This is a genomic window from Nitrincola alkalisediminis (genome assembly GCF_009821115.1).
GTDB lineage: Bacteria > Pseudomonadota > Gammaproteobacteria > Pseudomonadales > Balneatricaceae > Nitrincola > Nitrincola alkalisediminis.
This window is the reverse complement of sequence record NZ_VYTY01000002.1, coordinates 230,686-288,356: the sequence shown is the minus strand read 5'-3', so window position 1 is coordinate 288,356 and position 57,671 is coordinate 230,686. Positions and strand designations below refer to the sequence as shown.

At 47.0% G+C, this 57,671-nt stretch carries 50 protein-coding genes (2 of these 50 only partly in view); 32 read left to right on the top strand and 18 right to left on the bottom strand.

All coding sequences use genetic code 11. The features are described from left to right. Positions 1-1,374, top strand: partial view of an EAL domain-containing protein gene (locus tag F5971_RS04470; RefSeq protein ID WP_193494275.1) — the end only. 1,392 nt of this gene lie to the left of the window's left edge; the window shows 1,374 of its 2,766 coding nt (coding positions 1,393-2,766); the start codon falls outside the window, past its left edge; it ends in the stop codon at positions 1,372-1,374. On the opposite strand, the gene F5971_RS04465 is transcribed toward F5971_RS04470, so the two are convergent. The 3 genes from F5971_RS04465 to F5971_RS04455 form a co-directional block, all read right to left on the bottom strand. Beyond that, entirely contained in the window at positions 1,371-4,430 is a 3,060-nt protein-coding gene (locus F5971_RS04465) for an efflux RND transporter permease subunit (protein ID WP_193494273.1), read from the bottom strand. The two genes, F5971_RS04470 and F5971_RS04465, sit on opposite strands and share 4 nt — an antisense overlap. Beyond that, complete coding sequence (locus F5971_RS04460) at positions 4,430-5,545, bottom strand: efflux RND transporter periplasmic adaptor subunit (RefSeq protein ID WP_193494271.1); 1,116 nt, start codon at positions 5,543-5,545, stop codon at positions 4,430-4,432. The genes F5971_RS04465 and F5971_RS04460 overlap by 1 nt, the downstream gene beginning before the upstream one ends. A 134-nt stretch (positions 5,546-5,679) precedes the next feature. Beyond that, positions 5,680-5,901 (bottom strand): DUF2061 domain-containing protein, encoded by a 222-nt coding sequence (locus F5971_RS04455; RefSeq protein WP_036511314.1) that lies wholly within the window; start codon positions 5,899-5,901, stop codon positions 5,680-5,682. A gap of 239 nt (positions 5,902-6,140) precedes the next feature. On the opposite strand from F5971_RS04455, the gene F5971_RS04450 reads away from it, so the two are divergent. From F5971_RS04450 to F5971_RS04440, 3 genes are all read left to right on the top strand, one after another. Then, positions 6,141-8,363: a YgiQ family radical SAM protein gene (locus F5971_RS04450; RefSeq protein WP_337588630.1), complete on the top strand. Its 2,223-nt coding sequence runs from the start codon at positions 6,141-6,143 to the stop codon at positions 8,361-8,363. Positions 8,364-8,897: 534 nt separating this feature from the next. Then, positions 8,898-9,107 carry a cold-shock protein gene (locus F5971_RS04445; protein WP_036511316.1) on the top strand — a complete coding sequence of 70 codons (210 nt, stop codon included), beginning with the start codon at positions 8,898-8,900 and terminating at the stop codon, positions 9,105-9,107. Positions 9,108-9,285: 178 nt separating this feature from the next. Further along, positions 9,286-11,322: a GGDEF domain-containing protein gene (locus F5971_RS04440; RefSeq protein ID WP_193494269.1), complete on the top strand. Its 2,037-nt coding sequence runs from the start codon at positions 9,286-9,288 to the stop codon at positions 11,320-11,322. Positions 11,323-11,328: 6 nt separating this feature from the next. On the opposite strand, the gene F5971_RS04435 is transcribed toward F5971_RS04440, so the two are convergent. After that, complete coding sequence (locus F5971_RS04435) at positions 11,329-12,375, bottom strand: CobW family GTP-binding protein (protein WP_036511322.1); 1,047 nt, start codon at positions 12,373-12,375, stop codon at positions 11,329-11,331. 203 nt (positions 12,376-12,578) lie between these two features. Between F5971_RS04435 and F5971_RS04430 the strand changes: the two genes are divergently transcribed. Further along, positions 12,579-13,028 (top strand): flavodoxin, encoded by a 450-nt coding sequence (locus tag F5971_RS04430; protein WP_036511323.1) that lies wholly within the window; start codon positions 12,579-12,581, stop codon positions 13,026-13,028. Between the two features lie 48 nt (positions 13,029-13,076). On the opposite strand, the gene nfsA is transcribed toward F5971_RS04430, so the two are convergent. Genes nfsA through F5971_RS04415 form a run of 3 tightly spaced genes read right to left on the bottom strand, consistent with a single transcriptional unit; the run spans position 13,077 to position 16,259 of the window. Continuing rightward, complete coding sequence (nfsA, locus tag F5971_RS04425; protein ID WP_036511326.1) at positions 13,077-13,814, bottom strand: oxygen-insensitive NADPH nitroreductase; 738 nt, start codon at positions 13,812-13,814, stop codon at positions 13,077-13,079. A gap of 13 nt (positions 13,815-13,827) precedes the next feature. Then, positions 13,828-14,715: a ribose-phosphate diphosphokinase gene (locus F5971_RS04420; RefSeq protein WP_036511329.1), complete on the bottom strand. Its 888-nt coding sequence runs from the start codon at positions 14,713-14,715 to the stop codon at positions 13,828-13,830. Next, positions 14,712-16,259 (bottom strand): thymidine phosphorylase family protein, encoded by a 1,548-nt coding sequence (locus F5971_RS04415; RefSeq protein WP_036511331.1) that lies wholly within the window; start codon positions 16,257-16,259, stop codon positions 14,712-14,714. The genes F5971_RS04420 and F5971_RS04415 overlap by 4 nt, the downstream gene beginning before the upstream one ends. A gap of 231 nt (positions 16,260-16,490) precedes the next feature. Here F5971_RS04415 and purU point away from each other — a divergent pair, with 231 nt between their 5' ends. The 4 genes from purU (at position 16,491) to F5971_RS04395 (ending at position 19,507) form a co-directional block, all read left to right on the top strand. Further along, on the top strand, positions 16,491-17,345 hold the full coding sequence (purU, locus tag F5971_RS04410) for a formyltetrahydrofolate deformylase (RefSeq protein ID WP_036511335.1): 855 nt from the start codon (positions 16,491-16,493) through the stop codon (positions 17,343-17,345). Between the two features lie 138 nt (positions 17,346-17,483). Then, positions 17,484-17,897, top strand: coding sequence for a CBS domain-containing protein (locus F5971_RS04405; protein WP_036511338.1), 414 nt, complete (start codon positions 17,484-17,486; stop codon positions 17,895-17,897). A 28-nt stretch (positions 17,898-17,925) separates the two neighbouring features. Further along, positions 17,926-18,789, top strand: a complete 864-nt coding sequence (locus tag F5971_RS04400) for a DnaT-like ssDNA-binding domain-containing protein (protein ID WP_036511341.1) — start codon at positions 17,926-17,928, stop codon at positions 18,787-18,789. Next, positions 18,707-19,507: a replication protein P gene (locus tag F5971_RS04395; protein ID WP_237748600.1), complete on the top strand. Its 801-nt coding sequence runs from the start codon at positions 18,707-18,709 to the stop codon at positions 19,505-19,507. The genes F5971_RS04400 and F5971_RS04395 overlap by 83 nt, the downstream gene beginning before the upstream one ends. 90 nt (positions 19,508-19,597) lie before the next feature. Here the strand turns inward: F5971_RS04395 and F5971_RS04390 are convergent, their stop codons facing one another. From F5971_RS04390 to F5971_RS04370, 5 genes are all read right to left on the bottom strand, one after another. Then, on the bottom strand, positions 19,598-20,641 hold the full coding sequence (locus tag F5971_RS04390) for a DUF3549 family protein (protein ID WP_193494267.1): 1,044 nt from the start codon (positions 20,639-20,641) through the stop codon (positions 19,598-19,600). Position 20,642: 1 nt separating this feature from the next. Then, positions 20,643-21,992 (bottom strand): class II 3-deoxy-7-phosphoheptulonate synthase, encoded by a 1,350-nt coding sequence (locus F5971_RS04385; protein ID WP_193494264.1) that lies wholly within the window; start codon positions 21,990-21,992, stop codon positions 20,643-20,645. 65 nt (positions 21,993-22,057) lie between these two features. Beyond that, positions 22,058-22,972: a LysR family transcriptional regulator gene (locus F5971_RS04380; protein ID WP_036511351.1), complete on the bottom strand. Its 915-nt coding sequence runs from the start codon at positions 22,970-22,972 to the stop codon at positions 22,058-22,060. A gap of 113 nt (positions 22,973-23,085) precedes the next feature. Then, positions 23,086-23,997: an ornithine carbamoyltransferase gene (gene argF / locus F5971_RS04375; protein ID WP_036511354.1), complete on the bottom strand. Its 912-nt coding sequence runs from the start codon at positions 23,995-23,997 to the stop codon at positions 23,086-23,088. A gap of 64 nt (positions 23,998-24,061) precedes the next feature. Continuing rightward, on the bottom strand, positions 24,062-25,255 hold the full coding sequence (locus tag F5971_RS04370) for an aspartate aminotransferase family protein (protein WP_036511357.1): 1,194 nt from the start codon (positions 25,253-25,255) through the stop codon (positions 24,062-24,064). Positions 25,256-25,527: 272 nt separating this feature from the next. On the opposite strand from F5971_RS04370, the gene grxD reads away from it, so the two are divergent. Continuing rightward, positions 25,528-25,872: a Grx4 family monothiol glutaredoxin gene (gene grxD / locus F5971_RS04365; protein WP_193494262.1), complete on the top strand. Its 345-nt coding sequence runs from the start codon at positions 25,528-25,530 to the stop codon at positions 25,870-25,872. Between the two features lie 64 nt (positions 25,873-25,936). Here the strand turns inward: grxD and rnt are convergent, their stop codons facing one another. Further along, positions 25,937-26,554 (bottom strand): ribonuclease T, encoded by a 618-nt coding sequence (gene rnt / locus F5971_RS04360; RefSeq protein ID WP_036511509.1) that lies wholly within the window; start codon positions 26,552-26,554, stop codon positions 25,937-25,939. A gap of 138 nt (positions 26,555-26,692) precedes the next feature. Between rnt and F5971_RS04355 the strand changes: the two genes are divergently transcribed. The 11 genes from F5971_RS04355 (at position 26,693) to F5971_RS04305 (ending at position 39,768) form a co-directional block, all read left to right on the top strand. Further along, positions 26,693-27,571, top strand: a complete 879-nt coding sequence (locus F5971_RS04355) for a flagellar protein MotY (protein ID WP_246187758.1) — start codon at positions 26,693-26,695, stop codon at positions 27,569-27,571. A gap of 108 nt (positions 27,572-27,679) precedes the next feature. Continuing rightward, positions 27,680-28,903, top strand: a complete 1,224-nt coding sequence (locus F5971_RS04350; protein ID WP_193494259.1) for an argininosuccinate synthase — start codon at positions 27,680-27,682, stop codon at positions 28,901-28,903. A gap of 141 nt (positions 28,904-29,044) precedes the next feature. After that, entirely contained in the window at positions 29,045-30,082 is a 1,038-nt protein-coding gene (locus tag F5971_RS04345) for a hydroxymethylglutaryl-CoA reductase (protein ID WP_193494257.1), read from the top strand. Further along, on the top strand, positions 30,079-31,110 hold the full coding sequence (gene fni / locus F5971_RS04340; RefSeq protein ID WP_193494255.1) for a type 2 isopentenyl-diphosphate Delta-isomerase: 1,032 nt from the start codon (positions 30,079-30,081) through the stop codon (positions 31,108-31,110). The genes F5971_RS04345 and fni overlap by 4 nt, the downstream gene beginning before the upstream one ends. Before the next feature lie 15 nt (positions 31,111-31,125). Continuing rightward, positions 31,126-32,292: a hydroxymethylglutaryl-CoA synthase gene (locus tag F5971_RS04335; protein WP_193494253.1), complete on the top strand. Its 1,167-nt coding sequence runs from the start codon at positions 31,126-31,128 to the stop codon at positions 32,290-32,292. Between the two features lie 25 nt (positions 32,293-32,317). Beyond that, complete coding sequence (locus F5971_RS04330; protein ID WP_036511371.1) at positions 32,318-33,310, top strand: mevalonate kinase family protein; 993 nt, start codon at positions 32,318-32,320, stop codon at positions 33,308-33,310. Continuing rightward, complete coding sequence (locus F5971_RS04325; protein ID WP_162149942.1) at positions 33,282-34,244, top strand: mevalonate kinase family protein; 963 nt, start codon at positions 33,282-33,284, stop codon at positions 34,242-34,244. Before F5971_RS04330 ends, F5971_RS04325 begins: the two co-directional genes overlap by 29 nt. A 9-nt stretch (positions 34,245-34,253) precedes the next feature. Further along, entirely contained in the window at positions 34,254-35,252 is a 999-nt protein-coding gene (gene mvaD, locus F5971_RS04320) for a diphosphomevalonate decarboxylase (RefSeq protein ID WP_193494251.1), read from the top strand. A 2-nt stretch (positions 35,253-35,254) separates the two neighbouring features. Beyond that, the gene (locus F5971_RS04315; protein WP_193494249.1) at positions 35,255-37,591 is read left to right on the top strand and encodes a DNA polymerase II; all 2,337 of its coding nucleotides are present in this window, start codon (positions 35,255-35,257) and stop codon (positions 37,589-37,591) included. 204 nt (positions 37,592-37,795) lie between these two features. After that, positions 37,796-38,701, top strand: a complete 906-nt coding sequence (gene rimK / locus F5971_RS04310; RefSeq protein WP_036511377.1) for a 30S ribosomal protein S6--L-glutamate ligase — start codon at positions 37,796-37,798, stop codon at positions 38,699-38,701. Next, a complete protein-coding gene (locus F5971_RS04305; protein ID WP_051514424.1) occupies positions 38,701-39,768 on the top strand; it encodes a succinylglutamate desuccinylase/aspartoacylase family protein in 1,068 nt (355 codons plus the stop codon). The genes rimK and F5971_RS04305 overlap by 1 nt, the downstream gene beginning before the upstream one ends. Before the next feature lie 114 nt (positions 39,769-39,882). Here F5971_RS04305 and F5971_RS04300 read toward each other — a convergent pair whose 3' ends face one another. The 3 genes from F5971_RS04300 to F5971_RS04290 are packed head-to-tail and all read right to left on the bottom strand — an operon-like array spanning position 39,883 to position 42,756. Further along, positions 39,883-40,545 (bottom strand): LutC/YkgG family protein, encoded by a 663-nt coding sequence (locus F5971_RS04300; RefSeq protein ID WP_036511380.1) that lies wholly within the window; start codon positions 40,543-40,545, stop codon positions 39,883-39,885. Beyond that, positions 40,546-41,958, bottom strand: coding sequence for a LutB/LldF family L-lactate oxidation iron-sulfur protein (locus F5971_RS04295; protein WP_193494247.1), 1,413 nt, complete (start codon positions 41,956-41,958; stop codon positions 40,546-40,548). Positions 41,959-41,967: 9 nt separating this feature from the next. Continuing rightward, positions 41,968-42,756, bottom strand: coding sequence for a (Fe-S)-binding protein (locus tag F5971_RS04290; RefSeq protein WP_036511383.1), 789 nt, complete (start codon positions 42,754-42,756; stop codon positions 41,968-41,970). Between the two features lie 112 nt (positions 42,757-42,868). Between F5971_RS04290 and F5971_RS04285 the strand changes: the two genes are divergently transcribed. Then, positions 42,869-43,591, top strand: coding sequence for a FadR/GntR family transcriptional regulator (locus F5971_RS04285; protein WP_081763830.1), 723 nt, complete (start codon positions 42,869-42,871; stop codon positions 43,589-43,591). A gap of 52 nt (positions 43,592-43,643) precedes the next feature. On the opposite strand, the gene leuA is transcribed toward F5971_RS04285, so the two are convergent. Next, positions 43,644-45,320 carry a 2-isopropylmalate synthase gene (gene leuA / locus F5971_RS04280; RefSeq protein WP_193494245.1) on the bottom strand — a complete coding sequence of 559 codons (1,677 nt, stop codon included), beginning with the start codon at positions 45,318-45,320 and terminating at the stop codon, positions 43,644-43,646. Positions 45,321-45,487: 167 nt separating this feature from the next. Here leuA and F5971_RS04275 point away from each other — a divergent pair, with 167 nt between their 5' ends. After that, the gene (locus F5971_RS04275) at positions 45,488-45,970 is read left to right on the top strand and encodes an Lrp/AsnC family transcriptional regulator (RefSeq protein ID WP_036511388.1); all 483 of its coding nucleotides are present in this window, start codon (positions 45,488-45,490) and stop codon (positions 45,968-45,970) included. 33 nt (positions 45,971-46,003) lie between these two features. Here the strand turns inward: F5971_RS04275 and F5971_RS04270 are convergent, their stop codons facing one another. Beyond that, the gene (locus tag F5971_RS04270) at positions 46,004-46,576 is read right to left on the bottom strand and encodes a glutathione S-transferase family protein (RefSeq protein WP_193494243.1); all 573 of its coding nucleotides are present in this window, start codon (positions 46,574-46,576) and stop codon (positions 46,004-46,006) included. 134 nt (positions 46,577-46,710) lie between these two features. Here F5971_RS04270 and F5971_RS04265 point away from each other — a divergent pair, with 134 nt between their 5' ends. From F5971_RS04265 to pheT, 9 genes are all read left to right on the top strand, one after another. Then, complete coding sequence (locus F5971_RS04265; RefSeq protein ID WP_193494241.1) at positions 46,711-47,961, top strand: efflux RND transporter periplasmic adaptor subunit; 1,251 nt, start codon at positions 46,711-46,713, stop codon at positions 47,959-47,961. A 9-nt stretch (positions 47,962-47,970) separates the two neighbouring features. Next, positions 47,971-51,051, top strand: a complete 3,081-nt coding sequence (locus F5971_RS04260; protein ID WP_193494239.1) for an efflux RND transporter permease subunit — start codon at positions 47,971-47,973, stop codon at positions 51,049-51,051. A 98-nt stretch (positions 51,052-51,149) separates the two neighbouring features. After that, positions 51,150-52,139, top strand: a complete 990-nt coding sequence (locus F5971_RS04255) for a 2-hydroxyacid dehydrogenase (protein ID WP_036511399.1) — start codon at positions 51,150-51,152, stop codon at positions 52,137-52,139. 184 nt (positions 52,140-52,323) lie between these two features. After that, entirely contained in the window at positions 52,324-54,240 is a 1,917-nt protein-coding gene (gene thrS, locus F5971_RS04250; protein ID WP_036511402.1) for a threonine--tRNA ligase, read from the top strand. Positions 54,241-54,260: 20 nt separating this feature from the next. Then, positions 54,261-54,800 carry a translation initiation factor IF-3 gene (gene infC, locus F5971_RS04245; RefSeq protein WP_089503629.1) on the top strand — a complete coding sequence of 180 codons (540 nt, stop codon included), beginning with the start codon at positions 54,261-54,263 and terminating at the stop codon, positions 54,798-54,800. 103 nt (positions 54,801-54,903) lie between these two features. Further along, on the top strand, positions 54,904-55,098 hold the full coding sequence (rpmI, locus tag F5971_RS04240) for a 50S ribosomal protein L35 (protein ID WP_036511408.1): 195 nt from the start codon (positions 54,904-54,906) through the stop codon (positions 55,096-55,098). A gap of 45 nt (positions 55,099-55,143) precedes the next feature. Further along, positions 55,144-55,500: a 50S ribosomal protein L20 gene (gene rplT / locus F5971_RS04235; RefSeq protein WP_036511410.1), complete on the top strand. Its 357-nt coding sequence runs from the start codon at positions 55,144-55,146 to the stop codon at positions 55,498-55,500. Between the two features lie 92 nt (positions 55,501-55,592). Beyond that, the gene (gene pheS, locus F5971_RS04230; protein ID WP_036511413.1) at positions 55,593-56,576 is read left to right on the top strand and encodes a phenylalanine--tRNA ligase subunit alpha; all 984 of its coding nucleotides are present in this window, start codon (positions 55,593-55,595) and stop codon (positions 56,574-56,576) included. A 48-nt stretch (positions 56,577-56,624) separates the two neighbouring features. Beyond that, positions 56,625-57,671 carry the start of a phenylalanine--tRNA ligase subunit beta gene (gene pheT / locus F5971_RS04225; protein WP_193494237.1) on the top strand. It continues 1,332 nt past the right edge of the window, so only the first 1,047 of its 2,379 coding nucleotides appear in the window; it begins with the start codon at positions 56,625-56,627; the stop codon falls past the right edge of the window.

The following is a 57,671-nucleotide window of genomic DNA, read 5'->3' as shown; positions in this document are numbered from 1 at the left end:
TATGTTGTGACCCTGAATGACGTTACCCAGCGTAAAGCTGCGGAGAATCGAATTAGGCAGTTGGCTTTTTATGACCAGCTGACTCAGTTGCCAAATCGCCAACTTCTGATGGATCGTTTAAAAAAAGCGGTATTGTCCAGCGTTCGAACGAACACCTATGGTGCGCTCTTGTACTTGGATTTAGATGATTTTAAAACCCTAAACGATACGCGGGGTCATGATGCAGGTGATCAGCTATTGGTGAAAACCTCAGAACGATTACAAACCTGTATTCGACGTACAGACACAGTCGCAAGGATAGGCGGTGATGAGTTTATTATTTTGCTGGAAGATGTCGGCGAAAATGAAAAATCAGCATCGAATCACGTTGATCTTCTTTGTAAGAAAATCCTCACGAGTTTGGGTCAACCCTACTCTATTGCAAATGTTGAACATCATAGTACTTTAAGCGTAGGGGTTGCTTTATTTATTGGGGATGCTGAAGGAGTTGATGAACTGCTAAAACAGGCTGATTTAGCCATGTATCAAGCAAAGTCGGCAGGACGGAATACCTATCGATTTTTCAATCCAGAAATGCAAACCAAGGTAATGGAATATGCTGAATTTGCAAATGATATTCGCAGTAGTATTCAAAATAAGGACTTTTTATTGTACTACCAGGTTCAAGTTAACCATCATGGTGAACGTGTGGGTACTGAAGCCCTTTTGCGTTGGATGCATCCTGTGAAAGGTATGGTTCGACCAGATGAGTTTATTCCTATAGCAGAAGAAACCGGGCTCATTATTCCCTTGGGTGACTGGGTTTTGGTGGAAGCCTGCCAAGTATTGGCAGGTTGGGCTGCTCATACGTTGACTCAGGGATTGACCTTGGCTGTTAACATTAGCGCTCATCAGCTTCGGACACATGATTTTGTTGAAAAAGTGAAAAGCACGATTTCTAAAACAGGGGCTGATCCCAGCAAGCTGAAGTTAGAAATCACAGAGAGTATGTTGTTAGATGACATCGATGACACCATTGAAAAAATGCGAGCGCTACAAGCAATCGGTGTCACGTTTGCGTTGGATGATTTTGGCACAGGCTATTCCTCGTTATCCTATCTAAAACGTCTCCCATTGGATCAATTAAAGATTGATAAAACCTTTGTTAGAGATTTGTTAACCGACACACAAGATGCCGATATTGCATCGACCATTGTGTCCTTGGCAAAAAGTCTGCATTTATCAGTTATCGCAGAGGGCGTGGAGCAAGAAGATCAAAGAATACTCCTTGCAAGTTATGGTTGCTTACTTTACCAAGGTTATTTGTTTGGTCGTCCTGTTTCCTTAAAGGAGTTTATGGCATCGCTTGAGACGTTTGAAAACCAGTTGAGCTAAGTTTTAAAGATTCGGCAACCCAGTAAAAGTAAACAGGGTGTTAGCAATAGTGTTAAGAGTGTGGCAAAAGTTAATCCACCAGCAATGGCGCTCGATAACTGCATCCACCATTGTGCTGAAGGTGCGCCTATCCCGAGGCTAGGTTCTAACAAATTAACGTTGACACCTAAAACCATCGGCATTAATCCAAGCACGGTCGTGACGGACGTTAGAAGAACCGGGCGTAATCTTAAGCAACCTGTTTCCAATGCTGCTTGATAGGGGTCGGTTCCTTCACGTCGTAAACGATTAAAGGTGTCAATTAGAATAATATTGTTGTTCACCACGATACCGGCAAGTGCAATAATCCCCATGCCAACCATTACGATTCCGAAGGATTGGCCGTTAATCAATAACCCTAATAGTACGCCAGCTGTGGAAAGAAGAATCGCGCTGAGGACAAGGAAGGTTTGAAATAGACTGTTGAATTGGATGACAAGAATAAACGCCATCAAAAAAATAGCGATGATGAAGGCGCTCATTAAAAATATGGCCGCTTCTTGCTGGTCAGCATCTTCACCTGCCAAGTTGATCGAGACCCCGTCGGGCAGCTCGTTAAGATAGGGTCTGAGCTCATTTAAGCGTTCATCTAAACGCGAGCCTTCAGCCAAGTCGCTCTGAAGCGTTAAGGTTCTTTGTCCATTCACACGGTGTAAAGAGCCCGTTTTAGGCATAGGAACCACTTGAACGAAGTGTGAGATAGGTACTTGCCCACGAAGCGTATTCAGGGTGAGACGAGTCAATTGGTCAATTGACCGCCAGTGCAAAGGTAACCTGACTCGAATATCAACGTCGTCATTCGCGTCTTCTGGGCGATAGGTAGCGAGCATTAAACCATGGCTAACCAGTTGCACGGCATTCCCTACTGAGAGAACATCTGCTCCAAGTCGAGCGGCGGCTTCTCGATCTACTTCGATACGCCATTCAATCCCAGGTAGGGAACGATTGTCTTCAATATCGATAAATCCACCAATGCTTTCCATGCGGGCACGGAGGGTATCAAGTGCATTATGTATTAACGTGATATCATTTGCACTTACCTCTAGTTGAAAGGGTTTCCCTTGACCTGGTCCCATATCCTGTTTGCGAAAATCAAGTTCAATGCCAACCAGATCAGATGTTAAATCCCGCATTGATTGAATAATGTGGGAAGAGGTTCGGCGTTGATGCCATTCAATTAATTTGAACTGGAGGACGCCAATAACGTCCTCACCTTGTTGAGAGGAGGCGGAGGCAAAGGTGCGTGCATAAATAGAGTCTATTTCCGCTAGGTTGATCAGTCGATCCTCAACTTGCTTTACAAGGATATCTTTCTCGTAAACGGATAAATCTCCCCGTGCTCTAATCTGCAATTGTAATGAGTCTGGTTCAATATCTGGAAAAAACTCCACGCCATGATTAAAGCGACTGTATGTGATAAAAATAAGGGTAATGACCAACATCATACCCAATAGGGTTAAAAAGGGCGCTTTTAACAAACGTCCAAGTATGCACCGATAGAGACGGCTCATGGGGTTGTGCAACGCCATATCGCTTGATGACGTTTTGATGGGGCGTGTCATTACGGCACCCATTGTGGGTAAAAAGATCAGCGCCATGACCAGTGAGGCGAGTAAGCATAGTATAACGGTTGCAGGAAGGTATTTCATGAACTCTCCGACAACGCCGGGCCAAAACAGGAGCGGAACAAAAACAGACAGGGTGGTGGCCGTGGATGCGATGATAGGCCAGCTCATGCGGTGCGCTGAATTAAGCCAAGCATTTGCGGGTGATTGCCCCTCTTTGAGATAACGATCGGCTTGCTCACTGACAACAATGGCACCATCGACCAACATGCCTGCAACTAGAATCAATGAAAAGAGTACGATAATGTTCAGGGTGTACCCTAGCGTCCAAATTAAGAGTATCCCCGCTAAAAACGCACCTGGGATGGTTAATCCGACCATTAATGCTGAACGAAACCCCATGGAAGCGATGATTAAGATCAACACAAGCACGACGGCTGTCATGACATTATTCAATAAGTCATTGAGCATATCGCGTACCTCAATGGATTGATCCATGAGGATTCTCAAATCAACATCGTCAGGAAGTATCATGCGGGCTTCTTCAATAACGGATTGAATATGCGCGGTGGTATCAATGATGTTGGCACCTGAGCGCTTGCTGATTTCTAAGACTAAACCGGGCTGACCATTAATGCGTGCAAAGCCAGTTGGATCTTTGAAGGTGCGCCTTAAGGTTGCAATATCTGAAAATGTGACAACTCGGTCCTCTTCTACCTTGACGGGCATGCTTAAAATATCTTGTAACGACTCGATCATGCCGGGTACTTTAAGGGTCATTCGGCCAGATCCTGTGTCTAAACTGCCAGCGGCAACCAATCGGTTATTATTGGACACTAAATTAAATAATTGAAAATAATCAATTTGATACTGATCAAGGACCTGTGGGTTCACAATTATTTCCAATAAATCATCTCGATCACCGGCAATATCAACTTCAAGAACCTCGGGAATTCCTTCAATCGCAAGCTTTAGTTGTCTCGCTAAATAGATCAATTGAGCTTCTGGAAGGGGCCCCGACAGCGCAATTGAAATGACAGGAAACAAGGCAACATTAATCTCGTGCACCCTTGGTTCATCCGCCTCAGACGGAAGCTTGGTGCGAGCTGTATCAACCTTTTGTCGAACGTCCTGCAGCGCTTTGTGAGGATCAAAGCCTGCGTCAAATTCAAGCATAACCGATGCATGACCTTCACTGGCAATTGAGGTCATTTTCCGTACCCCCTGCAGTGCTCGAAGCTCTTGCTCCATGGGGCGAACGAGAAGGCGCTCGCTGTCATCAGGGCTAATGCCCTCAAGTGCCATGGACACATACATCATAGGAATGACAACATCTGGGTTGGCTTCTTTGGGAATCGCTTGGTACGCCGCGACTCCTCCCAACAGGATAAATATAAAGAGTAAAAGAGTGGCCCTTGAACGCTGGATAGCGGCACGAATGATCTGCTCCATCAGAGGGGACTCTCTTGCAAATGGGGTTCAACTTTGTCACCGGGTTGCGTGAAGCCAGCTCCAAGCGTAATGATTTCTAGAGTATCCGGCAGGCCGATAACCCGAGCATACTCCGTATCAAAGCTGATGAGCGTGAGAGGGTGAAAAACAACCACCTGCTCATTATTCACGCCTAAAATGCCAACCTGGCCTGAAGGGTCTAGGCTTAATAGGGAAGGCGGAATACGATGGGCTAAAACCTCCGGTAAGGAAATCTCTAAAGTCGCGCTCGCTCCAGCAATGCGAAGGCCTTCGGGGTTGTTAATTTTGGCTTCGATTGCGTAACTACGAGTGGCCGTATCGGCAAGGTTCGCGATAAACGTAATTTCACCAACGAATGTATGTCCATCTAAGAGAGTGACCTTTACAGGGTTTCCGACGCCCATACGCCCGACATCTTGCTGTGCAACGTAAGCCTTTACTTTGAGATTACGTGTGTCTGTAAGGGTTGCAATCACATCACCGGATTGAACCAACTCGCCAATTTCGAACGGTAGTGAGTTTACAAATCCTGCAATAGGGGCGTTTATTTGTGTGTGTGCAAGGGCGAGTTTTGCATCGGCTAGAGCCGCCTCACTGGCGGCCGCCGTGGCTTTTAAACGTAGTTTTTCGTGCTCAGATAATAATCTGTTCTTAAATAAGCGCTCACCGGCCTCGAGTTCAGAGCGGTGTAAATGGACATCAGCTTCTGCTTTCTGGACTAGCGTGCGTCTGGTTTCTGGATCCAGTCGCACCAGAACGTCTCCTTGTTCAATCCATTGCCCTAATGTTGCGGGACGCTCTTGGATTTGACTAGAGGTGCGTGCATATACCTGAGCTTGATAATATGGAGAAAGGGTACCTTGCAAGATCAGTGTCGGAGTAAAGGTCTTTGCTGCAACTTGATGCGTCTGAACTTTAGGTAGGTTTGAGACGGTTGACTCAACCTCCTTGGCTTGAAGCTGGTCTGGATCAACAGATTGATAGGTGTTGCCAGACATAATCCAGATAATCAGTAAAAGAGAGGTAAGACCTGCTGCGATAATCGATACCAAGCCCCGACGTTTAGGGGAGAGTTGAGCGTCTTTTAAGTCCATTCATTGCTATTCCGACCAAATCATCATCAGGTCAGAATAGCAAGATTTGCAGAGCGTTAATATAGTTGCAAAGGATGTGTCGTTTGATCCCACTTCATCCGCTGACAAGACGCCGGTGGCTATCGTACATTCAGTTAAGCGATGCATTTATCCCCCTTTGATGACGGATCATCGACTTTGACCTGTTTTTGTTCGACTCGACGCCACACTTTCTCATGAAAATGAAAGGCAAGGGTGTTAACGGCTGGTTCAATTAAAGCAACGGCTCCACCGATCACTAAATCACCCGTTAATGCGTAGGCAACACCGAAGGCAACGGTAAAGTGTAAAATGGCAAATGAGAATGTCTTTTTCATAGTAATGCCCCGAATGCAGTGAAAATGGCTGGCGATTCACGCGTTTGCGCTGTTCTTGAATCTATTATCGTGCAGAGATTTAGTTAGTTAAAATTAATTAACTATATGTCGTCGATAGTTATTGAAAATTTACCTGTAAGAGAAGCGGCTTTCATCGTCTTGCTCCATATTTCCAAGACGAATGCGCCACTAATCGCTATAATGGTCACATGACAAACCTTTCAGGCAGTTCCGCTAACATGATGCTCTCAGCTCCTCCTATCCATCGCAACACACGTAACACACCCAACCAGAGTTCAAATCGAAACACCCCCGCACCGTTTTTGCCGATGACGCGCAAGGAAATGGACAGGTTAGGTTGGTCTGAATGCGATGTGATCATTGTGACGGGGGACGCTTACGTCGATCATCCTTCATTTGGCATGGCCATCATTGGGCGTTTACTTGAGTCGCAAGGATTTAGGGTTGGCATTATTGCGCAACCCGATTGGCACAGTGCTGACGCGTTTAAAGTGTTGGGACGTCCGCGTCTGTTTTTTGGCATTGCTGCCGGTAATATGGATTCAATGATCAACCGTTACACGGCAGATCGAAAAATTCGTTCGGATGATGCGTACACGCCGGGCAATGTTGCAGGAAAACGCCCTGATAGAGCCAGTATTGTCTACAGTCAGCGCTGTCGAGAGGCCTACAAAGATGTGCCCCTGATACTGGGCGGCATTGAAGCATCCTTGCGCCGTATTGCGCATTACGATTATTGGCAGGACAAAGTTCGGCGCTCAATTTTATTGGATTCGCGTGCCGACTTGTTGCTGTATGGCAATGCTGAACGCGCGATAATTGAAGTGGCGCAGCGCTTAGAAGCCGGTGAACCGGTGGATCAATTACGTGATATTCGAGGGACGGCCTATGTTCGTAAAGATACGCCGGAAGGGTGGATGGAGATAGACTCCACTCGCATTGACCGTCCCGGTAAGATTGATAAAATTATTAATCCTTATGTGAATACCCGAGATTTGCCTCAGTGTGAGTTGGAGAAATCGAGCACGACGCCTGAGGTCGATGATTCAGTGCAAGTATTGCACATATTGCCCAAGCCAAAACTGGATCGATCAAGAACGGTTATCCGTCTGCCGTCATTTGAAAAAGTCATTCAAGATCCTGTTTTATATGCCCACGCGAGTCGGGTGCTTCATCTGGAAACCAACCCTGGGAATGCACGAGCCTTGGTGCAATTGCATGGTGACCAAGAAGTTTGGCTGAACCCACCGCCTATCCCGCTTAGCATGGAAGAAATGGATTTTGTGTTTGGTTTGAACTATGCCCGTGTTCCACATCCTATGTATGGAAAGGCAGAGATACCTGCGTATAAGATGATTCGTTTTTCCGTCAATATTATGCGGGGATGTTTTGGTGGTTGTACCTTCTGTTCGATTACTGAACATGAGGGGCGTATTATCCAGAATCGATCTCAAGACTCTATTATTCAAGAAATTAAAGAGATTCGTGATAAGGTTCCTGGATTTACAGGTGTTATTTCCGATTTGGGTGGCCCTACAGCGAACATGTACCGCATTGCTTGTAAAAGTCCAGAAATAGAAGCGGCCTGTCGTAAACCATCCTGCGTCTATCCGGGGATTTGCTCTAACCTGAATACAGACCACTCGGCATTAACTCAACTCTATCGGGATGCTCGGAAAATAAAAGGGGTTAAAAAAATTCTTATTGCATCGGGTTTAAGGTATGACTTAGCCGTTGAAGATCCTGAGTACGTTCGTGAGTTGGTGACCCATCATGTGGGTGGATATTTGAAAATCGCGCCTGAGCATACGGAGCAAGGCCCACTGGATAAAATGATGAAACCGGGTATCGGCTCCTTTGATGCGTTCAAAAAAATGTTCGAGCGCTTTTCGAAAGAAGCCGGGAAAGATCAGTATTTGATACCTTACTTTATTGCCGCGCATCCTGGCACAACCGATGAAGATATGGTTAATCTAGCACTTTGGTTAAAGAGCAATGGCTTTAAGGCAGATCAGGTACAAGCCTTCTATCCTTCGCCGATGGCTACAGCGACTGCCATGTATCACACGGGACGAAACCCCTTGCGCCGCTTGAGCTACAAAAAATCGGCTGAGCGGGTGGAAACCGCCAAAGGTGAAAAGCAGCGTCGTTTGCATAAGGCATTTTTGCGTTGGCATGATCCGGACAATTGGCCACTTTTACGCGACGCATTAGTGCAGATGGGTCGTGCGGACTTAATTGGATCAGCTGATCATCAACTGATCCCCTCGGAAGACAGCTCTGCATCGGAATACCGAAGCCATCGCCGAAAAAATAGTCCAGGTGCGGCAAGAACAGCGAAGGGGCGAATCTTAACTCAGCATACGGGTTTGCCACCGAGAGTAGGGGGCGGAGCGTCTGCGCCCAAAGCTCGGAAATCAACAATACGGCGCCCACGATGATTTTAAATTTTTCGTCACATTTAGATTGTAATTAATCTAAAGCGGTGTATAGTGACTTTATCAGACACTTCCCGGGGGGTGTCTGTGTTGAATCACGGAACGACCGTGAAATGGTTCACCGGGGTGGCCAGCAATGTTGCTGGAATTAAGTTATAGAAGATTTGATGCACGTAAATACTATTAAAGCTAAATTTGAACACACTCAAGGCAATCGCCTAGTTTCATGCGTTTTAGCTAAATTTTTCTTAAACATCCAACGTGCATCCAGCAAGTCGTTAAAAATTCCTGCCTTCCCTGAATATTTTCTGAAACAAAATTCTTTTTTAACAATTTTTTTCGATTCATTACTGGAAAAGCAAATTTTTTCGTCTATGCTTAAACAGAGAATTCAATTCTGTAACATTTAGGTTATAGAATTAAACAGCGTTCAGAGTCACTGCAAAGCAGTCACTAGAACAGAAACCGGATCAGAATTTACTGGTCTTTAGGAAAAATGCCAATATTTGGCAATTACGTAAAAGAAAGAGGCTACACATGTCACAGCTAGTTACCGGCACCGTAAAATGGTTCAACGATGAGAAAGGATTCGGTTTTATCCAGCAGGAAAACGGTCCGGATGTATTTGTACACTTCCGTGCAATCAACGGCACAGGTCGTCGTTCATTACAAGAAAACCAACAGGTTACTTTCGAAGTAACTCAGGGTCAGAAAGGCCCACAGGCTGAGAACGTAACTGTTATCTAAATAACACTGCGCAGTTTGAAGACAGTGGGCGCTTATGCGCCCACTTTTTTTATGATTTTTTATATGTTTAATCTTAATTGTCCTGAGAAGTTTTCAGGTCTTCGTCGCTCAAATGTCTGGACTTGCGATACATTGGGTTATAGGATTAACCGATTGTTAAATAAGCATGGAGGCCAGCTTGTTGATTTCAATGGATGAACCCCATTTATCTTCCCGCTTTAACTCTAAATATCTAAAGCCGTTTGTATGGCTGATTGCTTTTTTAGTGTTTTTTATTTCTTCGGCTACTTTAAGTGCAAATGAGCGCGTTCGTTTGAAATTAAAGTCGAGCCATCAGTTTCAGTTTGCTGGATATTATGCGGCTGTGCATAAAGGCTTTTATCAAGCGGCAGGTCTCAGTGTTGAGATCCTTGAAGCGGGGGGCGAGCAGCGTACGGTTGAGTCTGTCGCTGAGCGTCGTATTGACTTTGGAATTGCAGGCTCTGAGCTGGTCATTGATCATGCTGCTGGATATGAAGTTGTTGCGTTGGCTCCAATTTTTCAACATTCTGCGATGGCACTCATCACATTGCGGGATACAAATTTTACCTCGTTAGCGGCACTGACCAATCAGCGAATTATGTTGGGTGCTGAGACTTCATCGATCGATGTTTTTTTGCGCCAAGAAGGACTTGGACCAGATGATTTTCAATTGGTTAGGCATGTTCCAAGCATTACGCCCTTGATCACGGGGGATGTGGCTGCAATGGCTGTGCGTATAACGGATGAGCCCTTTGTTATTCAGCAAAGTGGTAACCCTGTTAGAGTGCTGCATCCGATTGATTCTGGAATTGATTTTTACGGTGATACCCTTTTTACGAGTCGTGCGCTTTATGTACAACAACCGCAAATGGTTCAAGCATTTGTCGAGGCAAGCTTGCAGGGTTGGCGGTATGCGTTAGAGCATCCCGAGGAAATTGTTGACCTTCTTTTAAATACTTACGGTGTCAATCGAAGTCGTGAGCATTTGCTCTATGAAGCACAACACATCCGTACATTAATATCGCCAGATTTGATCGGAATAGGCCATTCAAACCCTGTCAGATGGCAAATGATTGCGGATACCTATGATTCATTAAATCTCTTACCTGGACCCTTTCATTTAGACGCGTTTGTGCCACCCAAAATGGACACTGTGCGCATCCCTGATTGGTTGAAGTTTGTCTCAACATTAACGTTATTGGTGTTGTGTTTATTCATGGTGATGATTTATCGTCAGCACCGTTTGAATCAAAATCTTAAAACAGAAATTCGTGTGCGCAAAGATACGGAGTCACGTTTACGCTTAATTACCGACAGTATGCATGATGTCATTTGGGTGATGGATGAAAATTTTAAAATGACTTATGTGAGTCCGTCTGTTGAGCGTTTGACGGGATTTGAAGTCGATGAGGTGTTGAATAAACCCATTTCCGATTTGATCAATGCCGATACTCGTCGCCAATTAGCGCAGCGAATTCAGGAAATTACTCAAATTAACGAAGCCGGTCGTACAGGCTCGGAGTGTGATGAACTGTTCGAGTTTGAAATTCAATGTAAATTGGGCCGTCAGGTTTGGGTAGAGTCGACCATTAAGTTTTTCTTTTCGGCTCCAGGCATTATCGCAACGATTTATGGTTCAACACGAGATATCACTGATCGTCATCGACAGTATATTGAATTAAAAAATTTAGCGAGCATGGATTTTCTGACAGGTGTTAAAAATAGACGAATTTTCTTCGAAAAACTACAGTATGAAACAGCACGTTTTCGCCGGCATGGAACACCTCTGAGCTTAATAGTGTTGGATATTGATCACTTTAAAAAGATCAATGACCGATACGGCCATTCCATTGGTGATGAAGTCTTACGTCAAGTTGTCAAGCTTCTAGAAGATGAAATACGGGAAATGGATACGATAGGGCGCTTAGGCGGTGAGGAGTTCGGAATACTCTTACCTGATACGGCTCTGGAAGAAGCCCATTATTTGGCAGAGCGTCTACGAGAGCATGTCTCTGAGTACCCTCTTGAAATCTCAGGTGTGTATATTCCAGTGACAGCAAGCTTTGGTGTAGTCCAGTGTGAACCATTGGAGACGGTGTCGAGTATCTACAAGAGAGCGGATGTAGCGGCCTATGCGGCGAAAGCCGCAGGCAGGAATTGTGTTCGTCGTCAAATGCCTGCCATGATCAGTTAGTGAAGGTTATGGGGTCGATGTAATATGTTTGATCAAACTTTGTTCGATTTCATCAGCGTCAAGTGTAGTGTTGCTGATGATCTCGAATCGGGAGTCCTTCCTCCATGCGAGTGGAAGTACTGATGCATCTTGGAAAACGCGGTTGTAACTCACCCAAGTGTGTCCAATGTTGATTGCGGCTTTTAACCTCATTAAATCTGTCATTTGGTCTAACTCGGCTTTGAGGGAATCAAACTCAAATTTGTCCTTTGCATCAAAAATCCAACCATAGGTCTGTATTCCGTCATGCGCATGAGATTTACGAATCGGCTTTCCGGGCATAGGCTTGGGTTCTGCATGCTGAGGTGAAAAGGCCAAGGACGTCTGTTGTCCGTTAGACGCGTGGTGAACCGCGTCATTTTGTGTATCTGCATGGCGTGTGTAAGGCTCCATGCTTTCAAAAGACTGACGTGGGTTGTCGAGCAAGCTCAAAGGAAAAACACCAAAAAGTGTTCTAAGTACAGACTCTTTGGGTGGGAAGAGGTTTTCGCAGGCGTGTTGGGCTTCTTGGCAAAGGCTGGCTGGACTCAGATCGCATCGGTTAATTAACACAATATCAGCAAGGTTAAGTTGATCGGTGAAAATAGGGTTGGCCAAGATGCCTGGGTGTTCAAGGACGGCAGGGTCGAGTACGCAAATAATGGAGCGTAAGTCGATCGCTTCTTCGAATGAAACACCGGTTAACACATCGACAATCCCAGCAGGATGACCAAGTCCTGTGGGTTCGATAATGAGTCGATGGGGTTTCACTCTTCTTAACAGCATGGCCAGTGTGATCGTTAAGCTAGGGCCTAGCGTACAGCAAACACAGCCACCAGCAAGCTCTTTAATATGAAGATTATCTTCATTTGCCATCAATGCGGAGTCTATACCGATTTGTCCAAATTCGTTGACTAAAATAGCCCAGACTTCATCTTTTGGTTTTTGTTTAATGAGTTGATTAATCGCCGTTGTTTTTCCGCTGCCGAGAAATCCAGTGATGATATTGGTGGGCACTTTTGTAATTCTTTGCATAATTACCTAGGCTATTAAAGTGTTATAAAGTAACAATTCTGAGGCATTGATAGGTGTTTTGCAAGATGGCTTGACGCACCTATGAAGAGAGCATTGTTCGCCTTTGTTAGCTCTTTTAATCAAATACCCGTGCATTTTTAATGTGTTATGGCGAGTACGAATCCATTATTATTGCTAGTATCATTGTTGAGAGGGCAGAGTGAATGACAAAGGTTGTATGTTTAGTAGGATCTGTATACGGCAACAGTACATCAGTGGCTGAAGAATGTGCTGAGTTTTTGAGAGGGCAAGGACACGAAAGCGAAGTGTTTTCGAGTTTTGACTTGGCGGAGCTGCGGCAGGATCTTGAAGCCGTCTGGTTGGTTTGTACCTCGACAACTGGGCAGGGCGAGCTGCCTGATAATATTTACCCTTTCTATCAATCGTTAAAAGATGAGTTTCCGCTCATGCCTGATCGGAAATATGGGGTGATTGCATTGGGAGACAGCTCATATGATAGCTTTGCTGATGCGGGTCGTATGCTGGATGAGCTCTTGCAGGAGTTACAAGCCAAACGTTTAGGTGACGTTTTATTTATTGATGCATGTGAGACTGCCGATCCCGAAGGTGTGGCACTTGATTGGGTCAAAGAGTGGGTCAAGCATTTGTCGTAAGCCGTTTTGGAAATAAGGACGACATAGGCTTGTCGTCCTTGTGTCGTATTACTTAAGTAAAAACCCTTTTTCATTTAAAAATGGCAGCATGTGAGGGCGAGACTCCTTAACCAGCATGCCTGATATTTGCTCTGTCCACGTCATCTCTTTACCACCACCCGTCCGGGTTCGATAGTATTCCTGTACTTGAGCATCGTATTCATGCATGTGTTTTACATCAGCATCAACAGAGTACTTTTCATGCTTTAGGACAATCTCCAATGGGAGTCGTGGTTTGATCTCGGGGTTTTGATCTGGGAAGCCTAAGCACATTCCAAAGACTGGGTAGACCAATTCTGGCAGTTCCAAAAGTTCAGAAACACGTGCAATTTGATTGCGAAGTCCGCCAATATACACCACGCCTAAGCCCAGTGACTCAGCCGCAACCGCACAATTTTGTGCAAAGAGTCCACAATCCAGTGAGGCCGTCAAAAACTGTTCTGTGTAGCCACTCAGCATGTGTTGCTGGTGTTGCTCGCAGGCATCTTTGTGTCGGTGCATATCCGCACAGAAGACTAAGAAGATAGGGGCTTGAGCTACATAGATTTGATTACCTGAACATTCAGCGAGTTGATTGCGCACATCCCCTTGGCTGACTTGAATAACCGTACAGGCTTGGATAAAGCTAGAGGTTGCAGCGGCTTGTCCGGCCTTAACAATTTCGCCAACCCATTCACTTGGAACGCTTTGTTCAGTAAATTTTCGGATTGAGCGGTGCTGGTTCAGTAAGTTGATAACGTCGTTCATTCAAAAACCTGTTTTAAAGTGAGTGTTGCATTATGCGTATCGCTTTTGACAAAGCATTTGCCGTTTCAATACGATTGCTGATATGAGGAATACAATCCGTGGTGACCACATTCGCTTTATTCGAAAGCCCTTCATAGGCATTTCCTGCAAAGATGCCATGGACACCAATGGCCGTTGCTCTTTTCATGTTCGCCGATTCAAGATGTTCCAGTGTTCGCAATATTGTACGCCCACTGGAAATAATATCATCTACAAGAACAGGGGTGTGCTCAAGGTAGGCGCTTAACTCAGGCGTTGAAATATTGACTTGATAATCGCCTAAACGTTCCTTTTCCAAAATTTGGAAGGGCGCTTTAGCCATTTCCGCGACCTGTGAAACCCATTGCTCACTTTCTGAATCCGGGCCAATGATAACTGGTTGGTTAATGTGCTGAGTAATCCACTTTGCGATCAGTGGTGCGGCTGGCACAACTTGAGTATTGATGGAGTATATATCTGACAGTGAATGATAGCGATGCAGATGCGGATCAATTGTAATTAAGCCATCAAACGCTTGAGATAAGAGTTTTGCAAAGGGTTTTGAGCTAACACATTCACCTTCGTGAAAGCGTTTATCTTGACGCATATACGCTAAATACGGGGTGACTAAAATGCGTTGGCGAGCGCCAAGCTCCTTTAGAGTATCGGCTAAAAATAGCAGTCTAAGAATCTTTTCATCAGGGTGAAACAGGTTGCAAAAAACGATACATGAATGATCAGCACAGCGGTCATGTACTCTTAAATAGCTTTCGCCGTCTGGAAAGTGCCGCATTTCCAAGGAACCGGCTTCTGCCTGTAACCCATGGGTGATTTGAGCAGCGAGTGCGGCATCTGATTCAAGGTTAAACACAAGTGTCTTCATGGTCTTTCTTCTTTTTGGGTATTTGGTTGGGGCGACAACTGGATGATATCTGGGTGGTTTAACAGATAATCAACAGCATAATTGAGTTCGCCAATGCTATCTGCATGCAAGGTGAGTAACAGGTCGTTCGGTTGGACAGTTTGGCCTAGTTTGGCATGGAGTTCTACCCCAGCTGCCGCATCGGCAGGCGCCCCAGCCAGTTTTGCAATTTTAGACAATTGGCGATTATCAATACCAGATACGACACCCGTCTCGTGAGCGATCAGTGCATAACGATAACACGCCACAGGTGGTGTCTTCATTCCCCCTTGTGCATTGCAAATGGCCATGAATTTATTCCATGCGGCCCCCGTTTCGATGGTGTCTAGCGCTTTTATCTTACCTTCACCAGGCGATAAGGGTTGAATCATTTCCAGCATAGCACCCGCGATCTCTGCAGCGCGTTGTTTTAGATCTTCAGGGGCGTTGGGCTGGTTTTGTAAAACGGCCAGTATGTCGTAAGCTTCGAGCGCTGGGCCAATACCTCTGCCCACGGGTTGGCTGCCATCCGTAAATAGGATTTTTAAGGTTAAATTGAGCTTCTCTGCAACGGCTTTAAAGCTATTCGCTAGCTTTTCCGCGGCGATTTGGCTGCGGACTTTAGCTGTTGGGCCTACAGGGATATCGATCAATACATGGGTTGCACCTGCGGCAATTTTTTTGGATAAAACCGACGCGATGAGTTGTCCTTCACTGTCAATATCCAAAGCACGTTCAACCTGAATGAGGATATCATCAGCGGGACTCAGTTTGACAGAACCTCCCCATGCAAGGCATCCGCCCACTCGCTTAACGACGTCCCGCATGTCTTCAATTGAAAGACTGACCTCGGTTAGAGTCTCCATTGTATCAGCCGTTCCGGCAGGTGAAGTGATTGCGCGTGACGATGTTTTAGGGATGGTCACTCCACAGGCGGTGAGGATTGAGATAACTATGGGGGTGGTCCGGTTTCCAGGTAAGCCACCGACGCAATGCTTGTCTAAAACGACTGGCAATTGCCAATCAAGACGACTGCCCGAGTTCACCATCGCTTGTGTTAAATAGGTAATCTCATCATCGTTTAAGTGATCATCACCGCAGGCTGTAATGAAGGCGGCAAGGTGAACATCGCTGTAATAGCCTTCAGCAATATCGTTGATGATACATTCAAACTGTTCAAGATCGAGCGTGTGTCCGTAGACCTTAGCTCTCACATGTGAGAGGGATTGAATCGGTTTTGGGTGTGATAACCAGATAGGGTCTCCGCTCTCGATTTGCAGGTGTTTCCAAGCGGATTCTGAAAAACCGACCTCATTCTCACTGAGTAGATCGGAGGTGATCATATTCAGCGATGCAACAATCGACTGACTGCCTGAGCTGGTCACTAACACTCTGGGTAGGCTATCGAATCCTTCAGAACGACAGACAGGGCTGTCTTTCCTTAGGTAAATGGTTGGCTCGTGATGAGTATCAATGCCTAATCTGCGGGCAGATAAGGGAGCCAAGCGTTCGGGGGCATAGGTCATAAACAGCGTCCTTTATAGATATGCATCATGTGATTGCATGACTCACTGTTTTTATTTTGTCATATGAAATCAAATGATTTTGATTCTAAGTAAAGCGAATATTTCATTGATGTTCAATCCTAAATCCGTTTCTGAAAAGGAAAACACTTCACCGGTAGGGGAATCAAGTGTTAGTAGACTGAGGTAGTTCCTGTTAAAATCGACGTTTTGTTTAGCAGATTAGGGTATATCATGGATCGCCGTTATCGCCTTGTATTGTCATGTCCCGACCGTGTGGGCATTGTCTCAATGGTCAGTAATTTTATATCCAGCCACGGCGGCTCAATTGCCGATGCGAACCAGCATACCGATCCCGGCTGCAATTACTTTTTTATGCGTGTTGAAATTTGTGCAGCGACCTTGCCATTCTCTTTAGAGGCATTGAAAGAAGCCTTTAGACCGATTGCGCAGTCATTCAATATGGAGTGGGATATTACCGACTCCGCTAAACCAAAGCGCGTTGTGCTCATGGCCAGTCGAGAGTCCCATTGCTTGGCTGATCTGTTGTATCGTTTTCACAGTGAAGAACTCTTTTGCGAAATTCCCTGCGTCATTTCAAACCACGATAAACTGCGAAGCATGGTAGAGTGGCATGGAATTCCGTACCATCATGTACCTGTAGATCCAGCGGATAAGCAGCCGCATTTTGATAAAATTGAACAGCTCATCGCTGAATACCAAGCGGATGTAGTCGTGTTAGCGCGTTACATGCAAATATTGCCCCCTGCACTTTGCGAGCACTTCCCGCATCGCATTATTAACATTCATCACAGTTTCTTGCCTTCTTTTGCCGGGGCTAAGCCATATCATCAAGCACATGAGCGGGGGGTGAAATTAATTGGTGCAACCTGCCATTATGTGACAGAGGATTTGGATGCTGGGCCAATTATTGACCAAGATGTGACGCGTATTTCCCATAGGGATCATCCTGATGACATGGTTAGATTGGGCCGTGATGTGGAAAAATCAGTACTGGCAAGAGGTTTGCGTTGGCATCTTGAGGATCGTGTGTTGGTGCATGGCAATAAAACAGTCGTATTTGCTTAAGTCTTCAAGTACTTAAGCGAATTCGAGTTACGAATTTAATGTGCCGACACCTCTCAACCATAAAAAATACGCTACACTTAATGTGAGATAGAGATACGTGACACTCTCTATTAAGTTTAGCGTTTGGAGGAATCAGACATGTTAAGATCTGTCAAAGCTCAAGATTATATGGCCACTAAGCTTGTGACCTTCCACCCCGAAACCGATTTGTTTGATGCCATTAGTGCGCTCCGGGAGTACAAGCTTTCTGCATTTCCCGTGATCGATGCCGAAGGAGGACTCGTCGGTATTTTGTCCGAAGTGGATTGTTTACGTGCGATTTTAAGTCAAACCTATCATGAGGAAGAGATGGGAAGCGGAGGGCATGTATCTGACTATATGTCGACGCAGGTTGATACGGTTCCGCATGATGCGGACATTATTGCCGTATCAGATATTTTTATTGCAAAAGGGCGTCGTTGTTTGCCTGTTGTTAAAAGTGGGAAGCTGGTCGGGATGATTTCGCGCAGCGATGTTTTAAGAGCGGTTGAAGACTTTGCAAAGGATGGCTAATGACCCCTGCACAATAGTTGAGTCCAGTATGAGTGACTTTTTTCCAGAAAAACCGATTTTGTTTTACCCCTCGTTAGCGAAGCGTTTTGGAGCTGATGAGGCCATTTTGCTTTCGCTGCTGAGGGACTCATTGCTATTGAATGGATTACCAGACGGAAAAGGCTACACTGAGGTCATGTTTTCAAATCGCCAATGGCATGACTTGGCGAGTTTCTGGGAAGTTGAGTACCTCACGCAAATTGCAGAAAGTTTGAGTCGGCAAGGTGTGTTAGTGCTTTCTATCGGTACTTCGGGTACGGTTAGAGTCAAGGCAAAGATGGGGTCCAGTTCTACAACCCATCAGCCGCAGCAGGTGAGTGCTCATGCCGCTCCCCCTGTTGTTTCGGTCAGCACAGAGAATACCCTGCCCGTGTATGATCACTTGCCACCCAGAGCCAAGCCGGAAGCACCTAAGGTTACCCGCGGGCCTGCACCGACGTTTGGGGGGACGAATGGCTGGCGTCGACAAAAAGACGAGTTGGAGGCCATTTTTGAACAACACGAAGAGCGCAACCAACGGATGGTACCCATGTCAATGCACTGGAAGCCTTCGGCTGCATTTCACGAATTTTTAGCACGCCATTCGATTCCCAGTGAATTTGCTCAGACCTGTTTGGATGAGTTTGTACTGTATTGGTTGGCTAAGGATAATAAGCGTGAAACCAATTGGGATCAAAAGTTCCTCGCTTGGGTTAAGCGTGAATGGGTTAAGCAGCAGTCTCAAGAGGCGCGTGACAAGCGTTCAGATCAATTATTGGCAGGTAGTGTGAATGAAAACCCCCGACGAGATACTCGCGAAAGCCGAAAACGGGTTACCGCGGCCATCATGGACATCAAGGATACCGACTGGTAGTCAAGATGCCGTCTCAGAAACCAAAGAGTCCGAGTTAATTTCGGTTAAAACCAAGTCGCATGTCAACATGATTTTTGCTCGCTTTATGGCTATCTACGGTCATAAGTTCAAAAGCTGCTTTGAGACAGAGCACGAGATACGTTTAGCCAAGCGAGAATGGGCATTAAGTTTGAGTGGCTATAGCGAGGCAGAGCTTGTGGCTGCCGTCAATCGCTGTAAAGAAACACTGGCTTGGATGCCATCTATTTCTGAGTTTTTGAATATACTGCGAAGTTTGCAGGGCGATTTTGGTTTGCCTTCCGCCTATAAAGCCTATACGGAAGCCTGCTTCCATGCTCATGAACCAAGTGTCTATGATTGGACTCATCCTGCGGTGTACTTTGCGGGTCAAGAAGTGGGCTGGTTTCGTTTACGAACAGAGGAGGAGGGGCAGGTGTATCCTGCATTCCAGCTTGCGTATGAGCAACTCTGTCGACGTGTTCGTCAGGGTGAGTCGCTTCACATACCTGTACGCAAAGGGATCGAAGACAAACGTGATACAACAACAGCACTTTTTATCGCCGACTTTGCGAAGGAGCAAGAGGTGTCACCCGAGTTGGCAGCAACACTGTTATTCTATTTAACAAAGCCGAAAGGCTCACGTGTGCGTGAGCGCTTTCGAGAGCAATCGGTTGCTAAAGTCAAGTCTTTGGGCTTGACCTTAGATTTACCCGCCTGATGCAGTGTCCGATAGGGTGCTAACGGGTATTCCAAGCCCAAGCTGTTTTTCGAACGTCACGCTGAATCCAGTGTGACGTTCGACGGCCTTCTAGTGAGAGGAGGCTGAGCGTTTTTGTCCAAGCATGGCACCTATTGCGTGTCGTAATGCGTCGGACAGTCCATCGTGTCTAAAGGCCTTTAGAATTAATGCGCGCATTTCTGGCAAAAACATTAAGTCAGACAAGATGCGAGTAAAGGCTTGTTGTCCTGCGTCGCAAATGGCAAGTCTTTCCAAAAAAGCGTGTAAGATCTCGGGTTGATACAGGCTGGTTAGATTTCGAGTGGCAACGGCCAGTAAAACCTCAGTGTGGGTTGCGTAAGCGCTTGAGAGAACGTTGATGATCATCTCATCACGAGCCTGTGTGAGCGTTGTGTTTGAGATCGCTCTGACCAAGGCCGCAATCATGTCGGGCGAACACTCCTCGTGTTCGAGTAATTGGTTTAAATATTGACTCAACGTACTGAGAAGCGGATAGCTTGGCTGGCTGTGTTCAAGCAAACGCGAGATGGACAGCAGTAGGGGCGTCGGTAATGAGCCAAAGTTCGTGCATAGGGATTGCTCATTCGTGCCTTGATCCAATCGGACGATGAAATCAGCGATGCCTTGCAACCCCAGGTTTTCCCAATACTCATACGGGCGTTGAGCCGATAGGTACTGCTGAACGTCTTCATAGTACTGGGAGGCGGGTTGTCCTAAGATCAAGGCGGCTTGCGCATGAAAGATCGCCATTTTCTCTGCATCGGGTGTGAAAGAGAAAGGATTGTCCTTAAGGGCATCTTCTTTATCGATATCAGGCATCAGCGCATTCTGTAGCAAGCGGTTCACGATATCATCGCGGGCAGCTTGTACTAAAAACCCTTGTTCATCTAACGGGAACTTCAAAAACCAGATGAGGTTTTCATCCTTCTTTTTGGGATTCCACATCAGCATGCCTATCCACGCGTGATGGAGAAATGGCATAGGATAGGGCACTAAATTCTGCTCAACCTTGGCAAATACATCCGTTGATAGCTTGCTGACACGGCGGCCCATATCAAAAAGACGTAAACGATTGTCTTTATGGCTGAGAAGGGAGCTAAGCAGCTTTTCCATATCAGCCCCGCGCGTGCTTCAAGGTATCGGCAATCAGAAACGCGAGTTCCAGCGACTGATCAGCATTGAGTCTTGGATCACAGTGCGTGTGATAACGGTCAGCGAGGCCTTCTTCAGTAATTTGAAAAGCACCACCAATGCATTCAGTGACATTGTCGCCTGTCATTTCAAAATGTACCCCGCCTGCGTATGTGCCTTCGGCTTTATGAACTTCGAAGAAGCCTTTCATCTCGGTCAAAATGGCATCGACACTGCGTGTTTTATAGCCATTAGAAGCTTTGATAATGTTGCCGTGCATTGGGTCAGAGCTCCAGACCACTGGATGTCCTGAGGCCTGAGCGGCTCGAACCAAAGGCGGTAACAGTTCTGTGATGGCATTGGCTCCCATCCGCGCAATCAGTGTAATGCGACCCGGTATACGGTTAGGATTTAACGTATCAAGCAAGGTGAGTAAGCTGTTGATTTGAGTGCTTGGACCAATTTTAATACCGACAGGGTTATGAACACCTTTCAAAAACTCAACATGAGCATGGTCTGTTTGACGAGTGCGATCCCCTATCCAGAGCATGTGTGCTGAGCAGTCGTACCATTGTCCTGTCAAACTGTCTTGACGCGTCAAGGCTTCTTCATAGTTCAGCAGTAAGGCTTCATGAGAGGTGTACAGTGAAGTTTCGTGCAGCTGGGGTGTATTTTGCGCATTGATGCCACAGGCTTCCATAAACGCCAGTGTTTGTGTGATTTGATCGGCAAGGTGTTGATATTTTTCACCTTGAGGACTTTTTTCAACAAAGCCTTGGTTCCAGCGGTGTACCTGATGGAGATCAGCATAACCACCCGTTGCAAATGCACGCAATAAATTGAGTGTTGAAGCGGATTGATGGTAGGCCGCAATCATGCGTTGTGGGTCAGGCTCACGTGCGGCTGCAGTGAATTCGATATCGTTGATGATATCACCACGATAGCTCGGCAACTCGATGCCGTTGATGGTTTCAGTGCCTGCTGATCTCGGTTTGGCAAATTGACCAGCAATACGGCCAATCTTAACAACCGGGCAACTGCCTGCAAAGGTCAGCACCACTGCCATTTGCAATAAGACTTGGAAGGTGTTCCGAATTTTATTGGCATTAAACTCCAAAAAGCTTTCAGCGCAATCTCCGCCTTGCAATAGAAAGGCTTTGCCTTGTGCAACCTCACCGAGGGACTGAGTGAGTGAGCGAATTTCTCCAGCAAAAACGAGTGGAGGTAATTGGCTCAACTGGGTCTCGGTTAATGCAAGGCTGGCTTGATTTGTGTAGACAGGCTGTTGGGCGATGGGTTTAGTACGCCAGCTTTTGGGGCTCCAATGTTCCATAAATACTCTTATCATATGGCTTGTAAAAGCCTAGAGTTTACGGTTTTGGCGCTAATAAACAAGGCTTAGGCTGTTTTTATCCCGGGTAAATTCCGGAAGGTAATGTCTCTTGCAGTGTTCAAAAAATCTTGCATGAACTCTGCCTGCACTTGCTCCTCCCGAATCGCGGCGTAAAGCGTGCACCATAGGCCTTTTTCACCTAAGGGCTTAGCTGCAACTAAATTACGTTGCAAGTACTCTTCAACCGCCCAGTTAGGAAGAGCTGAAACGCCGCGGCCACTGGCCACAAGTTGCATGATCATGACGGTTAACTCGGATGTCCGTGTATGATTCGGTTCAACGCCCGCCGGATCAAGGAAGCGAGTGAATACATCAAGTCTTGATTGATCAACAGGGTAGGTAATCAGGGTTTCAGATTTTAGATCGCTCGGCTGAACACAACGCTGATGGGTAAGCGGGTGTTTAGTGTGCATGACGAGGATAGACTCGTAACTAAAGAGGGGGATGTACTCAATGCCGGCTTTAGGCTCTGGATCTGAGGTAATAACCAAATCCAGATCCCCACGTGCAAGGGCCGGTAAGGGTAAAAAGCTAAATCCAGTCGATAAATCCATTTCAACTTCGGGCCAGTTGTGACGAAAGTGATCAATTGTTGGCATTAACCAGTCAAAACAACTGTGGCATTCAATGCAAATGTTCAATCTTCCCGTTTCTCCGCCGGCCAGTCGAGCAATGTCTCTTTCGGCATTTCGGATCATTGGTAGCAGTTCATCGGCAAGGGCGAGTAGGCGTTTGCCTGCGCTGGTAAAACAAATAGGTTTGGTTTTGCGAATAAATAAGGAGCAATTCAGGCGATCTTCGAGGTCTTTGATTTGGTGAGACAGGGCTGATTGAGTCAGGTGTATGCGATCAGCGGCTTCGACTAAGCTACCCGCATCACGAAGTGCGGCCAGTGTTTTCAGATGACGAAATTCTACCATGCCAGACTCCGGCGAATGAATGAAAGCTGTACACCGAATAGAGAAAGCAAATGCTGACTCTATCCGGACAAAGTATAGCGATAGATCCTTTCAAGCTCTAGCATCTAAGTCAATCAGATGAGGTCCTTTAGCAAAAACTCGATAAGCGCTTTCTGGGCATGCAATCTATTTTCGGCTTCTGGAAAGGCCACGCAACGTTGATCATCCATCATGTCGGCACTGACTTCTTCGCCGCGGTGAGCAGGCAAACAGTGCATAAATAAGGCATCTTTATTTGCAAGATCCATGAGTTGCGGAGTGACTTGGTAACCTCTGAATTCACGAATACGCTCACGTTGCTCGCTTTCTTGCCCCATTGAGGCCCAAACATCTGTGACGACTAAATCAGCCTTGTCAACGGCCTCTTCAGGTGCTTCCAATAGCGTTATACGATCGGCATTTTGTGCAACAAGGTCGGCATTTGGCTCAAAGCCCTCAGGGCAGGCAATGTTGAGTTTAAAGTCAAATTGGCGTGATGCGTTAATATATGAGTTACACATATTGTTACCATCGCCGACCCAAGCAACCGTTTTGCCTTGTATGCTGCCACGATACTCATGAAAAGTTTGCATATCGGCAAGCAATTGACATGGATGGAAGTCATCCGTTAATGCGTTGATTACGGGCACCGATGAGTATTCAGCAAATGTTTGTACCAGTGCATGGCTAAAGGTGCGAATCATTACGATGTCGACCATCGATGAAATGACACGTGCACTGTCTTCTACGGGTTCACCTCGTCCTAGCTGGGTGTCTCGGGGCGATAAAAACATTGCATGACCCCCAAAGTGAGCCATACCCGTTTCAAAGGATACGCGTGTTCGCGTAGACGCTTTTTCAAAAATCATCGCCATAACACGGTTTTTGAAAGGCTCGTAAATCACGCCTTCGTTACGCATTTGTTTTAATTCGATCGCCCGAGCAATCAGTTGATTCAGTTCAGCAGGCGTTAAATCAAGTAAGGTGAGAAAATGTCTTTTACTCATAAATTAAGCCGGCAGCGTAGCTGCCGGTTCCAGAGGTCAGTTTTTATCAGAGGGTTTCTGAGAATCAGGCGTCAGCCTCATCACCCGCATAAATACGAATGAGTTTAGAAACCGTATGGATCATGAGGTCGGCCTCGTTCTGGCTCATGATCAAAGGTGGCAACAAACGAACAACTCGTCCGCCACCTGTTATGTTTAACAGTATTCCTTTCACTTTGGCAAGTACGGCTAACTCGGTACCTGCGTCTGTGAGCTCGATACCTATCATCAAGCCTTTGCCGCGAATTTCTTTTACATAAGGCGCGTCTGCGAGCTGGATATGAAAGCCATCGAGTATGTACTGCCCGAGTGACGCTGCATGCTCACAAAGTTTATCTTCTACAATGGTGTTCACCACAGCGAGTGCGGTAGCACAAGCAAGGGGGCTTCCGCCATAGGTTGTGCCATGATTGCCTGGGCCAAAGACTTCTGCCGCGGCACCGCGTGCTAGGCAAGCTCCGATAGGGAAGCCATTACCCAATCCTTTAGCCGTTGTCACGACATCAGGCATAATAGACGTATGTTGGTAAGCAAAGTACTTACCTGTACGCCCATTGCCTGTTTGTACTTCATCTAGCATCAGAAGCCAATCATTTTCGTCGCAGATGGCACGAAGTTGCTCTAAATACTCGTTCGACGGAACATGAATACCGCCTTCGCCCTGAATGGGTTCAACCAATATGGCGACAACATCGTTATTGTTTGAAGCAATTTGGCGAATCGCGTCGAGATTGTTAAAAGGAGCACGAACGAATCCGCTGACTAAAGGCTCAAATCCTGCTTGAATGGCACGGTTGCCTGTTGCACTTAGCGTCGCCAGTGTGCGTCCATGAAAGGAGTTTTCCATAACAATGATCGTAGGCTTGTCGACGCCGCGATTGTGTCCGTAGCGGCGCGCAATTTTAATTGCTGCTTCATTCGCTTCGGCACCTGAGTTGCCAAAAAAGACGTTATCCATGCCAGATACAGACGCGAGCTTTGCTGCCAGCTCTTGCTGTAAAGGGATCGAATATAGGTTAGAGCAATGAATTAACTTTCCTGCTTGCTCAGAAATAGCCTTAGTAATTGCAGGATGCGCGTGGCCCAACCCTGTGACGGCAATTCCGCAGAGTGCATCAAGGTATTTGTGGCCGTCAGTGTCATAAATCCATGCTCCCTGGCCATAATCAAAGGCTACTGACATGCGATTATACGTATTCATAAGGGGTTGCATGGTCATCTCGTTTTTCTCCCTACAACGCAAAAAGGCAGCCCTAGCTGCCAAAAGACATGTATTCTAGGGCGTGAGTGATCATTTGGCAATTGCCTGAGAAAAAATCATATTTTGATGCTTGAAACTTGCAATTCTGACATCATAGTTAAAGAAGGAAGCAAGAGTATCTGATAGTATTACTCAAGTATTAAGTAAACTTAGTCCTAGTTTGCTTTCGAGCATGGTTGCGTTGAATCGACCATGGTTACTCACAACCCCATAGTGTTATAGGTGCTTTAATGAGCGTAGTTGATGTTATCAAAGAGCAGATCGAGTCAAATTCAATCCTTTTATACATGAAAGGAACGCCTCGTTTTCCTCAGTGTGGGTTTTCATCCCGTGCAACTGAAGCCTTAATGGCTTGCGGAGAAAGATTCGCGTTTGTCAATATTCTTGAGCATCCAGATATCCGCAGTGAGTTACCAAAGTACGCAAACTGGCCGACCTTTCCTCAGCTATGGATCAATGGTGAGTTAGTTGGTGGTTGCGATATTATTACCGAATTGGCGGCTACAGGTGAGTTGGCTGAAATGGTAAAGGCTGCTGCAGCTGCATCAGGCGCTTCTGAAAACGCTGAGTCTTAAGCAGAATTCAGTATGGCTGATCTGCGTAAGAGCGATCAGCCATTTTTGATGATTGGATAAGCGGTTATCGTGTATCCAGTACAAGATCCCAGCCACCCATATCTTTCCAGCGATTCACAATCATGCAAAACAGCTCGGCTGTTTTTTCTGTATCGTAAACAGCAGAATGCGCTTTTTTGTTATCGAAATCGATTCCAGCCACTTCGCATGCCTTGGCAAGTACCGTTTGACCGCACGCAAGCCCTGCCAGCGTTGCTGTGTCGAATGTGGAAAAAGGATGAAAAGGATTGCGTTTCAGTTGACAACGCTCAGCGGCTTTGAATAAAAAGTTGTGATCAAACGTGGCATTGTGTCCAACCAGTATGGCTCGTTTGCAACCATTGGATTTCACGGCTTTGCGAATGGGCTTGAATAGGGTTTCAAGGGCATCCGCTTCATTGATGGCATTGCGAGACGGGGCCCAAGGATCAATGCCCGTAAAGGCTAAAGCAGATTGTTCGATATTTGCACCTTCAAAAGGCACTACATTTGCGCTATAAGTGCTGTCTATGTGCAAGTAACCTTGTTCGTCCATAATCAGCGTAACGGCTGCGATTTCCAGAAGTGCATCAGTTTGCGCGTTAAATCCTGCCGTTTCGACATCAATAACGACGGGCAGGTATCCGCGAAAGCGGTCGGCCATATTTGTTTTATCGGATGACTGTGCCAAAAAAAATCCTTACTCTATGCTCATGTGTTAAGGGTATTCTATCAGTCTGTGTTATTGAGTGAAACGTCATCTAAATAATCTGTTGTCTTTGCCGATAAAGACTCAACGATAATGTGGAAAGGCCGTATTGTGTTCATGAAGTGTTGGTGTAAATTGTCCTTACTTGCGTTGTTGATCTTGCCTGTCATCGTGCAAGCGGTTACCTTTCGGCCGACCATAGAAACAGCTGCATGGGAAATTGATATGTCCCCCTTTATGTGTCGGATGACGCAGCGTATTCCTTCTTTTGGTGAAGGAGTATTCGAGCAGGAGGCTGGCGAAAATCTAGTGTTTAGATTGACGCCAAGTCAGCGCCAGCAGTTAAATGGTTCGGTGCGACTTGTGGCCGAGATGCCGAATTGGCAACCTGGGCGTCAGCCTCAGGCCATTACTGAGTTGAGCGTCAGTCAGGGACAGGTTGTGGTTCAAGGCGACTCTGCAATTCGAATGCTGGCAGCATTGCATAATGGTTTGTTTCCAACCTTCAGTGCACAACAGTGGTTCCAGACTTCTGAACCCGTCACTGTGGGGATATCGTCTGTGAATTTTGCCCCTGCCTATGATGATTATCTTGATTGCTTAACCCAGTTGCTGCCTGTTAACTATCGGCAGATTGCTAGAACGGCTGTTTTGTTCCCACCTGATCAGTTTCGATTGTCGGATGCCACCACCGAGCGCTTGGATCAGATTATTCAATATGTCTTAACCGATCCCTCGGTTCAGCAGATTTTTATTGACGGGCATTCCGATAATGTCGGGCGCCGCTTGTTAAATCGTGATACGTCTAGACGCAGAGCAGAAGCCGTGACGGAGTATCTGGTTGGCCGCGGGGTGCCTGAAGACATCATTATTATGCGCTATCATGGTGACCGCTATCCTGTTGTCGATAATGATACCGAAGAAAATCGCACACGAAATCGTCGCGTGACAATTCGACTTGAGCGTGAATAGAGGCAGAAACGGAGTCTTTCTGTTACACTCTGCAAAATACGTATTAACGTCTTTCTTACAGCTACTCGCGGTGAGTGGCTGGTTTCAGTGATCTGGAGCACATTAAATATGTCCGATATTAAAAAGGTCGTTTTAGCCTACTCTGGCGGCCTGGATACATCAGTAATTGTTCGTTGGCTACAAGACACCTATGCCTGTGAAGTGGTGACCTTTACGGCAGATATAGGGCAAGGTGAAGAAGTTGAGCCAGCCCGTACAAAAGCCGAAGCCTTGGGTGTAAAAGAGATTTACATCGAAGATCTGCGTGAAGAGTTTGTCCGTGATTACGTATTTCCAATGTTCCGTGCCAATACCATCTATGAAGGTGAGTATTTGCTGGGCACATCCATCGCACGTCCATTGATTGCAAAGCGTCTAATTGAAATTGCGAACGAGACCGGTGCTGATGCTATTTCTCATGGTGCAACGGGTAAGGGTAATGATCAAGTGCGCTTTGAGTTGGGAGCCTATGCTCTAAAACCTGGCGTGAAAGTGATTGCACCTTGGCGTGAGTGGGATCTGACGTCTCGTGAAAAGCTCATGCAGTACTGCGAAGAGCGAAACATACCTGTTGACTTCAGCAACAAGAAAAAGAAATCACCTTACTCTATGGATGCAAACCTTCTGCACATTTCCTATGAAGGTGGTGTGTTGGAAGAGCCTTGGGCTGAAGCAGAAGACGATATGTGGCGTTGGAGCGTGAGTCCTGAAGAAGCACCGGATCAAGCAACCTATCTTGAGTTGACGTATGAGAAAGGTGACATCGTTGCAATTAATGGCGAAGCCATGAGCCCTGCGACAGTGCTTGAAACTCTGAATAAAATCGGGGGAGCAAACGGCGTTGGGCGCTTAGATATCGTTGAAAACCGCTTTGTGGGAATGAAGTCACGCGGATGCTATGAAACACCGGGTGGCACCATTATGTTGAAAGCACATCGTGCGATAGAATCAATTACCTTGGATCGCGAAGTCGCTCACTTGAAAGATGCGCTGATGCCACGTTATGCCGAGATGATCTACAATGGTTTTTGGTGGTCTGAAGAGCGCAAAATGATGCAGCAGATGATCGATTACAGCCAGCGTCACGTCAACGGCGATGTCCGCGTTAAATTGTACAAAGGAGCGGTCTCAGTGGTTGGGCGTCGTTCAGCCGATAGTCTTTTTGATGAAAGCATTGCTACTTTTGAAGATGATGCGGGTTCTTACAATCAAAAAGATGCAGAAGGGTTTATTAAATTGAACGCGCTGCGCATGCGAATTGCTGCAAGCAAGGGTCGGAACCTGCTGGATTAATTCGCTCAGGATACAAATAAACGCTAAAAGGGCCCTTATGGGTCCTTTTTGTTATAATGCCTTTATCTTTAACCCTAAGTCGATGATTGCATAAGCCCGAAGGGGTCGCTAAAATTCGTCGTTTCTCTGACTCAGTAACCTATGAAATCTCACAAGCTACTTCAAGCCCCTATCCCGATGCGCTGGGTAGGTCCGCTTAAAATCACGGGTGAAACCTTAAATGAAAAGGTGAGTGTGCCGCTCGCAACCTACGAAATTCCTTTATGGCATTCGGTAGGGCGTGGTGCACGAGTTTCGATGCTCACTGAAGGTATTCGGACCAATGTTATTGATGAGCGAATGACGCGATCAGTCTTACTTGAAGCAGAGGATGCTTGGGCCGCGCATCAAGCCTTGGTATCGATTAAGCAGCGTCAGCCTGAGTTGAATGCAGTGGTGGCCAGAAGCAGTCGTTTTGCGCAGCTTATTGATATGCACAGCCAAGTGGTCGGTAACCTGATGTATTTGCGTCTGGAGTTCACGACGGGAGATGCCTCTGGACACAATATGGTGACGAATGCAGCCGATAAGTTGATACCTTGGATCCTGGCTGAGTATCCTCAACTGCGCTACTCGTCTATTTCGGCCAATTATTGCTCTGACAAAAAAGCGACAGCCGTAAACGGGATTCTCGGACGCGGGAAGTATGTGGTCAGTGAAATACTCATTCCGCGCGATATTTGTGAACGTCGTTTAAATACCACGCCTGAAAAAGTTGTCGATCTGAACATAAAAAAGAATTTAATTGGCACTCTAATCGCCGGTGGAATTCGTAGTGCAAATGCACATTATGCCAATATGCTGCTGGCGTTTTATCTGGCAACAGGGCAAGACGCTGCCAATATTATCGAGGGATCGCAAGGGATTGTTCATGCTGAGGCCAGGCAGGGTGATTTATATTTCTCATGCACCTTGCCGAATGTGATCGTCGGCAGTGTTGGTAATGGTAAAGGGATCGATTTTGTTGAAGAGAACTTAACACGACTTGGCTGTAAGGCAGATCGACAGCCTGGAGAAAATGCTAGGCGCTTAGCCGCCATCTGCGGTGCTGTGGTCTTGTGTGGTGAGTTGTCTTTGTTATCCGCGCAAACCAATCCGGGTGAGTTGATGGAAGCGCATATTAAATTGGAGCGCTCATGAGCGATCAAACCAACGAGCGGAAAATCGAACATATTCGAGTGATTGAGCAGGACCCAGAGACGGATCGTCAAGGTGCTTATTTCGATCGAATTCGTTTGACGCACCGGGCGTTGCCAGAAGTGTCTCTCGCTGAAATTGATCCCAGTGTGGAGTTTTTAGGTAAAAGACTCAGCTTTCCTTTGCTGATCTCCTCAATGACAGGAGGGGATCATGAGCTGGTTAGGCACATTAATAAAAACCTAGCGCTTGCCGCTGAGGCGTGTCAGGTTGCGATGGGGGTTGGATCGCAGCGAGTGATGTTTTCATCTGAGGCTGCAAAAGAGAGCTTTTCGCTTCGCCCATTTGCACCCACCGTTCCTTTGTTTGCGAATATTGGCGCGGTGCAGTTGAATTGTGGCGTGGGTTATGAAGACGTTATGCGTGCGGTTGATGTTTTGCAGGCCGATGCGCTGTATTTGCATTTGAACCCTCTGCAAGAGGCAGTTCAGCCTGAAGGCGATACGAATTTTGCAGGTCTGTCAGCGGCTATCCAGGCGCTTCAGCAACGCTTGACTCTACCTATTATTTTAAAAGAAGTGGGGTCTGGGCTATCGCCAGCGGATATTCGTTTAGGGCTAGGAGCGGGAGTTCGTTATTTTGATGTCGCTGGCAGCGGTGGGACATCTTGGAGCCGAATTGAACACCATCGTCGCCAGTTCGATGCAACGGATTTAGGTTTGAAATTCCAGGATTGGGGGCTGCCAACGCCCTTAGCCTTGAAGTTGGCCGAGCCTTTTTTGGATCAGGCCACTTTGATTGCCAGTGGTGGTATAAGAGATGGGATTGATATGGCGAAATCTGTTATACTCGGCGCCTCGCTTTGCGGGGTGGCAGCTCCATTATTACAACCTGCCATGGAATCAGCGGATGCGGTCATAGCTGCAATCGAAAAACTGCGGCGTGAATTTGTTACGGCGATGTTTCTGCTCGGTACGTCAGATTTTTCAGCACTGTACAGGAACAAAGCGCTTATTGTTGAAGAGCGTTGAGGAACTTTAGCAGATATGTCAGTGGGTATAGACGAAATCAGTTTTTATACGTCCAACTTTTATCTTGATTTAAGGACGTTGGCTGCGAAGCAGCAAACTGACCCAGAGAAGTACTATACCGGTATCGGTCAAGAGAAGATGGCAATGGCAACGCACGATGAAGACATCGTGACGATGGCCGCTAATGCCGCTTTACCTTTGATCGAGCGTATAGGGACAAACGCGATTTCAACTCTATTGTTGGCCACAGAAACAGGTATTGACCAATCCAAGGCTGCCGGTATTTATGTGCACCGTTTATTAGGGTTGAATGCGAATTGTCGAGTGGTTGAATTAAAACAGGCTTGCTACAGTGCCACGGCTGCATTGCAGATGGCGTGTGCCTTGGTGGCACGTCAGCCAACCACTAAAGTGTTGGTGATCGCGTCGGATATCGCACGCTACGATCTTGATACCCCCGGTGAAGCGACGCAAGGCTGCGGTGCTGTTGCCATGTTGATTAGCCATAATCCACGTATCATGGCGATTGATGCAGAAGTCGGCAATTACACCGATGATGTTATGGATTTTTGGCGGCCTAATTATCGTTCCACAGCGTTGGTTGATGGCAAGTACTCGACAAAAATATACTTAAAAGCATTGAAGAAAACCTGGGATAGCTTTTCTGAGGTGAGTCGAATTGGCTTCAATGATTTTAGTTACTTTTGTTACCACTTGCCATTTAGTCGGATGGCACAAAAAGCGCATCAGCATCTAGCGAAATCAAATCAATGTGAGTTGTCAGCTGAAGGGATTGAAGCGCAAATACAACCTACGCTTCGCTATAATCAAATTATTGGCAATAGCTATACCGCATCGATTTATATTGGTTTGTGTTCGCTACTGGATAACGTTAAAGAAAATCTGGCGGGTAAAAAAGTTGGGTTTTTTAGTTATGGCTCTGGCTGCGTTGCTGAGTTTTTTAGTGGCTCTATCCAAGAGGGCTATCAGGCCTGCTTACATACCCAGCGCCATATGGATATGTTGGCCGAGCGCCAAGAGCTTAACTATGATCAGTATCTAGACCTGTATCGTTATCCTGACCCTCGCCAAGGCGAGTCTGTTGAGATACCGAAAGCCACGTTAGGTCGCTTTCGCTTAGCTGCGATTCATCAACATAAGCGTGAATATGTCGCCTGTTAGGCGGCATATTAAATTACGTTAGTTCATGATGTCAGCATTGGCGCCCGGTAAGTTAATTCTGAGTGGTGAGCACTCTGTTGTCTATGGTGCGCCCGCCCTTAGCTTGGCACTTCGTCGTCACACACGTGCTCAGTTTTTGCCAAATGACTCCGGTTTTTTGGAAGGGCGAATCTCTCATGCCTCCGCTGCATTTTTGCCCTTTGCAATTAACCATTTAACCTCATTGAAGCATCGCCTTGATGCGCGTTACGAGTTGTTTCTTAACGGCGAATTATCCATTCAGCAAGTACTTGATCATCCTTCACAACTCTTGCTGTACACTATTGCGGTTTCGATGGGTGCTGATGTCGAAAGAGCCTCCGGTACGTTGCATTTATCCTCGGATTTATTGGTTGGGTCGGGCATGGGCTCATCTGCCTCCGTCATTGCCTGTTTATTAAGTTTATTTGCCCCAGCTCCCTCAGATGTTGCCGACTTTGTTGAGCAGGTGCGATTTTGTGAGCGCCTTCAGCATGGCCGTGGCAGTTTAATCGATGCGGCCAGTGTGTCTTACGGTGGGATTATCTGCTTACGACAGCAAGAGGTGTCCCGGTGTGATCATCTGCAGTTACCGCCGGGATGTTTTTGGATTTACACGGGTGCGCCTTCAACCAGTACGGGAGAGTGTGTTGAGCAGGTGCGTAAGTCATTTGCCCACTCGAGTATATGGCAGGCGTTTGCTGAGGTCACCGATTCATTTCTTGAGGCACAACCGGATGAGGTGCCAACCCTTATACAGCAAAATCAGCGGTTACTAGAGCGTATAGGTGTAGTACCCAGTGCTATACAGTCTTTAGTCCGTCAGATAGAGTGTTCAGGCGGAGCCGCCAAAGTTGCTGGTGCTGGTTGTGTTCGTGGGCCTCATGCGGGATTGTTGCTGGCTTGGTTGCCTGAGGGCACACCCGCTCAGCTGGAGTTACCTGCTCATTATATTTGGGGAGAGTTGGACATTGAGTATCAAGGCGCCTATCCGTTCTGAATTTCAGGATTTTCCAGTGTGTGTGTCAGCCCCCGGCAGTTTAATGCTGATGGGAGAGCATGCGGTTCTTCATGGTCATCTTGCGTTGGCGTGTGCCGTGGATGTCTTTGTGTACATTGGCGTTCGTTTGCGTGAAGATGATCAGGTCAGCATTGATTCTTCACTGGGGCAGTATCAGTCATCGCGAGATGTCTTGGCAGACGATGCCCGGTTACGGTTTGTGTTAGCTGCAATAAAAGCATGGTCAACAGAGCTTCCCCAAGGACTTGATGTCAAAATTCGGGCTGAGTTCTCACATCAGGTTGGGCTGGGCTCGTCAGCTGCGGTGACGGCCGCGATGATGGTGGCGCTCAATAGGCTTACGGGCACTCAGTTAGAGATAGACGCTCTGTTTAAGCGAGGCTTAGACGTTATTCATTCGGTTCAAGATGGACGAGGCTCGGGGACGGATTTGGCGGCGAGCTTAAAGGGCGGTATCGTGGCGTATCGTTATACACCATATTTCTTAGAAAGCATTCCTGGTCAGCCCGAGATCGCGTTATTTTACGCTGGCTATAAAATGAAAACTCCAGACGTCATTCGACTGATTGAAAAAAAATGGCAGAGTCAGCCCGATTTACTGAATTCACTCTATCAATTGATGAATCAAACAACGGAACAGGCGCGTTTAGCGATCCTTGAGCAGGATTGGCCGAGGCTGGGCAGCTTGATGAACGTCTATCAGGGACTTATGGATGCACTGGGTGTCAATGATCAGACGCTGTCGTTGATGATCTATCAACTGCGTATGCAGCCGGGTGTATTGGGGTGTAAAATTTCAGGGTCAGGTTTAGGTGACTGTGTCATTGCCTTAGGTCAGACTCAGCAAAGCGTGGGTGAACAAGCCTTCGCTCTGACAATATCCAATCAAGGCACAGAGGTTATGGGAGGCTAAAACGTAGCAATGATGACGCCACATGAAATAGTAAAGCCTTGGTTAAACGAGGGTGTAAATCCAGTTAAGTCTGAAGAGCATTTTGCTCCGAGTAATATAGCTCTCTGTAAGTATTGGGGTAAGCGGGATAAGTCGCTTAACCTCCCGATCAATCCTTCGTTATCGGTATCCTTGGCTCATTTGGGAACGCACACCCGCTTAACACCCATCGACCATGCTGAAGACGAGGTATGGCTGAACGGTTTGTGTTTATCCGAGGATTCGGCATTTAGCAAACGGGTATCCCTCTTTTTAGATCTGTTTAGAGCCTCTAAGCCGACCTGTTTCAAAGTTGAGACGCGTAACTCAATCCCGACTGCGGCTGGCTTAGCGTCTTCTGCTTCAGGCTTTGCGGCTTTAGCGCTGGCTGTGAATGACAGTTTTCAGTTAAGCCTTGATGCTCAGCCGTTATCGGTGTTGGCGCGTTTAGGAAGTGGCAGTGCCTGTCGATCTTTGTATGATGGGTTTGTTGAATGGCAGATGGGTGAGCGGACGGACGGTCTGGATAGCTATGCAATCCCCATGTCCGAAACCTGGCCAGACTTGTGTATTGGTCTCGTGAAGGTCGATGCACGAGAGAAAGCAACGGATTCACGCAGTGGCATGCAGCGTACCCTAGAAACGGCACATTTGTATCAGAGTTGGCCGTTACAGGCAGCAATGGATATCCAGGCCATTAAAGACGCCATACGAGCGCATGACTTTGCGTGTTTAGGTGCTAAGGCGGAGCATAATGCTATGTCCATGCATGCGACGATGATGGCGTCGTGGCCCCCCTTAGTCTATTGGCAACCCGAATCCTTAATGGCAATGCAGACGGTTTGGAAACTGCGTGCACAAGGCTTGCCCGTGTATTTCACCATGGATGCTGGGCCTAATCTCAAACTACTGTTTGAGAAAGCGTCAGCGAATGATGTGCTCGCTCATTTCCCAGACATTGAAGTGATTCATCCCTTCGGTTTGACCTAGAGGTGTCTCGGGGATTTCCGCTGACTCGTCAGCAACGCGATACTGAGCAAGGAATGCTGCTTGAGTATTGGTTACAGACCCCTGAGGGTGCGCAAGTTGTGCGTGTCACAGGTGAACATGCCGTGTGTTTTGTCTTGCAAAGTCAGCAAGCGAAAGTGCAGCAGATTTTAGCGTCATTGACGGGCTGGTATGCGCGTCATTTGCCTTTAAAAGATCTATTGCAGCGGCCCGTTTCAGCCTTGTATTTTTCCCATTTAAAAACCTACCGAGAAGCCTTGGAGCGTTTACAAGCTCAGGGTATCACCTTAATGGAAGAGGACATTCGTCCGGTTGATCGTTATTTGATGGAGCGTTTTATTTTTTCAGGTGCTCAGGTGTGTAACACCCCCAAAGGCATGCATTTGAAGGCTTGCGACTATCAACCTCAGTTTCGTATTTTATCTCTGGATATTGAAACAACATTAACGGCCAATCGTATTTTATCCGTTGCGCTTCAAGGCTTAGACTTTGAAAAAGTGCTCATGGTTGGCCAAACGCAAACAGACTCTTCAATTATCTATTGTCGAGATGAAAAACAACTGCTGCTTTCGTTCATGCAGCATATCCATCTATATGATCCTGACATTATTATCGGTTGGAATATTATCGGCTTTGATCTGAGTGTCCTTGATGCGCGGGCTCGAGCATTGGGCGTGTCGTTGCAGATTGGTCGAGATCAGCAGGCACTGCGTATTGAACGTCGACAGCAGGGGAATCGTCACTATGTTCGTTTGAACGGTCGAGTAGTGCTTGATGGTATTGATACGCTCAAGGGCGCAACTTGGCACTTTGAGCGCTATTCGCTGGAGTATGTGGCGCAGGCTTTGTTAGGGAGAGGAAAAGACATTGAGTCCGTGAATGATCGCGGGCAAGCTATTCAACGACTCTACGCTGAAGATCAAGAAGCACTGGCCCGTTACAACCTGGAAGATTGCCGCTTGGTCACGGAAATATTTGAAAAAACAGGACTGATTGAGTATTTAACGGAGCGAACGCGCTTAACGGGTTTGAGTCTTGATAAAGTTGGAGGGTCGGCACAAGCCTTTGATAACCTGTATTTGCCTTCTTTGCATCGAGCGGGTTTTGTAGCGCCCGAATACGCCTCGGGTCAAAGAGGTGCAAAAGTTCCCGGTGGCTTTGTCATGGATTCAAAGCCAGGCTTGTACCGTCATGTGCTGGTGCTTGATTTTAAAAGCCTGTATCCGAGTATTATTCGAACATTTAAGATCGATCCGTTAGGGCTTACGATGGGCGTGGCGGATAGTAACGAGCACAATACTGACGATACAGTGCCCGGTTTTTTAGGCGCTGTTTTTTCAAAAGAACACTCTATTTTACCGGGCATCATCGAGCGCTTATGGCAAGCACGAGATGCGGCCAAGCAGCAGGGCAATGCTGCGATGTCGCAGGCCATTAAAATTCAAATGAATGCGTGTTATGGCGTATTGGGCTCGGATGTCTGCCGTTTTTATGATCAGCGTCTCTCAGGGTCCATAACGCTTAGAGGACACCAAATTCTCACAGAAACCGCGAGCTATATAGAGAAGTCCTTTGGTTATGAGGTTATCTACGGTGATACGGATTCGGTGTTCGTCTGGCTGGGTGATGACGTGATTCCTCAGGAGTGTGACGAGAAAGGCGCCGAGTTGGCTAGGTGTTTAAATGACTGGTGGCGACAACGACTGCAGCAAGCGTTTGGTTTAACATCGGCTCTAGAATTGCAATATGAGACGCACTTTGAGCGATTTTTGATGCCACGCATGCGACATTCCGAAGAGGGCAGTAAAAAGCGTTATGCTGGATTGAAGCGTCAAGGGGATGGTACGGCTGAATTGGTGTTTAAGGGGTTGGAGCAGGTTAGAAGTGATTGGACACCCTTGGCCCGCGTCTTTCAACACGAACTTTTTCAGCGAGTGTTTGAGGGGTTGCCTTGTCAGGCGTTTGTCAGGGAGCGGGTAGCGGCTCTTTTAAACGGTGAGCTAGACAATGACTTGGTGTATCGTCGTCGTTTGCGTCGTCCGTTATCCCATTACCAACGCAATATCCCCCCGCATGTTAAAGCTGCACGGCAGTTAAATCAGTATTATCGCGAGAAAGGCTGGCCAGAACCGCTTCGACAAGGGGATACGGTGGCCTATGTTGTGACCCTGATTGGACCTGAAGCCGCTGAAATTTTCGAGGGGCGACTGGACTATCAGCATTACATCGAAAAGCAGCTGCGCCCAGTTGCTGACAGTATTCTCCCGTTTGTGGGGGAGTCATTTGATGATGTGACTCAGCCGCAAATTGCTTTGTTTTGACAGTGGAATATCCTGAATTGCCCGCTGGAAACTCTAATGATTTAGTCTATAATGCACGCACTGCCAACCGCAGTTGAATCCTTTCCTGACTGATCTTGTTACGCATCTGTAACACGTTTATATATAGAATTTACTGACTTATGATGCAGCGTATTTAACCCTGTATCTGCATCTGTTGTATGAAGTCAGAACCGGAGTAATTGAATGAAAATTGCGATACTTTCTCGTAATGCTAAGCTCTATTCTACGCGTCGCTTGGTAGAAGCTGCGAAAAGCCGAGGCCATGAGGTTCGGGTCGTAGATGTATTGCGTTGTTACATGAACATTACTTCGCATAATCCTGAAATACACTATCGTGGGGAAGTATTGAGAGACTTCGATGCTGTGATTCCCAGGATCGGTGCATCAGTGACGTTTTATGGCACCGCTGTGTTGCGCCAGTTTGAAATGATGGATGTGTATCCGCTAAATGAATCTGTTGCTATTTCGAGATCGCGCGATAAGCTTCGCAGCTTGCAACTCTTGTCACGAAAAGGCATCGGCTTGCCTGTGACCAGTTTTGCGCACTCGCCAGATGATATCGATGATTTACTCAGCATTGTGGGCGGTGCGCCTGCTGTCATAAAGCTGTTAGAAGGTACGCAGGGGGTGGGCGTGGTATTGGCCGAAACCAATCAAGCGGCCGAGAGTGTTATTCAAGCCTTTATGGGGTTAAAACAACACATTCTCGTTCAGGAGTTTATCAAAGAAGCGAAGGGATCTGATATCCGAGCCTTTGTGGTGGGTGGTAAGGTTGTTGCCGCCATGAAGCGTCAAGCGAAGGAAGGTGAGTTTCGTTCCAATTTACATCGCGGTGGGACGGCAGAGTTGTGTCGAATTACGCCTGAAGAACGTGCAACAGCCATTCGTGCCGCAAAAGTGATGGGATTGAATGTGTGCGGTGTGGATTTGCTGCGTTCTGCACATGGTCCCTTAGTGATGGAAGTCAACTCGTCACCGGGGCTAGAAGGGATTGAGCGTGCTTCAGGTAAGGATATTGCCGATCAAATTATCGATTTCATTGAGAAAAACGCCAAGCCAAATCGCACACAAACGAAGGGGCAGGGGTAATGCAATCCCGATCAACTGACACGCGCGCACTGAACACAGCGATCACCATAGGAAATGAGACGATCCTACCCGGTGAGCGTCGCACGGTTGATCTGGAAATGGGAAAACTCTATACCCATAGCGCGGCCATGATGCCTGTCCATGTGATTTGTGGACGCCAAGCGGGTCCTGTTTTGTTTGTCAGTGCTGCGATTCATGGTGATGAAATCAATGGCGTCGAAATTATTAGACGCTTATTGCGTTTACCAGCGTTAAAGCGCATTAAGGGTACACTCATTGCTGTTCCCATTGTGAATTTACTGGGGTTTATCAGTCAGAGTCGATACTTGCCTGATCGTCGAGATTTAAATCGTAGCTTCCCTGGCTCTCAATCGGGATCACTTGCCAGTCGAACGGCCCGACAGTTTATGCAGGAAGTGGTGAATCAGTCGACCCATGGGATTGACCTGCATACAGGGGCGATCAATCGCTATAACTTGCCTCAAATTCGTGCAAATTTAGATGATCCCGAAACACTTCGTCTGGCGAATGCCTTTGGGACGCCCGTTATTCTGAATTCAGCACTTAGAGATGGATCGCTTCGAGAAGCCGCCGCTAAAAAAAATATCCCCATCCTCTTGTATGAAGCAGGGGAAGCGCTCAGGTTTGATGAAGTCTCGATCCGTGGAGGTGTTCAAGGCATCTTGAATGTGATGAGAGTGCTTGAAATGCTCCCGCCACCGCGCAAAAAAAGCCAGATGAAAGAACCGATGGTCGCGCGTTCAAGTACTTGGGTCAGAGCGCCGCAGAGTGGAATTTTTAGAGCACAAGTGGTCGAAGGTGCAAGGGTTGTAAAAGATAAAACCCTGTTGGCCATTATTTCAGATCCGTTTGGTGAATCTGAAGAAGAGATCTGGTCACCCGTCAGCGGTTTAGTGATTGGTCAACTAAAGTTGCCCTTGGTCAATGAAGGCGACGCTCTGTTTAACATTGCTCAATTTTATCGGACGGATCTCGTTGAAGATCGTCTAGATGCCTTTAACGAATCTTTAGAAGCGGAAGACCATCCGTTTGCGGATAGTGTATAAAAAGATCGACCTGTTGAGGTCGATCGAATCTGTTTAGCACAGGTTGCGCAAACCCTCGCTCAATCGAGGAGGGGTAAACGCCAAAATGTCCTATGCTATTGGTAACGGGATACATCACCCAATTAAAAAAATTGTCAAAGCTCTTGGGCCATGTGCGCCCATTTGCAATCGCTGCTCAATGTCTGCTGAGCGTGATGGCCCGGTAATCATATTAACGGTTCTGGGTAACTGTCCGGGAGAGAGCGCACGCACGCGTGCCCAAGCCTCTTCATACACTCCAACAATATCTTGGCGTTTTAACACAACGAGATGATTGTCGGGCAAAAAGTTCAATGTGGTTGGGCTTTCCTTGCGCGAATACAGCATTAGCGTTCCGGTTTCAGCAATCCCCATGAATGCGAGTGTTAAGCTGGCGAGATCTCCCGCCAACGCGACCCGTTCATGTTGCACAATGGGGTGAAGCTCCGTCCAATCTAAGGATTTAAGCTCCTCATCACTGGCCATGACAAGGTCAGGAATGTTAGCCGTTTGTAACCACTCGCGAACAGCGCCAGGCAGAGCCTGCAGTGAGGGTAATTCAATCACCTCGGCGGCAGCCTCTTTCGCCATCTCAATAAAGAGTGCCTGAACCTCAGACTCTGATCCTTGGCCACGCATCGGGATTAAATTACGTTCATGACGCGTTATTCGTGCCAAGACTTGTTGGCGCTCAGCGTCAGAAGGAAGGCCACGACCTAGGCCACGGCGTATCGTGTTAAGAATGTCTGCTTTGCTCATTTAGTGGCCTGCCTTTTGTTTTTCGTTCCACTGTTGCATAAATGTTTTGCTGCTAGGAGCGGGCATTTCTCTATGGTCGGTCCAGCCACTGACTACGGGCAGTTTATGAATTCGCCCTTTTTTACCACCGAGCAAACGCAGCATACGGTTTGAGGTCTGACTCAGCAGCCGGTAAAGAGTAGGACGCTTGGCAAAAAATGCCCAAGTTTTAATGCCCCAGCGTGCTGCTTTAGGGGTTAGGTGCCGTTCGAATTCATTTTTGCGCCAGTGTCGCATGAGTTTTGGCAGCGGAATATGAACAGGGCAAACGCTTTCACATTTACCGCAAAATGTAGAGGCATTGGGGAGTAACGCTGCTTTTTCAATACCAATCATTTGAGGGGTGAGCACAGATCCCATCGGACCGGGATAAACCCAGCCATAACTGTGTCCACCTATAGATCCATAAACAGGGCAGTGGTTCATGCAGGCGGCACATCGGATGCAGCGCAGCATCTCTTGTAACTCGCCTCCAACCATGTCACTTCGGCCATTATCGACAAGCACTACATGGTAGTCTTCAGGACCGTCTTGATCTTCTGGGCGTTTGGGGCCTGTTGAAAGCGTATTGTAAACCGTAAATTCTTGCCCTGTCGCTGAGCGCGCCAGCAAGCGTAAGAACAGGGTCATGTCTTCAAGGGTGGGCACCACTTTCTCAATTGATGTGACAACAATATGAGTTTTGGGAAGTGTCTGGGTTAAATCACCATTCCCCTCATTTGTCACAATAATGCTAGAGCCTGTTTCAGCCACTAAAAAGTTGGCACCTGTAATTCCAACATCCGCTGCAACAAAACGAGCGCGAAGTTCTTCACGGGCTTCTTGCATCAAGACCGCCGGGTCCATGGATTTGGGTTTGTGGTGATGCGCGTGAAACGTCTCAGAGACATCCTCTAAGTTTAAATGGATAGCCGGTGCAATGATGTGGCTTGGGTGTTCCCCACGTAATTGTAAAATATACTCGCCTAAGTCTGTTTCAACAGGTGTAATGCCGTTGGCTTCTAGATACTCATTGAGGTTGATTTCCTCAGTGACCATCGACTTACCTTTAGTAACGGTTTTGGCCCCTTTGTCTTGGCAAATCTTTAAGATGGTTTGTCGCGCGTCCTCAGAGGTTCGGCACCAATGAACATGGCCACCATTCTTGATGACGTTGGCTTCAAATTCCTCAAGATAGATATCAAGGTTGGCGATAATGTGATTTTTTAAGTCGCGACCTTGATCGCGCAGTTGATCAAATTCCGGGAGGCGTTTGACTGCATTGGCGCGCTTTTGTGGGAACCCATTTTTGACGTTGCCCAAGGCTTTTTGTAGGCCAACATCCGTGAGTGCGATACGTGCATTTTCTTTAAATTGAGGGCTAGTGATTTGCATTTTGGGCTCCTAAAGCGATTTGCCGAGGTGATACGCTGACTCGCCAAGGGCTGGATAGCTGAGTTCATCCGCTAAGACTTCAACGATATGGCGTACCTGAACGTCTTTACCTTCGCGTTGCAGCTTTCCAGCCATGTTGAGTAAACAACCCAAATCACCACCCAATAATGTTGATGCGCCCGTCTTCGCAACATTTTCGGTCTTGTTGCCAACCATGCGATTCGAAATATCCGCGTATTTGACGCAAAATGTTCCACCAAAGCCACAACAGGTTTCAGACTCTTCCATTTCGGTTAACTCAACACCCTCTATTTGTGCTAAGAGTGCCCGTGGTTGCTGTTTGATGCCGAGTTCTCGCAGCCCAGAGCAGGAGTCATGATAAGTCACCTGACCCTTAAACTGGCTTTTAATGTTTGAAAACTGCAAGACATCAACCAAAAAAGAGGTAATTTCAAAAGCACGTGCTTTAAGGGCTTGTGCTCGGGCATGCCATGGATCCTCGGGTTGAAAGAGCTCGGGGTAATGATGAAGCATCCCGATGCAGGACCCAGAGGGTCCAACGACGTATTCATAGCCTTCCAAAGCCGTAATGGTTAGGCGGGCGATATCCGCCGTGTTGGAAAAATCTCCTGTATTAAAGGCCGGTTGACCGCAACAGGTTTGACCTTGAGGTACCTCGACTCGACAGCCTGCGGCTTCAAGTAATTTAATGGATGCGAAGACGACTTCTGGCCGATATAAATCAGCTAAGCAAGTCACAAATAGACCGATAACAGGTTGTTTATTATTATCTAACACAGCAGAACCCTGATACTAGACAGAAAGAAAAGCTGAAATACAGCTGCACATAGCTACAAGATAGGCAAAGATCCGACTAAAATAAATAAAAGTCTTAAACTGGTCTTACCAAATGAGTCGATCTGTAACCCCCGAAAATGAGTCGTCCCACTCTCGTGTAGCCAAGGTTTTGTCAGCTTTACGTCGGGAGTTGATTCAGGGAAATATTCTTCCAGGTCAGTCCTTGCCCTCACAGCGACAACTTGCTCAAGATTTACAGGTGGCAAGAGGGTCTGTCAGGGAAGCGATTGTCTTGCTTGAATCTGAAGGGATTGTGTCAACGCGCCCAGGTGGGAGAAGCCAGGTCAATAATGTGATGACGCCTTATTTCTCGTTGGCTGGTGAGGCGGGTCTGCAGGGCGTTGAATTACAGTTGCAAGTGTTAGAGGCCAGAGCTGTGCTTGAAGGGGAGGCGGCTTACTATGCAGCTTTGAGAGCCTCGGATGCCGAGCTCAGTAAATTGTCGGAGGAATACGAAGCGATGCGATTGCGCAGCATGGGGGAGTCGACCTTGTCTAAAGCAAAGGCAGACTTAACTTTTCATATGATGATTGCTAACGCAAGCCATCACTTTATTGTGATTTCATTCAGCCAGTTGTTTTACGCGCGTTACTTTAATGTGATTCATGAAACGCTGTCATCTACTTTACGTCGGTATGGCCGTTACCCCGATGGTATCGCCCAACAGCATGAAAAAATTCATCGATCAATTCAAGCACGTTTGCCTGAGCAAGCTCGGAATGAGGCGAGTGAACATATTTTGTTCACTCGCCGTTTACTCGAAAAAGGCCTGTAATGCTTGAATGATTACCTGAGTGACGAAATCACGTCAGATAATCGTTTATCACTTAGGCTATTTTTTGCTCCAGTGCTGTTTGGCTGAACGGTGAGCGTGCAAAGGCACTGAGTACAGCCTGTAACGCAGCCGCAGACGTGTCATCGGCAGAGGTCACTGCTGAATAGGTTATGCCATCAATCTGCAAGGCAACACAGGCCTGGGCTTTGGCGTCAGTCCCCTCGGTTAAGGCACTTTCATCAAAGTGTGTGACGTTAATTTCAACATTGAAGCGCTGTTCAAGTGCATGAACCAATGCTTCCACAGCACCTGTGCCTTTTCCTTCAAATGCGGGCAATTGAGCGGCGACATTAAAGCGTCCCTCCACGATCGACTGGTTCGTGTGCAGATCATACCCATTGAGTGACCAGCCATAGGGTATACGGTTAAAGTGTTGCTCAAACAGTGTCTTAATCTGTAAAGAGGTGATTTCAGCCCCTGTGTTTTCCGACGCTTTTTGGACAACACGGCTGATTTCACTGTGCATCCACTTAGGTAAGCTGATGCCGTAGTCACGCTCAAGCACCAAGGCAACGCCGCCCTTACCGCTTTGACTGTTGATCCGGACAACCGCCTCGTATTCACGACCAATATCGCGTGGATCGATTGGAAGATAGGCGACTTCCCAATGGGGCAATTGATGCTTTTCATGGTACTGAATCGATTTACGAATCGCATCTTGGTGGCTTCCCGAAAACGCGGTGTAAACCAACTCGCCAGCCCAAGGATGGCGAGCAGCCACGGGCAGTTCTGTGCAGTACTCAACCACTTCAATAATTTCTTTAATGTTGGAAAAATTGAGGGTTGGATCAATGCCCTGAGAATACAGATTCATGCCCAGAGTGACGATGTCCATGTTGCCAGTACGCTCACCATTGCCCAGTAAGGTTCCTTCAATACGATCAGCACCGGCCATAATGCCTAACTCGGCGGCGGCAACGCCACAGCCACGGTCATTGTGAGTGTGCAAGCTGATGATCACTGATTGGCGTTGTGCCAAATGACGGCAGAAATACTCAATTTGATCGGCAAAGACGTTCGGCGTCGACATTTCAACCGTTGCAGGTAAATTAATAATGACTTTACGCCCCGTTTCAGGTTGCCATTCGGCAATGACCGCATCACAGACTTCTACTGCATACTCCATTTCAGTTCCCGTGAAACTTTCGGGCGAGTACTGGAAGGCCCATTCGGTATCAGGGTATTGTTCGGAATAGGCTTTGACCCATTTGGCACCCTGAACCGCGATGGCTTTAATGCCCTCGCGATCCATACCAAACACTTGCTCACGCTGAACGGTCGACGTTGAATTATACACGTGCACAATTGCCTTTTTAGCACCTGCTAAGGACTCGTAGGAACGCGCGATTAATTCTTCTCTGGCTTGAGTCAAGACCTGAATTGTTACATCGTCAGGAATAAGGTTCTCAACAATTAACTTACGCACAAAATCAAAGTCGGGCTGTGAGGCTGAGGGAAAGCCCACTTCGATTTCTTTAAAGCCTAGCTTGACCAACAATTGGAACATGCGTGTTTTTTGTTCAACGTTCATTGGGTTAATCAATGCTTGATTGCCATCACGAAGATCTACACTACACCATAGAGGAGCCTTCGTAATCTGCTGGTCAGGCCAAGTGCGGTCTGTCAAACGAATGGGGGTGAAAGCGCGATACTTACGATGATCAAACATGTTGCAGTCCCATATTAAGTCGAGTCTTGATTTGAATATTAGTGTACGCTTAAGTCAGCGCAATAGGCTTGCTAAATTGGGTCTTTTTCCCGTTTGTGCGCAATTAAATTTAGGTTTTTTGCAGTATTGCTTTAGTATTATTGCTCTAAGTCGCAATGGAGGTGAGTATGAGTGTTGACATAGATCGCTTTGATATCAAAATTTTGCATGAACTTCAAAAAGATGCCTCCATTTCGAATCAGGAGTTGGCGGAGCGGATTGGACTAACGGCGGCTCCTTGCTCTCGACGGGTGAAGCAGTTGGAAGAAAATGGATTTATTGAGCGTCAGGTCATTCGAGTCAATGAACGCAAAGTTGGCCTGAATTTAATTGCGTTGTTGCATATTAGTATGGATAAGCATATCCCTGAGCGCTTTGAGGCTTTTGAAACTGCGATTGCCGAGATTCCTGAAGTGATGGAATGCTATCTGATTACAGGTCATGATGCCGATTATCAACTCAAAGTTGCGGTTGCCGATATGGACAGCTATCACGATATTTTGCTCGGTAAAATCACGCGGATCACGGGTGTTTCAGGGGTTAAGTCGTCTTTTATTATGCGCAAAGTCGTGGACACCACAGCGGTGCCCTTGCACTATCTAAAGCGCTAAAGGGCCTGCTGTCTGCTGGGCACCTTGTCGTGTTTAGTCACGTGGATCGGTTGATTTCACAATAGGACGATCCAGATTGTTTTGATAAAACGTATACAAATGAGGATAGGCGTCAAACGTATTTAACGACCGAAACAGTGCCCAGTCGATTAAACAAAATAAAGAAATAGAGGCAAAGTTCCAAGTGTCAAAGCTGCCTTGGCTGGCGCTGGTGTTCAGAACATCGAGAGTTGATTGAATGCGCTCATGTTGCAGGTTAAAAAATAGAGCGTCTTGAGATGTGTCTATGCCTGATTTTTCAAGTAAAAAAAGCTCAACGTATGAATCGTTAGCCGCATTAATTAGAGTGAGGTTATTGTCATCATTGATCGTCCAAGCGTCCTTAACATAAGCTTGATTCAGGTGTTGAAAAATAATACGCGAATCAAAAATCACCTTCTCGCCATCAACCAGCATAGGAATCTTTAAAGCTGGGTTAATGGATTTAAGGATTGAACGGCCTTCTTCCTCATAAATGTTGATATTGATGAACTCATGATCAAGACCTGATAAGAAGACTCTTAAGCGTCTAACAAAGGGAGACGTTGAGGATCCGTATAGTTTCATTGGTATTTCCTGATTTAGGCTTTCATAATGTTCGGCGAGTGAAATTGACAGATGCGAAATCCTTAATTTCAAATGAACCAAGAGTATCCTTTAGATCCTGCTCCTGTCGAGTAGATTAATGAACTGGGCGGTATATGAACCGAATTTTCCGTTATGGGTTACCCCTTCTGCTGATCGTGTTAGCCATCATCAGTTTTATGTATTTGAAGTCAACACGTCCGCAGGCTCCACCCGTTGTGAATGAAGAACGGCGCTGGCCCGTGAGTACGATTCAACTTGAATTGTCAGCGGCTTCACCTAAGTTGAGGCTGTTTGGTCGTTTACAAACGCCAGCTTTGACACACCTGATGGCTCGAACAGCGGGGGATGTGAATGCTGTGTATGTACAGGTCGGTGAGCGTGTTGATGCCGGGCAAGTATTGCTGGAATTAAATCCGCTGGATGCACAGGTTGCATTAGGTCAGCGTCAAGCTGAATTAGAGGATGTGAAGTCTCAGCGTGCGCAGCGTTTGGCACAATATGAAGCCGATCAACGAGCGTTGGTGCAAGAGCGTGAGTTGGTGATGTTAGCTGAGCGGCAATTGAGTCGTGTCAGGCGTTTAGTCGAGGGGAATCGTGTGGCTGAGCGTGAGGCTGAATTGGCCGAGCAAGCCTTACGCCAGCAGCGTCTGGCGCTATTGACTCGAGAGTTGGCTGTAGAGCAACACCCCTCGCGCTTGCAACAGCTTGATGCCTCATTACAGCAGGCGGAAGGACAACTTCAATTAGCCCAGCGTAATTTTGAAGCCACTCAAGTGGTGGCACCCGAAACCTCAAGGATTATTTCGATTCAGGTCGCACCTGGTGAGTATGTTAATCAGAGTTCGCCGTTGCTCACGCTCGTTGTACCTGAGCGGATTGAGTTTGTTGCCTCCTTACCCCTGAGTACGTTGAATTTGATTCAAACGGCCTATCGTGAGGGGGTTGCTCTAATGGCTAAGGCTCAGATTGAAGGCCGTGAGTATCAGTTTGTACTGGATCGGTTTGACTCCCAAACACATGCCTCAGGCACCTTGCAAGCCTACTTTAAAATTGACACGGGTGACGCTGAACACTTACCGATTGGGCGATTCGTCGAAGCTTGGTTGGCCCTTCCTGTTAACGAGCCTCGTGTCTGGATACCCGCGGCGTCATTGTATGGGCGTGATCAAGTTTACCGAGTGGTTGAGCAACGTCTAGATCCGGTTAAAGTACACGTTCTAGGTGAATGGGTACGAGAAGGCCAGGCAGGATTTTTAGTGGTTGCGGACCTTCTCAAAGAGGGGGATCAAGTGCTTGCGAACCGTCTCCCTCAGGCGATGCAGGGGTTGGCCGTTGAGACAGTTGAACGGTTTGAGCGTAACTAGGGAGTTAGCATGTTACCTAAGCAGGGATTTATCAGTTTATTTATTCGACACCCCTTAGCAAGTCCTTTATTGATTATGCTGATGCTGATGTCGGGTATTTGGGCTTTGTCAAAGTTAAATACACAGTTCTTTCCGACCTTCAATCTCGATATTGTCAGTGTCAGAGTCGTTTGGACAGGGGCCAGTGCTGAGGATGTTGAGGCCGGATTAACGCTTCCTCTAGAGCAATCGCTTCGTAGTGTAGATGGTTTAAAGTCCATGACTTCAACCTCAAGCCTTGGAATTTCAGCGATTACCTTAGAGTTCCGTGACGGAACGGATATGACGCAAGCCTTAGCACAGGTTGAGGATCGCGTGGGCCAACAAAGGAATTTGCCAGCCAATGCAGAGACACCCATTGTCAGTCGTATCCTTCGCTATGAGCCCATTGTTCGGATGCTTTTGTCAGGCCCTGGCTCCATGTCAGAACTTCGTGGGTTAGCGCGCCAGTTTGAACGAGAGTTGTTGGATATCGGCATTGAAAAAGTTGACTTTGTTGGACTGCCCGAAGAGGTTGTATCCATTGAAATTCCCAGTTCGGCCTTGATGACGTTAAATCAATCGCCGAGCCAAATTGCCGAAACGATTGCACGTTACACCTCCGATCAGCCCGCGGGCCAATTTGGACGTGATCAAGGAGGGCGTCAATTACGATTTTTAGAGCAGGCGAGAGATGAGACAAGTTTTGCTCGTTTGCCTATCACGCACTCAACGGAGCAAGGGCGGATTCAGTTAGGGGATATTGCCCATATTGAGCGGCGCTCACGCGACAGTGAAACGCGCGTTCGTTACCAGGGCAAGCCTGCTCTCGAACTCTTGCTGCAGCGAACGGAAAGTACGGATGCGTTAGAAGCGGCTCGACGGTTTAATCAGTGGTTGGCATTAACTGAGCCACAACTGCCCAGCGGAGTGGAACTCAAAGTTTATGATCAGTTATGGCAACTTATCAGCGAGCGGATTCATCTATTGCTTAAAAATGGTGTCGGTGGGCTGATTTTAGTCTTAGCCATTTTGTTTTTGTTTTTAAGTGGACGCTTAGCCTTGCGTGTTGCATTGGGGATTCCGATTGCATTTACCACTGCGTTTATCGCCTTGTATCTCGCGGGGGGTAGCATCAATATGCTATCACTTTTTGGCTTTATTATGTCCTTGGGGATTATTGTCGACAATGCCATTGTGGTCAGTGAGCACGCTTACACATTGCGCACTCAAGGAAAATCTGCCGAGGAGTCTGCACGGCTGGGTGCACAGAGAATGTTGGGGCCTGTGATTGCATCATCTTTAACAACCGTGGCGGCTTTTTTTCCCTTAATGCTGATTGGTGGCATTATGGGAAAAATTCTCTTCGAGATTCCGTTGGTTGTGATTTGTGTGATTTTAGCAACCTTGATCATCAGTTTTCTGATTTTACCCCATCAGCTGTCGAAGGGATTGGCTGTTTCGAGAGCCCAGTTAAAACAAGAGGAGCAGGGTTTTCGAGGTCGCTTTGAGCGAGGGTTACATCGATTTCGAGAGGGGCCTTTCCGGCGCAGCGTTACAGCGGCAATTCGGGCTCGAGGGGTGACCTTAACAAGTGCGGTGGCGTTGTTGATTTTGGCTGTTGGTTTGCTCGCAGGAGGTCGTGTTGGGTTTACGTTTTTTCCAAGCCCTGATGGTACGACCTTACGAGCCAATGTAGCCTTTGTATCGGGAACGCCTCCTCAAAAAGTTGAGGCCTACATGAGTGAAGTTGAAGCGGCTTTGGACCGAGTGACTGAATCACTCGAGCAATCGGTGGTTCGGGTGAAAGTGACACGGTTAGGGCAGGGGATTAGCTCAGATGGTTCGGCTCCAAGAGGGGATCAATTTGCCTCGATGCTAGTTGAGCTTACTTCACCTGACAGCCGCTCAATCAGCAATCGAGAACTCATTCAACGTTGGCAAGCCGAGTTGGCGCCAGCAGCAGGACTGGATATGCTGACGATAACGGCGGTAACGGGTGGGCCACCCGGTCGAGATATCGATGTGCGTTTATCCGCAAGCGACCCTCTGCGTCTTAAAGCAGCGGCAGAGACATTAGCGGCACAAATGCAGGAAATACCCGGCTTGTATGCAGTTGAAGATGATACGCCTTACGGGCGTGAACAGCTGTTGTTGACCTTAACCCCTTTGGCGGAGTCCTTGGGATTAACACCCAGAGACATAGCTTCTGAGTTGAGAGGGTTCCTGGAGGGGGCGTTGGTGCAATTGTACCAAGATGGGTTGGATGAAGTTGAAGTCAGGGTGCGCTTGCCTGACTCCGAGCGCTACAATGCGCTCGTGCTTGAGCGGCTGTATCTCCCAGTTCCCAATCTAGATTGGCTCGCTTTGGATCAGTTGGTTGAAATACGGTACCAGCCGGGGTTTGAAACGCTGCGTCATGCCGATGCGCGACTTGCCATTCAAGTGTCAGCGGAGTTGGATTCTGCGCAAGGCAATGCGGGGTTGATTCGAGAGCGTTTAGCCAATGAGGTCATGCCACGCTTGGTGAATGACTATGGCATTGATTGGTCATTTCAAGGGCGAGCAGTCGACCAACGTGAGACCATGGCTGACATGCAAATGGGGCTCGTGTTTGCTTTACTGGCGATATACATCGTGTTGGCTTGGATGTTCGCCAGCTACCTATTGCCCTTGGTGGTGATGGCGATCATCCCATTTGGTCTTTTAGGTGCTGTGGCAGGACACTGGTTATTAGGCTTAGAGCTTACGCTTTTATCCTTCTTTGGCATTTTTGGTTTGACTGGAATAGTGGTCAATAACTCAATTATATTGGTCAGCTTTTACCAAGAGTTACGCCAGCAAGGACTTGATATAGAAACGGCGATTATCGAGGCGTCCTGCCAAAGATTAAGGGCTGTTTTAATCACATCAATCACAACTATAGTCGGGCTGGTGCCGTTGCTCTTTGAGACCTCCGTGCAGGCGCAGTTTCTGATTCCAATGGCGGTTTCAATTATGTTCGGCTTAGCGGTTGCAACGCTATTGGTTTTGTTGGTGATTCCGGCCTTAATGCGAGTCGTCATACGTTAATTGCTTGTTTTTGCTAGAATGAGTAAGGGGGTTCTGGCTATGCTTGAGCGAAGCGCAGGCGTACCTTATGTCTGCAGACTAAATATGGAGTCTTTAGGATGAACGTAAAATTTTTTAGTGCACAAGCCTACGACAAAACTTTTTTTGATAAGGCCAATCAACACTTTGGTTTTGAGTTGGAGTATCTTGAGGCTCCGTTGAATGTGCAAACCGCACGCTTAGCGGCAGGTGCTGAAGCCGTGTGTGCCTTTGTTAACGACCAATTAGACAGTGCATGCTTACATGCACTGCATCGTCACGGCGTTAAGTGGATTGCGCTACGCTGCGCTGGATTTAATCAAGTTGATCTTGACTCCGCTAAGGCGCTAGGGATTAAAGTGGTTCGAGTGCCAGGTTATTCGCCAGAGGCGGTCGCCGAACACACCTTGGCTTTGATATTAACGCTCAATCGGCATACGCATCGAGCGTATAACCGGGTTCGTGAAAGTAATTTCCAATTAAATGGCTTGCTGGGCTTTAATCTGCATCAAAAAACCGTAGGGGTTATCGGCACGGGACAGATAGGGCTTGCGACTGCACGCATCCTAAAGGGGTTCGGTTGCCAAGTGTTGGGATATGATCCCTATCCAAGTGATGCTTTTTTAGCCATCGGTGGAACCTACGTTCGCTTAGATGAGCTTTATTCACGCGCTGATATTATTAGTTTGCATTGTCCTTTGACCCCTGAAAATCATCACTTAATTAATGGGCCTGCTATTGCCGACATGAAACGCGGTGTGATGCTAGTCAACACGAGCCGAGGAGGGTTGGTTGATACTCGAGCAGCTATTTTAGCACTTAAATCGGGGCAAATAGGGTATTTAGCCTTGGACGTGTATGAGCAGGAAAGTGAGTTCTTTTTTCGGGATCTTTCCGATGAAATATTAACGGATGATGACTTGTCTCGTTTAATGACTTTTCCAAATGTGCTCATTACGGGACATCAAGGGTTTTTTACGGAAGAAGCATTGACCCAAATAGCTGAAATTACCTTAAGCAATTTACGTGAGTTAAATACGACGGGTGCCTGTTGTCATCAAGTTGCGTGATGAGTTGAACCCAAGTCTCCGATGATAGGTTAGGGTCATCTCAAGTAGAAGGCTTGGTTGGTTAATGCGACGGGGTTTGATATACTTCTACACGCTGTACTTGGTTTGTACGGCTTTTATTTTCCAGCATTTAATTGCTTATGTGGCCTGTCGTAGGGGCCACCACTAAGGTAAGGATATTGTCATGCCTGTAATTACTCTTCCTGATGGAAGCTCGCGTAGCTTTGATCATCCCGTTTCTGTTTTTGATGTCGCTGCAAATATCGGAACAGGTTTAGCAAAAGCGGCTCTAGCCGGTAAAATCAACGGTCAACTCGTCGATACAAGCTATACCATCACTGAAGATGTGCACTTGGCAATTGTGACGGCACGTGACGATGAGGGCGTCGATATTATTCGCCACTCGTGTGCGCATTTAATGGCGATGGCGGTTCAGGATCTATTTCCGGGCGCTCAAGTCACTATTGGCCCCGTCATTGACAACGGTTTTTATTACGACTTTGCGTATGAGCGTTCGTTTACGCCAGAAGACCTTGAAAAAATTGAAGCGCGTATGAACGAGCTGTCAAAGCAGAATCTGGCGGTGTCGCGTTCATTAATGAGCCGGGAAGAGGCAGTCGCTCTGTTTGAAGAAATGGGTGAGTCGTATAAGGTTGAAATCATCAATGATATCCCTAGCGATCAGCCGTTATCCTTTTATAAGCAAGGTGATTTTATCGACCTCTGCCGTGGACCTCACGTACCGTCCACGGGCCATATAAAAGTATTCAAACTTATGAAGGTTGCAGGTGCCTATTGGAGAGGTGATTCCAATAATGAAATGCTGCAACGCATTTACGGCACAGCTTGGGGCGATAAAAAGGATCTAAAAGAGTATCTATTTCGCTTAGAAGAAGCCGAAAAACGCGATCATCGTAAGCTTGGTAAAGCTCTACATTTGTTCCATATGCAGGAAGAAGCGCCTGGCATGGTGTTTTGGCATCCAAATGGTTGGACAATTTATCAACAAATTGAACAATACATGCGCAGAAAGCAGCGTGAACACGGATATCAAGAGATTAAAACGCCGCAGGTGGTGGAACGCACACTTTGGGAAAAGTCAGGGCACTGGGACAAGTTCCATGAGGAAATGTTTACCACAAATTCAGAGAGCCGAGATTTCGCTATTAAGCCAATGAACTGCCCGTGTCATATACAGGTGTTCAATCAAGGCTTGCGTTCATACCGTGACTTGCCTTTGCGTTTGGCTGAGTTTGGCTCGTGCCATCGAAATGAGCCTTCCGGTGCGCTGCACGGTATTATGCGTGTTCGTGGTTTTGTTCAAGACGATGCGCATATCTTTTGTTCTGAGCAGTCTATTCAGCAAGAGGTGGCCGATTTTATTGAGTTTCTTCATGAGGTTTATCGAGACTTCGGCTTCAAAGACATTATTTACAAGCTCTCGACTCGCCCTGAAAAGCGCGTGGGCTCTGATGAAAGCTGGGATAAAGCCGAAAAAGCCTTGGCTGATGCCTTGAACACGGCTAACCTTGATTGGCAAGAGCTGCCTGGCGAAGGTGCTTTTTATGGTCCTAAAATCGAGTTTTCGTTAAAAGATTGTCTCGGTCGCGTGTGGCAGTGTGGTACTATACAGGTTGATTTTTCAATGCCGGGCCGTCTTGGTGCTCAGTTTGTCAATGAAGCCGGTGAGCGTGAAGTTCCTGTGATGCTTCATAGAGCGATTTTGGGTTCTTTTGAGCGCTTTATTGGTATTTTGATTGAGCATTACGCGGGGGCGTTGCCAACTTGGTTGTCGCCTGTACAAGCGGTCGTGCTGAATATTACGGATAAACAAGCGGATTTTTGTAAAAAAGTACACGAAACACTCGAAAAAGCTGGAATTCGATCGAATCTAGACTTGAGAAACGAGAAGATCGGCTTTAAAATCCGCGAGCATACTTTACAAAAAGTTCCTTACCTTCTTGTGGTAGGTGACAAAGAGGTTGAATCTGGCTCCGTTGCAGTGCGTACGCGCTCCGGCTCAGATCTTGGTACATTGACACTTGCCGAATTGACTGAGCATTTGCTTCAGGACATCAGCAACAAGTCTGACCAACAATAAAAAATTCGTCAGGAGATAGAATTATCAGGCGTGAAACTAAACGTGGTAGCCGTGGTCCGCTGCCACCCATAAATGAGAATATTCGTGCAACCCAGGTTCGTTTGATCGGAGCTGACGGTTCGCAGGTTGGTGTAGTCGCTATCAATCAAGCGCTTGAGATGGCTCAAGAAGCTGAACTTGACCTAGTTCAGATTTCTGAAGCTGACCCCATTGTCTGTAAGATAATGGACTATGGTAAGCATCAGTACGAACTGAAGAAAAAAGCAAATGAGGCTAAGAAAAAACAGACTCAGATGCAGGTCAAGGAAATAAAATTCCGTCCGGGTACGGAAGAAGGGGATTATCAGGTAAAACTACGCAACCTGATACGTTTCCTTGAAAGCGGAGACAAGGCTAAGGTTACGCTTAGATTCCGTGGTCGTGAAATGGCCCATCAGGAGCTAGGTATGCAGTTGCTTGAGCGGATCGAACAAGATCTGGCTGATGCAGGCACTGTAGAACAGCGCCCTAAGATGGAAGGCCGTCAAATGATCATGGTCGTGGCTCCGAAAAAGAAATAGTCAAATGACATAAAACCCGCTGGCTGTCATGAATCATTTCAGCAAGTGGGTTTTGTTGTATGTTGTTTTGGCTGACTAACAAACGAATGCGTGGAGAAGATTAATGCCTAAGATTAAAACTGTCCGCGGTGCGGCAAAGCGTTTCAAAAAGACTGCTAATGGTATCAAGCATAAGCAGGCCTATAAAAGTCATATTTTGACCAAAAAGTCAACTAAGCGTAAGCGTCAATTGCGTCCTATGATGCAAGTCCATGCTTCTGACGTGAAGTTAGTTAAACGTATGTTGCCTACGCTCTAAGCGTTCATTGGTTAAGAAATAGCTATTTATTAGGAAGGAAATGTTATGCCTCGCGTAAAACGTGGTGTTGTGGCGCGTCGTCGTCATAAAAAAATTCTGAAACTGGCCAAGGGTTACTACGGTGCTCGTAGCCGTGTATTCCGTGTTGCTAAGCAAGCGGTCATCAAAGCCGGTCAATATGCTTACCGTGACCGTCGTCAACGTAAGCGTCAATTCCGTGCGTTGTGGATTGCGCGTATCAATGCGGCTGCCCGTATCAATGGTCTGTCTTACAGCCGTTTCATCTCTGGCTTGAAAAAAGCCAACGTTGAAATTGACCGTAAAGTCTTGGCTGATTTAGCCGTTCACCAACAGGTTGCGTTTGCAGCTGTTGTTGAGAAAGCTAAAGCAGCATTGGCATAAGCCAAGACCCGCCTATTGGTGGTAACTGACTGATTCAGATAGGGGAAGGGCGCATGCTCTTCCCTTTTTTTATGTAACTGGAGCACTCCTAAATGGAAAATCTGAAAAACCTCCTGGAACAAGGCAAACAGGCGGTTGAGACTGCTGTCGATGTCAAAGCACTGGACGATGTTCGTGTTCAGTATCTCGGTAAGAAAGGTGAGCTTACCCAGTTGCTGAAGGGCTTGGGTAAATTGTCAGCTGAGGAACGCCCTGCAGCCGGTGCCTTAATTAACGAAGCAAAAGACGCCTTACAATTTGCGCTTGATACTCGTAAGTCAGCACTTGAGGCGGCCGCTTTGAGTGCTAAATTGGCATCCGAGACGCTGGATGTCACTCTTCCGGGTCGTCGCGATGAACTCGGTGGTCTTCATCCTGTCACCAAAACGATGCAGCGTATTGAAGCATTCTTCGGAAGCATTGGATACACAGTAGCCGAAGGGCCGGAAATTGAAGATGATTATCACAACTTCGAAGCCTTGAATATTCCAGCGCATCATCCTGCTCGTGCAATGCACGACACTTTTTATTTTGATGCTCATACTCTATTGCGTACCCATACCTCACCTGTGCAGGTGCGTACGATGGAAAGCAAAGCGCCGCCAATTCGGATTATCTGCCCTGGGCGTGTTTACCGTTGCGATTATGATCAAACGCATTCGCCCATGTTTCATCAGGTAGAAGGCTTATTGATCGATAAAAACATCAGCTTTGCCGACTTGAAAGGGACGCTTGAGCAGTTTTTACGCGAGTTCTTTGAAGAAGACGTTAAAGTGAGATTTCGTCCTTCCTATTTCCCGTTTACTGAGCCCTCAATCGAGGTGGATATCGACCGTGGCGATGGCAAATGGCTTGAAGTCTTAGGCTGTGGAATGGTGCATCCAAAAGTGTTCGAATACTCAGGTATTGATCCTGAAGAGTACACAGGCTTTGCATTTGGAATGGGGGTTGAGCGTTTAGCGATGCTTCGCTACGGCGTTAATGATCTAAGGTTGTTTTTTGAAAACGATCTGCGCTTTTTAAAGCAGTTTAGCTGATCACCCTAACACCTTAGTCATTTACACAGAATTATTCAGGACATCCGCATGAAATTTAGTGAACAGTGGTTACGTGAGTGGGTTAATCCAAGTTTGGATACTCAGGCACTTTCAGATCAACTTAGTTTGGCTGGTTTAGAAGTCGACGATGTTATTGGCGTGGCTGGTGATTTTTCGGGCGTGGTTGTTGCGCAAATTATTTATGCCCAGCCACATCCGAATGCTGACAAGTTGCAAGTCTGCCAAGTGTCGGACGGTACAGACACTTTCCAGATCGTCTGTGGTGCAGCCAATGCACGAGCTGGGCTTAAAACAGCCTTGGCACGTGTAGGTGCCTGCCTGCCGGGTGATTTCAAAATCAAAGCGGCTAAATTGCGTCAAGTTGAATCTTTCGGAATGCTATGTGCCGAGGATGAGCTGGGTCTTTCAGACGATCATGCAGGTATCATGGAGTTGCCAGAGGATGCCCCTTTAGGGCTGAATTTAAGAGATTACTTAAATCTGGACGATCAGATCATTGATGTGGATTTAACGCCAAACCGTGGTGACTGTTTAAGTATTGTGGGGATGGCACGCGAAGTCGGTGTGTTAAATCAGTTGCCCGTTAAGACGCTAGACACCCCCGCGATTCCCGCACAATCAAATGAAGTCTTTCCAGTTGAGCTGGTGTCGCCAGAGGACTGTCCTCGTTATGTAGGGCGAGTGTTGCGCGGGATTAATCCGCAAGCCACGACTCCCGCTTGGATGGCATCCAAGTTAGCCCGTTCTGGCATTCGCTGTATTGACCCTGTGGTCGATGTGACAAACTATGTCTTGTTAGAGTTAGGGCAGCCTATGCATGCCTTTGACTTGAGTAAGCTGGAAGGGCGTATTCTGGTTAGAAAAGCAGAGCAAGGCGAAACAATTCGGTTGCTGGATGGTTCTGATGCCACTCTCAATGACGATACCCTAGTGATTGCGGATGATAAAGGTGCACTTGCAATTGCTGGTATCATGGGCGGTGAGTCGAGCAGTGTTACAGAAACCACCACGGATATTTTCTTGGAAAGTGCATTTTTTCAACCTTTGTCAATCGTGGGACGGGCGCGTAATTAC

Coding starts and splice junctions, on each gene's coding strand:
- nfsA (WP_036511326.1), bottom strand. CDS start 13,814: ATGAACGACGTTATCAACTTACTGAACCAGCACCGCTCAATCCGAAAA.
- F5971_RS04400 (WP_036511341.1), top strand. CDS start 17,926: ATGAGTGACTTTTTTCCAGAAAAACCGATTTTGTTTTACCCCTCGTTA.
- F5971_RS04450 (WP_337588630.1), top strand. CDS start 6,141: ATGATGCTCTCAGCTCCTCCTATCCATCGCAACACACGTAACACACCC.
- F5971_RS04350 (WP_193494259.1), top strand. CDS start 27,680: ATGTCCGATATTAAAAAGGTCGTTTTAGCCTACTCTGGCGGCCTGGAT.
- F5971_RS04355 (WP_246187758.1), top strand. CDS start 26,693: ATGTGGAAAGGCCGTATTGTGTTCATGAAGTGTTGGTGTAAATTGTCC.
- F5971_RS04385 (WP_193494264.1), bottom strand. CDS start 21,992: ATGGAACATTGGAGCCCCAAAAGCTGGCGTACTAAACCCATCGCCCAA.
- F5971_RS04370 (WP_036511357.1), bottom strand. CDS start 25,255: ATGACCATGCAACCCCTTATGAATACGTATAATCGCATGTCAGTAGCC.
- F5971_RS04420 (WP_036511329.1), bottom strand. CDS start 14,715: ATGAAGACACTTGTGTTTAACCTTGAATCAGATGCCGCACTCGCTGCT.
- rimK (WP_036511377.1), top strand. CDS start 37,796: ATGAAAATTGCGATACTTTCTCGTAATGCTAAGCTCTATTCTACGCGT.
- F5971_RS04285 (WP_081763830.1), top strand. CDS start 42,869: ATGAGTCGATCTGTAACCCCCGAAAATGAGTCGTCCCACTCTCGTGTA.
- F5971_RS04380 (WP_036511351.1), bottom strand. CDS start 22,972: ATGGTAGAATTTCGTCATCTGAAAACACTGGCCGCACTTCGTGATGCG.
- F5971_RS04300 (WP_036511380.1), bottom strand. CDS start 40,545: ATGAGCAAAGCAGACATTCTTAACACGATACGCCGTGGCCTAGGTCGT.
- F5971_RS04275 (WP_036511388.1), top strand. CDS start 45,488: ATGAGTGTTGACATAGATCGCTTTGATATCAAAATTTTGCATGAACTT.
- F5971_RS04330 (WP_036511371.1), top strand. CDS start 32,318: ATGATGTCAGCATTGGCGCCCGGTAAGTTAATTCTGAGTGGTGAGCAC.
- F5971_RS04455 (WP_036511314.1), bottom strand. CDS start 5,901: ATGAAAAAGACATTCTCATTTGCCATTTTACACTTTACCGTTGCCTTC.
- fni (WP_193494255.1), top strand. CDS start 30,079: ATGAGCGATCAAACCAACGAGCGGAAAATCGAACATATTCGAGTGATT.
- rpmI (WP_036511408.1), top strand. CDS start 54,904: ATGCCTAAGATTAAAACTGTCCGCGGTGCGGCAAAGCGTTTCAAAAAG.
- F5971_RS04405 (WP_036511338.1), top strand. CDS start 17,484: ATGTTAAGATCTGTCAAAGCTCAAGATTATATGGCCACTAAGCTTGTG.
- mvaD (WP_193494251.1), top strand. CDS start 34,254: ATGATGACGCCACATGAAATAGTAAAGCCTTGGTTAAACGAGGGTGTA.
- F5971_RS04430 (WP_036511323.1), top strand. CDS start 12,579: ATGACAAAGGTTGTATGTTTAGTAGGATCTGTATACGGCAACAGTACA.
- F5971_RS04415 (WP_036511331.1), bottom strand. CDS start 16,259: ATGACCTATGCCCCCGAACGCTTGGCTCCCTTATCTGCCCGCAGATTA.
- F5971_RS04255 (WP_036511399.1), top strand. CDS start 51,150: ATGAACGTAAAATTTTTTAGTGCACAAGCCTACGACAAAACTTTTTTT.
- F5971_RS04295 (WP_193494247.1), bottom strand. CDS start 41,958: ATGCAAATCACTAGCCCTCAATTTAAAGAAAATGCACGTATCGCACTC.
- purU (WP_036511335.1), top strand. CDS start 16,491: ATGGATCGCCGTTATCGCCTTGTATTGTCATGTCCCGACCGTGTGGGC.
- thrS (WP_036511402.1), top strand. CDS start 52,324: ATGCCTGTAATTACTCTTCCTGATGGAAGCTCGCGTAGCTTTGATCAT.
- F5971_RS04345 (WP_193494257.1), top strand. CDS start 29,045: ATGAAATCTCACAAGCTACTTCAAGCCCCTATCCCGATGCGCTGGGTA.
- F5971_RS04265 (WP_193494241.1), top strand. CDS start 46,711: ATGAACCGAATTTTCCGTTATGGGTTACCCCTTCTGCTGATCGTGTTA.
- argF (WP_036511354.1), bottom strand. CDS start 23,997: ATGAGTAAAAGACATTTTCTCACCTTACTTGATTTAACGCCTGCTGAA.
- F5971_RS04445 (WP_036511316.1), top strand. CDS start 8,898: ATGTCACAGCTAGTTACCGGCACCGTAAAATGGTTCAACGATGAGAAA.
- F5971_RS04460 (WP_193494271.1), bottom strand. CDS start 5,545: ATGGACTTAAAAGACGCTCAACTCTCCCCTAAACGTCGGGGCTTGGTA.
- F5971_RS04435 (WP_036511322.1), bottom strand. CDS start 12,375: ATGCAAAGAATTACAAAAGTGCCCACCAATATCATCACTGGATTTCTC.
- F5971_RS04335 (WP_193494253.1), top strand. CDS start 31,126: ATGTCAGTGGGTATAGACGAAATCAGTTTTTATACGTCCAACTTTTAT.
- F5971_RS04465 (WP_193494273.1), bottom strand. CDS start 4,430: ATGGAGCAGATCATTCGTGCCGCTATCCAGCGTTCAAGGGCCACTCTT.
- grxD (WP_193494262.1), top strand. CDS start 25,528: ATGAGCGTAGTTGATGTTATCAAAGAGCAGATCGAGTCAAATTCAATC.
- F5971_RS04395 (WP_237748600.1), top strand. CDS start 18,707: ATGAAAACCCCCGACGAGATACTCGCGAAAGCCGAAAACGGGTTACCG.
- rplT (WP_036511410.1), top strand. CDS start 55,144: ATGCCTCGCGTAAAACGTGGTGTTGTGGCGCGTCGTCGTCATAAAAAA.
- leuA (WP_193494245.1), bottom strand. CDS start 45,320: ATGTTTGATCATCGTAAGTATCGCGCTTTCACCCCCATTCGTTTGACA.
- F5971_RS04390 (WP_193494267.1), bottom strand. CDS start 20,641: ATGGAAAAGCTGCTTAGCTCCCTTCTCAGCCATAAAGACAATCGTTTA.
- F5971_RS04305 (WP_051514424.1), top strand. CDS start 38,701: ATGCAATCCCGATCAACTGACACGCGCGCACTGAACACAGCGATCACC.
- pheS (WP_036511413.1), top strand. CDS start 55,593: ATGGAAAATCTGAAAAACCTCCTGGAACAAGGCAAACAGGCGGTTGAG.
- F5971_RS04270 (WP_193494243.1), bottom strand. CDS start 46,576: ATGAAACTATACGGATCCTCAACGTCTCCCTTTGTTAGACGCTTAAGA.
- F5971_RS04260 (WP_193494239.1), top strand. CDS start 47,971: ATGTTACCTAAGCAGGGATTTATCAGTTTATTTATTCGACACCCCTTA.
- rnt (WP_036511509.1), bottom strand. CDS start 26,554: ATGGCCGACCGCTTTCGCGGATACCTGCCCGTCGTTATTGATGTCGAA.